The sequence below is a fragment of the Roseibium album genome (genome assembly GCF_001404515.1).
Lineage (GTDB): Bacteria > Pseudomonadota > Alphaproteobacteria > Rhizobiales > Stappiaceae > Roseibium > Roseibium album.
On sequence record NZ_CXWE01000003.1, the window covers coordinates 459,941 to 514,993 of the forward strand.

At 57.3% G+C, this 55,053-nt stretch carries 65 protein-coding genes (2 of these 65 only partly in view); 39 read left to right on the plus strand and 26 right to left on the minus strand.

Features of this window, described 5'->3' with window-relative positions; all coding sequences use genetic code 11:
• From LA5095_RS11560 to LA5095_RS11570, 3 genes are all read left to right on the plus strand, one after another.
• A protein-coding gene (locus tag LA5095_RS11560) for an NAD-dependent succinate-semialdehyde dehydrogenase (RefSeq protein ID WP_055115030.1) crosses the window boundary here: on the plus strand, positions 1–1,377 show its 3' portion. 69 nt of this gene lie to the left of the window's left edge; only the last 1,377 of its 1,446 coding nucleotides appear in the window; the start codon falls outside the window, past its left edge; its stop codon occupies positions 1,375–1,377.
• A gap of 287 nt (positions 1,378–1,664) precedes the next feature.
• A complete protein-coding gene (gene denD, locus LA5095_RS11565; RefSeq protein ID WP_055115032.1) occupies positions 1,665–2,651 on the plus strand; it encodes a D-erythronate dehydrogenase in 987 nt (328 codons plus the stop codon).
• Positions 2,648–3,424: an SDR family oxidoreductase gene (locus LA5095_RS11570; RefSeq protein WP_055115033.1), complete on the plus strand. Its 777-nt coding sequence runs from the start codon at positions 2,648–2,650 to the stop codon at positions 3,422–3,424. The genes denD and LA5095_RS11570 overlap by 4 nt, the downstream gene beginning before the upstream one ends.
• A gap of 97 nt (positions 3,425–3,521) precedes the next feature.
• On the opposite strand, the gene LA5095_RS11575 is transcribed toward LA5095_RS11570, so the two are convergent.
• The 7 genes from LA5095_RS11575 to LA5095_RS11595 all read right to left on the minus strand — a co-directional run bounded on the left by LA5095_RS11575 (position 3,522) and on the right by LA5095_RS11595 (position 8,523).
• Entirely contained in the window at positions 3,522–3,812 is a 291-nt protein-coding gene (locus LA5095_RS11575) for a hypothetical protein (protein WP_144435958.1), read from the minus strand.
• A complete protein-coding gene (locus tag LA5095_RS11580) occupies positions 3,793–5,283 on the minus strand; it encodes a type II and III secretion system protein family protein (RefSeq protein ID WP_082442500.1) in 1,491 nt (496 codons plus the stop codon). The genes LA5095_RS11575 and LA5095_RS11580 overlap by 20 nt, the downstream gene beginning before the upstream one ends.
• Before the next feature lie 413 nt (positions 5,284–5,696).
• Entirely contained in the window at positions 5,697–6,320 is a 624-nt protein-coding gene (locus tag LA5095_RS11585; protein WP_055115038.1) for a hypothetical protein, read from the minus strand.
• 8 nt (positions 6,321–6,328) lie between these two features.
• Positions 6,329–6,841, minus strand: a complete 513-nt coding sequence (locus LA5095_RS11590) for a tetratricopeptide repeat protein (protein WP_055115040.1) — start codon at positions 6,839–6,841, stop codon at positions 6,329–6,331.
• Positions 6,842–7,109: 268 nt separating this feature from the next.
• Complete coding sequence (locus LA5095_RS32695; protein ID WP_158510369.1) at positions 7,110–7,265, minus strand: hypothetical protein; 156 nt, start codon at positions 7,263–7,265, stop codon at positions 7,110–7,112.
• Positions 7,266–7,301: 36 nt separating this feature from the next.
• Complete coding sequence (locus tag LA5095_RS32700; RefSeq protein ID WP_158510370.1) at positions 7,302–7,448, minus strand: hypothetical protein; 147 nt, start codon at positions 7,446–7,448, stop codon at positions 7,302–7,304.
• Positions 7,449–7,791: 343 nt separating this feature from the next.
• On the minus strand, positions 7,792–8,523 hold the full coding sequence (locus LA5095_RS11595; RefSeq protein ID WP_082442501.1) for a FadR/GntR family transcriptional regulator: 732 nt from the start codon (positions 8,521–8,523) through the stop codon (positions 7,792–7,794).
• Between the two features lie 93 nt (positions 8,524–8,616).
• Here LA5095_RS11595 and LA5095_RS11600 point away from each other — a divergent pair, with 93 nt between their 5' ends.
• The 5 genes from LA5095_RS11600 to acuI are packed head-to-tail and all read left to right on the plus strand — an operon-like array spanning position 8,617 to position 13,885.
• The gene (locus LA5095_RS11600) at positions 8,617–9,465 is read left to right on the plus strand and encodes a DUF2182 domain-containing protein (protein WP_082442502.1); all 849 of its coding nucleotides are present in this window, start codon (positions 8,617–8,619) and stop codon (positions 9,463–9,465) included.
• A 15-nt stretch (positions 9,466–9,480) separates the two neighbouring features.
• Positions 9,481–10,107, plus strand: coding sequence for a DUF1326 domain-containing protein (locus LA5095_RS11605; protein ID WP_029062768.1), 627 nt, complete (start codon positions 9,481–9,483; stop codon positions 10,105–10,107).
• 11 nt (positions 10,108–10,118) lie between these two features.
• On the plus strand, positions 10,119–11,240 hold the full coding sequence (locus tag LA5095_RS11610) for a dimethylsulfoniopropionate demethylase (protein WP_055115041.1): 1,122 nt from the start codon (positions 10,119–10,121) through the stop codon (positions 11,238–11,240).
• 2 nt (positions 11,241–11,242) lie between these two features.
• Positions 11,243–12,877 carry an acyl-CoA synthetase gene (locus tag LA5095_RS11615; protein WP_055115043.1) on the plus strand — a complete coding sequence of 545 codons (1,635 nt, stop codon included), beginning with the start codon at positions 11,243–11,245 and terminating at the stop codon, positions 12,875–12,877.
• A gap of 15 nt (positions 12,878–12,892) precedes the next feature.
• A complete protein-coding gene (acuI, locus tag LA5095_RS11620) occupies positions 12,893–13,885 on the plus strand; it encodes an acryloyl-CoA reductase (RefSeq protein WP_055115045.1) in 993 nt (330 codons plus the stop codon).
• Positions 13,886–13,899: 14 nt separating this feature from the next.
• Here acuI and LA5095_RS11625 read toward each other — a convergent pair whose 3' ends face one another.
• Positions 13,900–14,808, minus strand: a complete 909-nt coding sequence (locus LA5095_RS11625) for a LysR family transcriptional regulator (RefSeq protein WP_055115047.1) — start codon at positions 14,806–14,808, stop codon at positions 13,900–13,902.
• Positions 14,809–14,907: 99 nt separating this feature from the next.
• Between LA5095_RS11625 and LA5095_RS11630 the strand changes: the two genes are divergently transcribed.
• From LA5095_RS11630 to LA5095_RS11660, 7 genes are all read left to right on the plus strand, one after another.
• Positions 14,908–15,525, plus strand: a complete 618-nt coding sequence (locus LA5095_RS11630; protein WP_208992644.1) for an FMN-dependent NADH-azoreductase — start codon at positions 14,908–14,910, stop codon at positions 15,523–15,525.
• Positions 15,526–15,809: 284 nt separating this feature from the next.
• Positions 15,810–16,007 (plus strand): 50S ribosomal protein L35, encoded by a 198-nt coding sequence (gene rpmI, locus LA5095_RS11635; protein ID WP_023002610.1) that lies wholly within the window; start codon positions 15,810–15,812, stop codon positions 16,005–16,007.
• A gap of 26 nt (positions 16,008–16,033) precedes the next feature.
• Positions 16,034–16,393 carry a 50S ribosomal protein L20 gene (gene rplT / locus LA5095_RS11640; RefSeq protein ID WP_055115051.1) on the plus strand — a complete coding sequence of 120 codons (360 nt, stop codon included), beginning with the start codon at positions 16,034–16,036 and terminating at the stop codon, positions 16,391–16,393.
• Between the two features lie 53 nt (positions 16,394–16,446).
• Entirely contained in the window at positions 16,447–16,689 is a 243-nt protein-coding gene (locus tag LA5095_RS11645) for a hypothetical protein (protein WP_055404253.1), read from the plus strand.
• 127 nt (positions 16,690–16,816) lie between these two features.
• Positions 16,817–18,253 (plus strand): alanine/glycine:cation symporter family protein, encoded by a 1,437-nt coding sequence (locus LA5095_RS11650; RefSeq protein ID WP_055115055.1) that lies wholly within the window; start codon positions 16,817–16,819, stop codon positions 18,251–18,253.
• Positions 18,254–18,660: 407 nt separating this feature from the next.
• Positions 18,661–18,954: a hypothetical protein gene (locus LA5095_RS11655; RefSeq protein ID WP_055115638.1), complete on the plus strand. Its 294-nt coding sequence runs from the start codon at positions 18,661–18,663 to the stop codon at positions 18,952–18,954.
• Between the two features lie 230 nt (positions 18,955–19,184).
• Complete coding sequence (locus LA5095_RS11660; protein ID WP_055115058.1) at positions 19,185–19,505, plus strand: hypothetical protein; 321 nt, start codon at positions 19,185–19,187, stop codon at positions 19,503–19,505.
• Positions 19,506–19,512: 7 nt separating this feature from the next.
• On the opposite strand, the gene LA5095_RS11665 is transcribed toward LA5095_RS11660, so the two are convergent.
• Complete coding sequence (locus LA5095_RS11665; protein WP_055115059.1) at positions 19,513–20,898, minus strand: multicopper oxidase family protein; 1,386 nt, start codon at positions 20,896–20,898, stop codon at positions 19,513–19,515.
• A gap of 98 nt (positions 20,899–20,996) precedes the next feature.
• Positions 20,997–22,592: a gamma-glutamyltransferase gene (gene ggt / locus LA5095_RS11670; protein ID WP_055115639.1), complete on the minus strand. Its 1,596-nt coding sequence runs from the start codon at positions 22,590–22,592 to the stop codon at positions 20,997–20,999.
• A gap of 270 nt (positions 22,593–22,862) precedes the next feature.
• Here ggt and LA5095_RS11675 point away from each other — a divergent pair, with 270 nt between their 5' ends.
• Positions 22,863–23,297 carry a GlcG/HbpS family heme-binding protein gene (locus LA5095_RS11675; protein ID WP_029062756.1) on the plus strand — a complete coding sequence of 145 codons (435 nt, stop codon included), beginning with the start codon at positions 22,863–22,865 and terminating at the stop codon, positions 23,295–23,297.
• A 14-nt stretch (positions 23,298–23,311) separates the two neighbouring features.
• Here LA5095_RS11675 and LA5095_RS11680 read toward each other — a convergent pair whose 3' ends face one another.
• Together LA5095_RS11680 and phaR are read right to left on the minus strand one after the other, a co-directional pair.
• Positions 23,312–23,821 (minus strand): GNAT family N-acetyltransferase, encoded by a 510-nt coding sequence (locus LA5095_RS11680; RefSeq protein ID WP_055115061.1) that lies wholly within the window; start codon positions 23,819–23,821, stop codon positions 23,312–23,314.
• A gap of 10 nt (positions 23,822–23,831) precedes the next feature.
• Positions 23,832–24,425: a polyhydroxyalkanoate synthesis repressor PhaR gene (gene phaR / locus LA5095_RS11685; RefSeq protein ID WP_055115063.1), complete on the minus strand. Its 594-nt coding sequence runs from the start codon at positions 24,423–24,425 to the stop codon at positions 23,832–23,834.
• A gap of 297 nt (positions 24,426–24,722) precedes the next feature.
• On the opposite strand from phaR, the gene LA5095_RS11690 reads away from it, so the two are divergent.
• The 3 genes from LA5095_RS11690 (at position 24,723) to LA5095_RS11705 (ending at position 29,146) form a co-directional block, all read left to right on the plus strand.
• Positions 24,723–25,904: an acetyl-CoA C-acetyltransferase gene (locus LA5095_RS11690; protein WP_055115065.1), complete on the plus strand. Its 1,182-nt coding sequence runs from the start codon at positions 24,723–24,725 to the stop codon at positions 25,902–25,904.
• Between the two features lie 137 nt (positions 25,905–26,041).
• Complete coding sequence (gene phbB / locus LA5095_RS11695; RefSeq protein ID WP_029062752.1) at positions 26,042–26,770, plus strand: acetoacetyl-CoA reductase; 729 nt, start codon at positions 26,042–26,044, stop codon at positions 26,768–26,770.
• A 333-nt stretch (positions 26,771–27,103) separates the two neighbouring features.
• Positions 27,104–29,146 (plus strand): amidohydrolase, encoded by a 2,043-nt coding sequence (locus tag LA5095_RS11705; protein WP_082442503.1) that lies wholly within the window; start codon positions 27,104–27,106, stop codon positions 29,144–29,146.
• A gap of 114 nt (positions 29,147–29,260) precedes the next feature.
• Here LA5095_RS11705 and LA5095_RS11710 read toward each other — a convergent pair whose 3' ends face one another.
• Entirely contained in the window at positions 29,261–30,751 is a 1,491-nt protein-coding gene (locus tag LA5095_RS11710; RefSeq protein ID WP_055115069.1) for a ComEC/Rec2 family competence protein, read from the minus strand.
• Positions 30,752–31,031: 280 nt separating this feature from the next.
• Positions 31,032–31,637, minus strand: a complete 606-nt coding sequence (locus LA5095_RS11715; protein ID WP_144435960.1) for a TetR/AcrR family transcriptional regulator — start codon at positions 31,635–31,637, stop codon at positions 31,032–31,034.
• A 70-nt stretch (positions 31,638–31,707) separates the two neighbouring features.
• On the opposite strand from LA5095_RS11715, the gene LA5095_RS11720 reads away from it, so the two are divergent.
• The 3 genes from LA5095_RS11720 to LA5095_RS11730 all read left to right on the plus strand — a co-directional run bounded on the left by LA5095_RS11720 (position 31,708) and on the right by LA5095_RS11730 (position 33,166).
• Positions 31,708–32,250 (plus strand): redoxin domain-containing protein, encoded by a 543-nt coding sequence (locus LA5095_RS11720; protein WP_055115073.1) that lies wholly within the window; start codon positions 31,708–31,710, stop codon positions 32,248–32,250.
• The gene (locus LA5095_RS11725; protein WP_055115075.1) at positions 32,237–32,641 is read left to right on the plus strand and encodes a hypothetical protein; all 405 of its coding nucleotides are present in this window, start codon (positions 32,237–32,239) and stop codon (positions 32,639–32,641) included. The genes LA5095_RS11720 and LA5095_RS11725 overlap by 14 nt, the downstream gene beginning before the upstream one ends.
• 69 nt (positions 32,642–32,710) lie before the next feature.
• A complete protein-coding gene (locus tag LA5095_RS11730) occupies positions 32,711–33,166 on the plus strand; it encodes a YybH family protein (protein ID WP_055115077.1) in 456 nt (151 codons plus the stop codon).
• Between the two features lie 40 nt (positions 33,167–33,206).
• Here the strand turns inward: LA5095_RS11730 and LA5095_RS11735 are convergent, their stop codons facing one another.
• The gene (locus tag LA5095_RS11735) at positions 33,207–33,914 is read right to left on the minus strand and encodes a DUF3299 domain-containing protein (protein ID WP_158510371.1); all 708 of its coding nucleotides are present in this window, start codon (positions 33,912–33,914) and stop codon (positions 33,207–33,209) included.
• Positions 33,915–34,146: 232 nt separating this feature from the next.
• On the opposite strand from LA5095_RS11735, the gene LA5095_RS11740 reads away from it, so the two are divergent.
• Entirely contained in the window at positions 34,147–34,788 is a 642-nt protein-coding gene (locus LA5095_RS11740) for a septation protein A (RefSeq protein WP_029062833.1), read from the plus strand.
• 18 nt (positions 34,789–34,806) lie between these two features.
• Here the strand turns inward: LA5095_RS11740 and LA5095_RS11745 are convergent, their stop codons facing one another.
• The 4 genes from LA5095_RS11745 to LA5095_RS11760 all read right to left on the minus strand — a co-directional run bounded on the left by LA5095_RS11745 (position 34,807) and on the right by LA5095_RS11760 (position 37,702).
• A complete protein-coding gene (locus tag LA5095_RS11745) occupies positions 34,807–35,226 on the minus strand; it encodes a hypothetical protein (RefSeq protein WP_029062832.1) in 420 nt (139 codons plus the stop codon).
• Positions 35,227–35,383: 157 nt separating this feature from the next.
• Positions 35,384–35,569 (minus strand): 50S ribosomal protein L32, encoded by a 186-nt coding sequence (rpmF, locus tag LA5095_RS11750; RefSeq protein ID WP_055115081.1) that lies wholly within the window; start codon positions 35,567–35,569, stop codon positions 35,384–35,386.
• A 182-nt stretch (positions 35,570–35,751) separates the two neighbouring features.
• A complete protein-coding gene (mtgA, locus tag LA5095_RS11755) occupies positions 35,752–36,495 on the minus strand; it encodes a monofunctional biosynthetic peptidoglycan transglycosylase (RefSeq protein ID WP_055115083.1) in 744 nt (247 codons plus the stop codon).
• Entirely contained in the window at positions 36,482–37,702 is a 1,221-nt protein-coding gene (locus tag LA5095_RS11760; RefSeq protein WP_055115085.1) for an SAM-dependent methyltransferase, read from the minus strand. Before LA5095_RS11760 ends, mtgA begins: the two co-directional genes overlap by 14 nt.
• Positions 37,703–37,905: 203 nt before the next feature.
• On the opposite strand from LA5095_RS11760, the gene LA5095_RS11765 reads away from it, so the two are divergent.
• Positions 37,906–38,811: a polyprenyl synthetase family protein gene (locus LA5095_RS11765; RefSeq protein ID WP_055115641.1), complete on the plus strand. Its 906-nt coding sequence runs from the start codon at positions 37,906–37,908 to the stop codon at positions 38,809–38,811.
• Here the strand turns inward: LA5095_RS11765 and LA5095_RS11770 are convergent.
• From LA5095_RS11770 to LA5095_RS11780, 3 genes are read right to left on the minus strand one after another with little or no spacing between them, the layout of a single operon-like run.
• Entirely contained in the window at positions 38,795–39,739 is a 945-nt protein-coding gene (locus tag LA5095_RS11770; RefSeq protein ID WP_055115087.1) for a prephenate/arogenate dehydrogenase family protein, read from the minus strand. The two genes, LA5095_RS11765 and LA5095_RS11770, sit on opposite strands and share 17 nt — an antisense overlap.
• A gap of 17 nt (positions 39,740–39,756) precedes the next feature.
• A complete protein-coding gene (gene hisC, locus LA5095_RS11775; RefSeq protein ID WP_082442504.1) occupies positions 39,757–40,893 on the minus strand; it encodes a histidinol-phosphate transaminase in 1,137 nt (378 codons plus the stop codon).
• Entirely contained in the window at positions 40,890–41,750 is an 861-nt protein-coding gene (locus LA5095_RS11780) for a chorismate mutase (protein WP_055115645.1), read from the minus strand. The genes hisC and LA5095_RS11780 overlap by 4 nt, the downstream gene beginning before the upstream one ends.
• Before the next feature lie 227 nt (positions 41,751–41,977).
• Here LA5095_RS11780 and metX point away from each other — a divergent pair, with 227 nt between their 5' ends.
• Positions 41,978–43,180 carry a homoserine O-acetyltransferase MetX gene (gene metX, locus LA5095_RS11785; protein WP_055115089.1) on the plus strand — a complete coding sequence of 401 codons (1,203 nt, stop codon included), beginning with the start codon at positions 41,978–41,980 and terminating at the stop codon, positions 43,178–43,180.
• Between the two features lies 1 nt (position 43,181).
• A complete protein-coding gene (gene metW / locus LA5095_RS11790) occupies positions 43,182–43,814 on the plus strand; it encodes a methionine biosynthesis protein MetW (protein WP_055115091.1) in 633 nt (210 codons plus the stop codon).
• A gap of 113 nt (positions 43,815–43,927) precedes the next feature.
• Here metW and LA5095_RS11795 read toward each other — a convergent pair whose 3' ends face one another.
• The gene (locus LA5095_RS11795) at positions 43,928–44,728 is read right to left on the minus strand and encodes a class I SAM-dependent methyltransferase (RefSeq protein ID WP_055115092.1); all 801 of its coding nucleotides are present in this window, start codon (positions 44,726–44,728) and stop codon (positions 43,928–43,930) included.
• Between the two features lie 149 nt (positions 44,729–44,877).
• Between LA5095_RS11795 and gloB the strand changes: the two genes are divergently transcribed.
• The 5 genes from gloB to LA5095_RS11820 all read left to right on the plus strand — a co-directional run bounded on the left by gloB (position 44,878) and on the right by LA5095_RS11820 (position 47,553).
• Positions 44,878–45,660 carry a hydroxyacylglutathione hydrolase gene (gene gloB / locus LA5095_RS11800; RefSeq protein WP_055115647.1) on the plus strand — a complete coding sequence of 261 codons (783 nt, stop codon included), beginning with the start codon at positions 44,878–44,880 and terminating at the stop codon, positions 45,658–45,660.
• A 123-nt stretch (positions 45,661–45,783) separates the two neighbouring features.
• Positions 45,784–45,999 (plus strand): hypothetical protein, encoded by a 216-nt coding sequence (locus LA5095_RS32030; protein ID WP_082442506.1) that lies wholly within the window; start codon positions 45,784–45,786, stop codon positions 45,997–45,999.
• 54 nt (positions 46,000–46,053) lie between these two features.
• Entirely contained in the window at positions 46,054–46,500 is a 447-nt protein-coding gene (locus LA5095_RS11810; protein ID WP_055115096.1) for a cupin domain-containing protein, read from the plus strand.
• Positions 46,497–46,934 carry a hypothetical protein gene (locus tag LA5095_RS11815; RefSeq protein ID WP_144435962.1) on the plus strand — a complete coding sequence of 146 codons (438 nt, stop codon included), beginning with the start codon at positions 46,497–46,499 and terminating at the stop codon, positions 46,932–46,934. The genes LA5095_RS11810 and LA5095_RS11815 overlap by 4 nt, the downstream gene beginning before the upstream one ends.
• A 91-nt stretch (positions 46,935–47,025) precedes the next feature.
• A complete protein-coding gene (locus tag LA5095_RS11820) occupies positions 47,026–47,553 on the plus strand; it encodes a DUF6653 family protein (protein ID WP_144435963.1) in 528 nt (175 codons plus the stop codon).
• A 25-nt stretch (positions 47,554–47,578) separates the two neighbouring features.
• On the opposite strand, the gene tesB is transcribed toward LA5095_RS11820, so the two are convergent.
• A complete protein-coding gene (gene tesB / locus LA5095_RS11825) occupies positions 47,579–48,445 on the minus strand; it encodes an acyl-CoA thioesterase II (protein ID WP_055115101.1) in 867 nt (288 codons plus the stop codon).
• 128 nt (positions 48,446–48,573) lie between these two features.
• Between tesB and LA5095_RS11830 the strand changes: the two genes are divergently transcribed.
• From LA5095_RS11830 to LA5095_RS11850, 5 genes are all read left to right on the plus strand, one after another.
• Positions 48,574–49,812 (plus strand): ubiquinone biosynthesis hydroxylase, encoded by a 1,239-nt coding sequence (locus tag LA5095_RS11830; protein ID WP_082442507.1) that lies wholly within the window; start codon positions 48,574–48,576, stop codon positions 49,810–49,812.
• A gap of 69 nt (positions 49,813–49,881) precedes the next feature.
• Positions 49,882–50,754, plus strand: a complete 873-nt coding sequence (locus tag LA5095_RS11835; protein WP_055115102.1) for an SDR family NAD(P)-dependent oxidoreductase — start codon at positions 49,882–49,884, stop codon at positions 50,752–50,754.
• A gap of 45 nt (positions 50,755–50,799) precedes the next feature.
• Entirely contained in the window at positions 50,800–50,997 is a 198-nt protein-coding gene (locus tag LA5095_RS11840; RefSeq protein WP_055115104.1) for a twin transmembrane helix small protein, read from the plus strand.
• Between the two features lie 38 nt (positions 50,998–51,035).
• Positions 51,036–51,611, plus strand: a complete 576-nt coding sequence (locus LA5095_RS11845) for a cob(I)yrinic acid a,c-diamide adenosyltransferase (protein ID WP_055115106.1) — start codon at positions 51,036–51,038, stop codon at positions 51,609–51,611.
• A gap of 36 nt (positions 51,612–51,647) precedes the next feature.
• Positions 51,648–52,349 (plus strand): rhomboid family intramembrane serine protease, encoded by a 702-nt coding sequence (locus LA5095_RS11850; RefSeq protein WP_055115108.1) that lies wholly within the window; start codon positions 51,648–51,650, stop codon positions 52,347–52,349.
• On the opposite strand, the gene LA5095_RS11855 is transcribed toward LA5095_RS11850, so the two are convergent.
• Both LA5095_RS11855 and LA5095_RS11860 read right to left on the minus strand, forming a co-directional pair.
• Positions 52,350–52,739 (minus strand): RT0821/Lpp0805 family surface protein, encoded by a 390-nt coding sequence (locus tag LA5095_RS11855; protein WP_208992645.1) that lies wholly within the window; start codon positions 52,737–52,739, stop codon positions 52,350–52,352.
• A 20-nt stretch (positions 52,740–52,759) separates the two neighbouring features.
• Positions 52,760–53,227, minus strand: a complete 468-nt coding sequence (locus LA5095_RS11860; RefSeq protein ID WP_055115112.1) for a hypothetical protein — start codon at positions 53,225–53,227, stop codon at positions 52,760–52,762.
• 174 nt (positions 53,228–53,401) lie between these two features.
• Between LA5095_RS11860 and LA5095_RS11865 the strand changes: the two genes are divergently transcribed.
• The 3 genes from LA5095_RS11865 to LA5095_RS11875 all read left to right on the plus strand — a co-directional run.
• Entirely contained in the window at positions 53,402–53,944 is a 543-nt protein-coding gene (locus tag LA5095_RS11865; RefSeq protein ID WP_208992646.1) for an RNA polymerase sigma factor, read from the plus strand.
• On the plus strand, positions 53,941–54,645 hold the full coding sequence (locus LA5095_RS11870) for an RT0821/Lpp0805 family surface protein (protein ID WP_055115114.1): 705 nt from the start codon (positions 53,941–53,943) through the stop codon (positions 54,643–54,645). Before LA5095_RS11865 ends, LA5095_RS11870 begins: the two co-directional genes overlap by 4 nt.
• A gap of 278 nt (positions 54,646–54,923) precedes the next feature.
• A protein-coding gene (locus LA5095_RS11875; protein WP_029062809.1) for an electron transfer flavoprotein subunit beta/FixA family protein crosses the window boundary here: on the plus strand, positions 54,924–55,053 show its start. 620 nt of this gene lie beyond the right edge of the window; 130 of the gene's 750 nt are visible here — the first part of the coding sequence; the start codon lies at positions 54,924–54,926; its stop codon lies off the right edge, out of view.

Consider the following 55,053-nt stretch of genomic DNA (forward strand, 5'->3'; position numbering starts at 1 on the left):
CCCTGTCTACCCGTGATCAACCCGGCAAATGGCCAACGGATTGCTGCAGTACCGGATTTCGGTGCCAGAGAAACGGAAACAGCGGTTGAAGCCGCTGGGGCGGCTTTTCGGCCCTGGGCATCAAGAACGGCAAAGGATCGCGGCAGCGTGCTCAGGCACTGGTTCGAACTTATCATGGCCAATCGGGAAGACCTGGCAACCATCCTGACGGCGGAACAGGGCAAGCCCTATGCGGAAGCGCTCGGCGAGATCGACTATGCGGCATCCTATGTCGAGTATTATGCCGAGGAAGCCAAGCGTATTTCAGGTGAAATCCTGCCCGCACACCGGGCAGACGCCAGGATCACGGTCTTTCGCCAGCCAATCGGAGTTGTTGCCGCCATCACGCCCTGGAATTTCCCTGCGGCAATGATCACCCGCAAGATTGCACCCGCTCTTGCAGCGGGTTGCACCGTTGTCGTCAAACCGGCTCCCGAGACCCCGTTGACCGCCCTTGCGCTTGTCGAACTGGCACACCGGGCCGGCTTCCCCGTGGGCGGCATCAACGTTCTGACCGGCAATGCGGTGGAAATCGGCAGGGTTTTGACAAGTCATCCGAAGGTCCGGCTTGTCGGCTTTACCGGGTCGACAGCTGTCGGCAAGCTCCTCATGGCACAGTCCGCCACCACCGTGAAGAAGGTCGCATTGGAACTTGGTGGCAACGCCCCGTTCATCGTCTTTGACGATGCCGATCTCGACGCCGCGGTCGAAGGTGCGATGGCATCGAAGTTTCGCAACATGGGCCAGACCTGCGTCTGCACCAACCGGATCTACGCCCAGGCCGGAATACACGACCGGTTTGTCGATCGCCTTGCCCGTGAAGTTGCCCGTTTGAGTGTCGGAGACGGTTTCGAGAAAGACGTCACACAGGGGCCACTCATCACCGAAAACGCCGTGTTGAAGGTGGAAGATCATATAGCCGATGCCCTTGCAAAGGGCGCAAGGGTCGTTGTTGGCGGCCAGCGGCACAGTCTCGGTCGGACCTTTTTCCAGCCCACTCTCATGACAGGTGCAACAGGTGATATGACACTTGCCCGCGAAGAGACCTTCGGCCCGGTCGCAGCCGTCTTCAGGTTTGGTACGGAAGACGAAGTGATTGCCGCAGCCAACGAAACGGAAACCGGCCTGGCAGCCTATGTCTATACACGCGATCTCGGCCGCGTTTTCCGGGTCATGGAACAGCTGGAATATGGCATGGTAGGTGTCAACACAGGTATCATCTCAACTGAGCTGGCGCCCTTTGGCGGCGTAAAGCAAAGCGGCAATTCGCGCGAAGGCTCCCGACATGGCATCGATGAATTCACCGAACTGAAATACGGTTGCATCGCGGGTTTGTGATGCCGTGGCATTGATGCCCGGGATGTTACACCATCGCGCAAACCCCGTCAGACAACCCGCTTTGAAAAGAGGTGCCGCCAGTCGTTTGCTCCTGATTCGACGCAGTCAATCTGCAAGGGCGCGGGATAGCGCCGTGAAATCGCGTTCGCAACCCGGACTTGGTCTGGACAAATCTGCGAAACAGCGCCACGACATTTTGGTCAAGTATCTATAGTCTTGGACCGGAACTCGAAAACCGACCTTCCCGACAGGTTCAGACACGAAGATGCGGAGGAGCAACGCAGCAGATGCACGTACTCATGACCGGCGCGGCCGGAATGGTGGGCCGGAAACTTGTGGCCAGGCTTGCCAGGGAGCCTGATCTCTTCGGTGCCGAGGTTACCCGACTGACACTCGTCGATATCGTCGCGCCTCAGGTGCCCCCGGCGTTTCAGTCAAAGGCATCCGCCTTGACGCTTGATCTGGCAATACGCGGCGAAGCAGAGAAACTGATAGCAGGTAGGCCGGACCTCATTCTTCACCTGGCAGCGGTCGTTTCTGGAGAAGCCGAAGTTGATTTCGACAAGGGATACGCAATCAATCTGGATGGAAGCCGCGAGATTTTCGAAGCAATTCGCCAGGAGGGAATTCAGAACCCCTACTTTCCGCGCGTTGTTTTTGCGTCGTCGATCGCCGTGTTCGGCCAGCCATTTCCGGAGAAAATCGGCGATGAATTCTTTACAACGCCCCTGACGAGCTACGGGACCCAAAAGGCAATTTGTGAGCTGCTGTTGTCCGACTATACCCGAAAAGGCGTGTTCGACGGGATCGGCCTTCGCCTACCAACGATCTGCGTCCGGCCAGGAAAACCCAACAAGGCGGCTTCGGGATTTTTCTCGAACATTCTGCGTGAACCGCTAGCCGGCAAGGAAGCGGTCCTGCCGGTCGGCGAGGAGGTTCGCCACTGGTTTGCAAGTCCGCGTGCAGCGGTTGGATTTTTCGCCCATGCGGCGCGCATTGATACCTCCCTGCTCGGATCCCGTCGTGCGCTCACGATGCCGGGTCTGTCGGCACTCGTCGGAGAACAGATCGAGGCCCTCAAGCGGGTCGCAGGCGAAAAGGCGGTCAATCTCATTCGCCATGAACCCGACCCGGAGATTGGCAGGATCGTAGCCGGATGGCCCCGGAACTTCGACGCCAGACGGGCAAGCGAACTTGGTTTCGAGGCAGAGACGAGTTTCGACGACATCATCAGAATTCACATTGAAGACGAACTTGAAGGTGCATCCGCATGACCGAAACCACAAACAGCACGTCCGGCAAAATCGCACTTGTCACCGGCGGCGGAACCGGCGTCGGCAAGTCGGTTGCACGGGCTCTCAGTTCCGCCGGCTGGCATGTTGTCATCACCGGGCGCCGCGAAGCGGTTCTTGCCGCAACCGCTGAGGAACTTTCTACCGAGACCGGGAACAAGGTCTCCTGGCTGTCGTGTGATGTCGGGGATGAGACATCCGTCAAAACCCTGTTTGCAAATTTGGCCGATGAGTTCGGACGGCTTGATCTGCTGGTGAACAATGCCGGGATAGGCAATTCACCGGTTCCCCTTGAAGACATCAGCTTTCAGGAATGGTCCAATGTTGTCGCAGCCAATCTCACGGGAGCGTTCCTGTGTACGCAGCAGGCGTTTCGTTTGATGAAGGCACAGGATCCGAAGGGGGGCCGGATCATCAACAACGGCTCGATTTCGGCAACCACTCCAAGGCCGAATTCGGCACCCTATACGGCAACCAAACATGCAATTACCGGCTTGACGAAATCGACGGCGCTTGACGGACGGGCCTTCGACATAGCCTGCGGCCAGATCGATATCGGCAATGCGGCAAGCGACATGACGGCCAGAATGAGCGGTGGCGTACCGCAGGCGAATGGCGAATTGGCGCCGGAGCCGACCATCAGCCCGGCCCACGTCGCGGACGCCGTCGTCTACATGGCCGGGTTGCCGCTCGACGCTAATATTCTGACCCTGACCGTCATGGCGACGAAAATGCCATTTGTCGGCCGGGGATAAGCCAGCGACAGGCGGGGGGCAAGCCGTTGCGCCGATGAATTTCCGGCATTTTCGGATTCAAGTTTCGGCGTGGCAGAAGGTTTGAAATTGCTCGCCGCTACGACCCGCCGCTGATTGCCGCTTCCGATCCGGCAGCGGTCACGACGTCCGGGTCGCCGGGCTCCAGAAAACGCTCCTGCGCATTCACGGCCGACCGCCCGTCGCGCGACAGGTTGGTGTTGTAGGCCTGCCTCGGGAACGGTTGCACCGTATGGATAGCCATGTTGGCGTCCATGGCGTTTCCGGCGCCCACCGTGACCGTATCCCGGCGGCTCATGTAGTCGGCACATCCGGACAGCAAAAGCACCAGGGCGAAGGCCGCCAGTCGATCAGTTCTTGGAGTACACATAACCATCCTCAAGTTTCAGATCGACAATGTGGCCGTAGGGACCGATCAGGCCGTCGCCTTCCTTGTATTTCCGGAGCATGTCCTTGTTGACCTCGAGAATACCGAGGGCAAACATCTCGACATCGTTTGTAGGCCGCGTCTGGTCGAGTGGTGACGCAAGGGGTTCATTCGGGCGCGCCGGACGTACAAGGCGGGGTGTCACGACGATAACCAGGTCGGTTTCGCGTTTCTGGAAACTTGTAGAGCGAAACAGAACACCCAGGACCGGCACCTGCCCCAGCCACGGCAATTGGCTGATATCTCTGGTATCGACATTTTCCAGCAGGCCCGCGATGGAAAAGCTCTGCCCGTCCTTGAGTTCGATCACCGCTTCCGCCCTGCGCGAGGTGAAACCCGGGTTTCCGTTGACATTGATCGAGTTGTCGATGTCGCTGACCTCGGTCATCACACGAAGATTGACCCGGCTGTTGTCGAGAACCGTCGGCACAAATTCGAGACGGACACCGAACGGACGGTAGTCGGTTGAGGAGGCAACTCCGCCCGCATTTGAAACCGCTGTCTGGATTGGCACTTCGCCGCCAACATGGAAACGGGCCGTTTCACCGCTGATGGTCGTCAGGTTCGGTTGTGCCAGGCGGCGGACAAGACCCTTTCCTTCCAGAGCGTCAATAATGGTGTCGATGCGAATACCGGCCGTTTCGAGAACCTTTGCGATCAACGTTCCGAACGGAAGCGCACCTTGCTGCGCGACACTTGCACCCGACCCGAGAACCGAAATCAGGCCGCCGGCCTGATTGGTTCCGACCTGAACCCGGGAACCGCTCGTGCTGACATTCCCATTGGTCGACCGTCCCACCCAGTTGACACCAAGGTCCCGGCCGATCGAGCGGCTGGCTTCAAGTACACGCACTTCCAGAGCGACCTGCTGAGGGCTGCGTACGCTAACTGCGTTGATCACCGGGGCTTCTGAAAACTGCTGCGCGACTTCCAGAACCTTGGTCAGTTCGACCGCATTGCTCACCGATCCACTGAGCCTGATCTTGTTGCCGGCATTGGTAACCGACACTTGCGCTGTCGGTGCGACGGCACGAATTGCACGGACGACATCTTCGAAATTGAGCTGGATACGGACTTCGATCACGCCAAGCAAGGTCTTGGAGGCGTCGTAGATCGAGATATTGGTAAGCCCTGGAGCCTTGCCCTGAATGTAAAGAACCTGTTCGGAGAGAGGCACGATATCTGCGGTTTCGGGATTGCCGACGACAAGGTCCGAGAATTTCTTGTTCGTTCTGACGGTCCGGGTTGTCCCCGGTGGCATTGTAATCCTGGAAACGCTTCCACCGTTGATCACCAGGGTCATTTCGTCGACTTGCGCGATGACCTGCCCGGCATATGTGACGCTTAAAACGAAAACCGAGATCAAAACTGTCAAAATGGACGATATCTTCACGTCGTGTCTCGTCTGTGGCATTTGTTAAATTCCAAGATCACGCTAGGTCAGTTTTATTCTCACCTATCGGGAGAAATACCTAAGAACACCAAAGACCTCGTGCCTTACCCATTCCAATATTACGATCCTGACGATTAACGGCTCGTGAAAAAAAACTTAAAACTAGTCGCTATTGAACTGGATTTACATTAACGCACGGAACCTTAGCCTTCTTCATTGCATAAGTTCGGGCATGGATGTCGGAATTCAACCTACATACACTTGAGAGTTGCACAAGATTGCTAAAGAAGAAGAACCGCCCGTGCGTCTCTGGCACGGACGCATCGCACAGCGAAAGGCAGTCAATCGAGGATAGCCGGATCGTCCGGGTTTCACTGTTGTTTCAGCAAAACAGGCTTCGCAGCTGGACGTCAGTCAAGCAGGTCGAACGGACCTTAGCGCTTTTCATACCTGACCTTGCCGTCGGGCGTCACAATTCTGCGAAACAGGGCAGAGCCATCCGATTGGCCACTCGACTGCGAGACCGAAACCTGAGGAATGTTGCTTGCAGTTTCGAAACGGCCGGAATTCTGTGCAGATAGCGCCGGCGAAAACATCATGGTGGCGGTCGATGAATGGAAAAAATCGATGTCTTCGTCGACCACAGTCTTCAATTTGTCGATCGGAATGTCTGAGTCACCCCTTTCGATCCTCATTAGTCTGACACCGGACTGGATCTGACCGATGCGCTGATCGATCTTCGACAACCTGCTTTGGACACCGGCATTCATCAGATTGACGTTGCCTGATATTCTCTTTTCGAACTGCTGCAGGCCGGAAAGCTGCTGCCTGATCTGATTCAATTCCGAGGTTGCCGACCAGGAAAAGAACAGGCCAACGAACAATAGAATTGTGACGGCAACCGACACCGCATTGAGTGCCATCAGGATCCGGACATTGCGCTGCAAATAGGTTGTCAGCGGTGACTGCGCCGGCTTCGCGGCGGCAGATTTGCCTTCACCGGGCGCAATGGTCCTGGCTTCGGTCGCTCTTTCGGAGACATTCACGTCGCTGGTCATCTGCCTGCCTATCCCCGATTGGCAAAAGATACGCTGTTACGCAGGAGTTCCAGGTTGTTGGCGGTGGTCTGATTGTTCGGATCGATATCATAGGCCTTCAGGAAATACCGCCTTGCCGATATGAGGTTGCCCCGCAACATGTAGGAATAACCGACATTGTTCAGGTATTCCGGGCGGTTGGGGATCATGCGCGCAAGGCGCTTGTAGCCGATATCCGCATTGTCGAACCGTCCGATCATGTCCGCGGAAGCGGAATAACCGAGCCAGGCGACCGGATCCTTAGGATAAACCTCGACCGCCCGCTTGTAGATCGCATATGCCTTGCCGAAGTTCTTTTCCTTGAACTGAACATTTGCCTGGGTAAGCAATTCGTCGTCCCGGTAATAGGCGACTTTGGAAAGATCTTCATTGGACGCGGCACTGTCGCCATAGGTCGACAGGTTTGCCAGATCACCAGACTGGCAACCGGCCAGCACAAATACCGAAACCGCAAAAGCAGAGAACTGTCTACGCAACCACATTGTCTCTCACCCACACCGATTATACTCTGACGGGAGCTTACTACTGCAGTATCGCTACTAGTCAGTATTCACAATAGCTTCCGCCGCTACTCTGTCGGTCTATGAGCAAATTAGAGAAATTGGGAAAATTATTAGTTAAGAGCCCTGAATTACATTTCGTAAATAGCTGCGGATCTCGATTTGGGCCGCGAAGTGGAGCTTTGTTTGGACTTGCAACCTTCCAGTGCAGCGGCGCCAGGACAACCGCACCCGGCTAACCGAAAACCCGCTACAGATGTGTCGCCATCCGGCGCTCCGCAAAGATCACCTGCACGACACATGGAAGAATGGGCTGTCTTGTCACCCCTTCAAGGCGCACCGTCATGGTCTGCCGGGAAGGGCCGCCGGGATGGCTGGTCCAGCGTTTGGACCGGAGCCATACCATCCCGCCGCCTCCCGGGAGGAAAGATAGTTTCTGGTATCAGGGTGTTGCCGGCGTCCGCAATGTCGTCACCGGCTCTCCCGAAAACGTCGTGTTTTCCGTGAGGACGTGGCTCGGGTTTGAGGTTTTCGCGGCAGCGACGCCGACAATCATCAGGGCAACGGCTGCCAGGCTCCAGAATTTCATTCCATGCGCTCCTCAATGCTTGGGGACAACAATGAACACCCGCCTGTTCCACTCAATCAGTCAAACTACGACTTTCGTCTATATTAGACTTTAGACGTAGATCAGGCAATGCCAAGCCGCGAATTAACGGCCACGCCAACGGTGCTGCGCGGAAAGAGTCAGTGTTGCGGGAGTAATTACGTGCAATAAATCAATATGTTAATATGACAATCAGCTGATGGCAGTATGTCGCTTGTAAAAGAAAATTTTGCACCAAAGACACTATCAACAGCTCGACACACAGGTCTGCATCCGGAATTCGGGACGAATCCGGACGGTTTGGCGCAGGTAGTCGCGATGGATTTCAGTCTTTCTTGGGTCCGCGGCGTTGCGCTGCCAGTTCCCTGGTATACGCGCAAAGGGACTCCAGGCTGATCGACGCCCCCGCCCCGTCCTGCCTTTCCAGTGCAACTGCAAGCGCTTCGTGCAAGTCGGCAATCCGCTCCCGGTCGCGCAAGCGGTAGACCAGCATGTTCATCAACGGCTGCATGGCCTCGAAGGCCGCTGACAACTGGAAGGTCAGCAGCGGATTGCCGGTCGCCCGGGCTATGACCGAATGAAAGGTAACGTCGGAAGCGCAGAATTCCTCATCGCTGGTCAGCGGGTCCCGCTGGCGGTCGATCTCCCTGCGCATTGCTGACAGATCGTCTCCGGCACACTTTTCGGCAGCCAGCGGCAGAGCCGCCGCCTCCAGCGCAAACCGGGCTTCGATCGCGTCCTCCAGCGGAATATCATTCATGCCGATCAGGAGACGCGTCGTGGTCACGAGATTGTCCTGAGCCTCCGACCACGTCAGACGATTGACGAACGCCCCGCCGGACGAACCGCGCTCGCTTCGGATCAGGTTCTGTGCCGCAAGCCGCTTCAAGGCCTCGCGGACGGTGGACCGGGACACACCGAACCGATCGGCAAGTTCGGCTTCACTCGGCAAGCGCTCTTCACTGGATAGTCTTCCTTCCAGGATGGCGTCTCGAATGGCATTGGCAATCTGGACCGAAAGTCCTTCCTTCTGAATTGTATTGAATTCGATTGCCAAGATGGTCCTCGCACGCCCGTGGATCGGTTTCCGTCAAACTAGAGGGCGGTCACCAAAGGGTCAATTGTAAAAAATTAAATGTCAGACAATTAAATGTTTGACATTTATCAGATCGAAGCGCAGCTTTCGTCCAAAGAGCATTGGGAGGAACGGGTGAAGGCAATCGAGCGTCTTTTGCCCGGCCACGGTATTTGGTGGCTGACTTTTTTTGGCGGTGTCCTGGCGGCGTGGAGCATCCTCTTCGCGATGCAGCTACCTGTTGACGTACCGCCTGCAGCGAACGACTTCGGCGTTGCATACCTGATCTCTCTTTGCACACAGACAGCCGCCGATGCAGGCTTCCTGTCCGCCGTCCTGATGTGGGCCCTGATGTCACTCGCAATGATGGCACCAACCGCGTTCCCGGCGTTCAGGACTTATTCGGATCTGAGCCACACGGAGGCAGCCAGCGGACCTTCGCTCGGGGTCCTTGTGCTGGGATACCTTGTCGTCTGGCTCGGCTTTTCGGTCCCGACAGCCTTTCTACAGGTACAGTTTGCCGGGCTTGGCCTCCTCGATCATGACGGCCGGTCTATGTCGGGCATGTTGAATGCCGCGCTGCTTGTTCTTGCCGGACTTTATCAGTTCAGCAGTCTCAAGAATGCCTGCCTGTCCGCCTGCCAGAACCCGATGACATTCTTTTTCAACCACTGGCAACCAGGGCTTCAAGGCGCCCTCAAACTTGGCTTGCGTCTTGGAGCCGTCTGTCTCGGCTGTTGCTGGGCCCTTATGCTGCTGGCCTTCGTCGCCGGCACCATGAACCTGGCTTTCATGGGAATTGCCATGGTTCTGATGACGCTCGAGAAACTGCCGCAGATCGGAAACCGGATCAGCGCTCCGCTCGGCGTTTTCCTTCTCATTTCAGGGACGGTCGTGTGCGTCCTGACGTTTACAGAACTCTAGTACGGGAGATATCAGATGTCCGGATGGGCCATACGCGGTGAATTGATACTGAACTGCAACTGCACGGTCTTCTGTCCGTGTGTCGTTTCACTTGGAAAGCACGCGCCTACCGAGGGCTACTGCCAGGCTTGGGCAGGTGTGCGTATCGACGAAGGACACTATGAGGGCGAAGATCTCTCCGGCCTCAACGTCGGGCTGGTGCTGGAAATTCCCGGCCTCATGGCACGCGGCAACTGGAAAGCGGCGGCCTATATCGATGAACGTGCAACGGATGCCGCCTATGAAGGCCTGTTGAAGATCTTCTCGGGCCAGGCAAAGGGCACAACGGGTCTGTTCAAGGTGCTGGTCAGCGAATTTCTGGGAGCCGAGCGCGCTCCGGTATCCTACACCAATGAAGGCAAGAAACGGCGCCTGATTGTCGGAAAGGCGATCAAGGGAGAGATCGAGCCGGTCCGTGGCGGCAATCCCGACGAAGATATCATCGTGACCAATACCGAATACTGGATGGGACCCGACATCACGGTGGCGACGGCCACCCAGGGTCGCGTGCGGGCCTACGGTCGCGTCTGGGATTTCGATGGCCGCAGTGCCGAAATCTGTCAGATCGACTGGTCCGGCCCCGCCGCCGAACAAGCTGCCTAAGGAGGACCGTCATGCAGGTCCCGTCTCTCTCCATTTCCCGTCGCACGCGCTTCACGCCGTTTTCGCGCCGCGTGCAGGCGGCAGGTGTCAAGGCATACACGATCTACAATCACATGCTGCTCCCGACGGTGTTCAACTCCGTCGAGGAGGATTACCGCCACCTGAAGACAAAGGTTCAGGTCTGGGATGTCGCCTGCGAGCGGCAAGTCGAGCTCTGGGGTCCTGATGCTACGCGTCTCGCGCAGATGCTGACGCCCCGGGATCTTTCCGCGATGACGGAAGGCCAGTGTTACTACACGCCCATGGTCGACGAGACGGGCGGCATGCTCAATGACCCGGTCACGACAAAACTTGCCGAGGACAAATTCTGGGTCTCGGTCGCAGACAGCGATCTGCTGTTCTGGATCAAGGGACTTGCGCATGCGCTGCGGCTCGAAGTCGATGTCGACGAACCCGATGTCTCGCCGCTCGCGATCCAGGGTCCGAAGGCGGAAGAACTTGTTGCCCGTGTATTCGGCGACGACATCCGCTCGATACGGTTTTTCCGTTACAGACATGTCAGTTACCAGGGACGCAAGCTTGTTCTCGCGCGGTCGGGCTATTCCAAACAGGATGGTTTTGAGCTCTACGTCGACGGATCAGATCTCGGCGAACCGATCTGGGACGCACTTATGGCTGCGGGCGAGGATCTGGATGTTCGCGCCGGCTGCCCGAATCTGATCGAGCGGATTGAGGGACAGCTGCTGTCCTACGGCAACGACATGACCCGAAACAACACCCCGCACGAATGCGGCCTTGGCCGCTTTTGCCAGACCCAGGCGGCAATTGGCTGCATCGGGCGCGATGCGTTGCTTCGTGTGGCCGTTGAAGGTCCTGTCAGGCAGATCAGAAGCATTGCGATCGATGGCGATCCGGTGCCGCCTTGCGACGAACTGTGGCCGGTAATAGGTGGCGGCAAACAGGTTGGAACAGTCAGCTCCGCGGCCTGGTCACCGGACTTCCGCACCAATGTCGCCATCGGTATGGTGCGCATGACACATTGGGACGACGGAACCAGGGTGCAGGTCGATACACCTCATGGCATGCGCTCGGCGACGGTTTGGGAAACACCCTTCACCGTTCAGGGAGGCTGACAATGAGGGAACACTTCGAGGCTTTTTCCAGACAAGCCGCCAATCACGTTCCGCTGTCACCGCTTTCCTTCCTGGAACGGACAGCTTCTGTTTTCCCGGATCGCATAGCTGTCATCTACAACGACCGGCAGCTGACCTGGAGTGACGTTCAAGAACGGGTACGGCGGCTTGCTTCGAGCCTCATGAGCCGGGGTGTCGGCCAGGGCCACACGGTTTCCGTCCTCGCCGCCAACACGCCGGAGCTGTTCGAATTACACTACGCGGTTCCGCTGGCAGGCGCCGTTCTCAACACGATCAACATCCGTCTGGAAGCTGAAACCGTTGCCTACATCCTTGATCACAGCGACGCCAGGCTGATCATTGCCGACACCGCCTTTTCCGGCGTCGTCAGCGAGGCCTTCACGATCAACGGCAAGAACATTCCGGTTATCGATATCGACGACCCTGACGGTCCGGGAGGTCAGCGGATCGGCGAGGCAGACTATTCGGAGCTGATCGAAGAGGGCGATCCCGCCTTTGCCTGGCGCGGACCGGAAGACGAATGGCAGGCACTGGCGCTGAATTACACGTCCGGAACGTCGGGGCGCCCGAAGGGTGTCGTCTATCACCATCGCGGTGCCTATCTGATGGCGATGGGAACACCCATCGCCTGGGAACTGCCCCGTCATCCCGTCTATCTTTACACGGTGCCGATGTTTCACTGCAACGGATGGTGCCATGCCTGGACCATGACACTCATGGCCGGAACCATCGTCTGCATCCGACAGGTCACGGGAAAGGCCGTATTCGACCTGATCGACAAGCTCGGCATCACGCATCTGGGTGGCGCGCCGATTGTGCTGTCCATGCTGGTCAACACGCCGGAGGCTGACAGAAAGCCTCTTGGCGGACCCGTCCGGATCATGACGGCAGGGGCACCGCCGCCAGCGGCCGTCCTCGCGGCAACAAAAGCCCTCGGTTTCGAGGTCATGCAGGTTTACGGATTGACCGAAACATATGGTCACGTGGTCCAGTGCCTCTGGCGCGAAGAATGGGAAGGTCTGTCCGCGAACGAACAGGCCGAGCTGCAATCCTGGCAGGGTGTCGGATTTCCGATGACCGAAACCGTCGATGTGATCGATCGCGAAACGGCTGACCCCGTCCCCTGGGACGGAGAGACCCAGGGCGAGATCGTCATTCGCAGCAACACGGTCATGAAGGGGTATTACAAGAACGCCGATGCCACCGCGGATGCGTTTTCCGGTGGCGCTTTCAAATCCGGCGACGCGGCGGTGCGCCACCCGAACGGCTATGTCCAGATCAGGGACCGTCTGAAGGATGTCATCATTTCGGGAGGCGAGAACATTTCCTCCGTCGAAGTGGAAGGGGTCCTGCACCGTCATCCTGACGTTGCCCTGGCCGCGGTCGTCGCGCTGCCGGACGAAAAATGGGGTGAAGTACCCTGCGCATTCATCGAACTCAAGGATGGTGCATCGACGACCGAAGAAAGCCTGATTGAATTCTGCCGCCAGCACATGGCCGGCTTCAAGAGACCGAAAAAGATCGTTTTCACGGAGTTGCCGAAGACGGCAACCGGAAAAATCCAGAAATTTGTCCTGCGCGACGACGCCAGGACTCTCTCGGAATACACCAGCTAACAGGGCAGTTTGATCATGACTTTCAAAGCACTCCTCGTGGAAAAGAATGACGAAGGCAAGACCTCGGCGTCGGTTCAGGAACTCGATGAGTCCCGGTTGCCGGAAGGCGACGTGACGGTGGCGGTCGAGTATTCGACACTGAACTACAAGGACGGTCTTTGTGTCGGCCCTGGTGGCGGTCTTGTTCGAAATTATCCGCACGTTCCGGGCATCGATTTCGCCGGGACGGTGCTGGAGTCATCCGACGACTGGTACAAACCCGGCGACAAGGTCGTGCTCACCGGCTGGCGTGTCGGCGAGGCCTGGTGGGGCGGTTATTCCCAGAAGGCCCGCGTCAAGGGCGAGTGGCTCGTTCCGCTTCCCGAGGGTCTGTCGACGCGCAATGCCATGGCGATCGGCACCGCGGGCTTCACCGCAATGCTGGCTGTAATGGCGCTGGAGAACCATGGACTGAAACCTGGAAACGGACCTGTCCTTGTGACCGGTGCGGCAGGCGGCGTCGGTTCGGTTGCAACCGCCATCCTCGCCAATCTCGGCCATGAAGTTGCAGCAGTCACCGGCCGCGAAAGCACGTGGGAGTATCTCAAGTCACTGGGAGCCAGCAGCATCGTGCCCCGCGACGACGTCAACGAAACCGTCAAGCGGCCGCTGGAGGCCGAAACCTGGGCCGGATGCATCGACGCTGTCGGCGGAGCCATGCTTGCACGCGTGCTCGGTCAGATGAAATACGGAACGTCAGTGGCCGCGGTCGGCCTTGCCGGCGGTGCCGCCCTTCCGGCCACCGTCATTCCGTTCTTGCTGCGCGGTATCAACCTGCTCGGCATCGACAGTGTCATGCGGCCCTATGAGGCGCGCCTTCCTGCCTGGGAGCGCCTGGCAAAGGACCTGCCGATGGACAAGCTCGACGCCATGATCCAGCCTGCAAAGCTGGAAGATCTGCCAAAGCTTGGAGCCGATATCCTGAAAGGCCAGGTCAAGGGGCGTGTGGTCGTTGATTTGAACGCCTGATTTGATCAAGGCGGTCAGCTACCTGACCGCCTCACTTCCGCCTTCAGAAAATCGATCATCACCCGAACTTTCTGCGGCAGGTAGGATCGGCTCGGATAGATCAACCAGGCCGCTGTCTCAAAGGAAGTCGCTGCGCAGGCATGATCCGGGAAGAGGTCGAGCAGGGTGCCTTTCTCCAGATCCCGCTGCACCAGCATGATGGGCAAGAGCGCGACACCCATGCCAAGCCGTGCCGCCGAGCGGATGGATAACGCATTCGAGATCACTGTCGCGCCGCCGACCGGTACGCTGAAGGACTCGGTGTCACCGCCCTTGCGAAACTGCCAATAGGTCCGGAAGCCCGGAATCGCGAAGCAGATGCAGTCGCGCTCCGACAGATCATCCGGGTGCGAGAGCGGTCCCTTTTCCTCAATATATTCCGGCGAGGCAACCACGCGGTAGCTGGTTGTCATCAGCTTGGCAACGATCCAGTCTCCCTTGGGCAACGATCCAAAGCGCACCGCCAGGTCGACTCCCTCTGCCCGCAGGTCCAGATTGGCATCGGAAGCCAGCAGCTCAATGTCAATCTCCGGGTATCTTTTTCTGAATTCGGGAAGAATCGGGATCAGGCATTCCTGAACGAAGGAGATGCTGGCGGTCATGCGCAAGATGCCGCGAGGCGAGATGGCTGTCGTGCGGGCCTCATCTCCTGCAGCCTCGAGTTCCTCGACCAGTGGTGCAATCCGATTCAGATAAAGCTCTCCCTCGCCGGTCGGCGCGAGACTTCGGGTGCTGCGTTGAAACAACCGAAATCCGACATCCTGCTCCAGCTGGGCTATGACCCGGGAGACGCTCGAGGCGTCCAGATCCAGAAGCCGTGCAACAGCGGCAAAACTGCCGACATCACGAACCAGCAGGGCGGTTTTGAGTGCTGATAGATCCATTCATGCATAATACGCATGGGTTTGATGCATTTCGATCTATTTTTATTAATCGCGCAAGAAACTAGATCCGGACTGCCATTCAACAAGGAAGCAAGTTTCATGACGCAGTTACTTCGCATCAATTCAAGTTCGCGGCTGGAAGGGTCGCATTCGGCAGCGGTCGCCGATGCTTGTGAAGCCGAATTCCGGCAGAAGCACCCCGGATGCCGGGTCATCACGAGAAACGTCGCGGACGGGTCCATTCCGTTGATCGCCCAGAAGACGATCGAGGGTTTCTATGCACCCCAGGACGCACTGACCGACGACCTCAAAGCGGCGACGGTCTTGTCAGATGAACTCATCGCTGAAATTCAGGGATCCGATATGCTGCTACTGGCGGTTCCGATCTACAATTTCCCCATCCCCGCCGCTCTGAAGGCCTGGATTGATCAGATCTCTCGAATTGGCCACACATTTTCAATGGACGAGACCGGATTCAAAGGTCTGGTCAAGGCGCGGCGGGCCGTGATTGTCTGCGCCTACGGCGCCGAAGGCTATTTGCAAGAAGAACCGTTTGCCGCAGCCAATTTTCTCGAACCTTACCTTAAATTCCTGTTCGGATTCCTGGGCATCGAGAAGATCGAATTCGTCCATGTCCAAGGCACGGCAACAGCAGCCCCTCAGGCATTTACCGGCAAGCTGGAGGAGGCGCGCTCTGAAGCCAGGCGGGTTGCCTGAATTTTGCAGTGCGGCTTGATGTCATTTCCAGCCGCATGATGGCATCAGGAACCGGCTTGCCGGAGCACGTCCACTGAATGTGCTTCGGCTCCGGATTCTGGTTGCAATCCGCCAAAACCTCCCATATAAGCGCCCGGTCCAGAGTCGTCCGGCTCGTCGTGGACTGGATTGCTGCATCCAGGTGCAGATCCTCCCGACAGATCAAGGGCATGCCGTGTCGGCTCTGAATGCACCAACAAAAAAGTATCCGCTTTTTGGCGGATGCACCAAGGAAAGGATGCAAAATGCCCAAGCTGAAGACGAAATCCGGCGCCAAAAAGCGCTTTAAGGTGACCGCGACCGGCAAGGTGAAAACCGCGCAGGCCGGCAAGCGTCATGGCATGATCAAGCGCACGAACAAGTTCATCCGCAACGCCCGTGGGACAACCACGCTGAGCGACCAGGATGCAAAGATCGTGAAGCAGTTCCTGCCCTACGCATAACGCCAGCCCCGAAGGAGATCATCTAAATGTCACGCGTCAAACGGGGCGTAACCGCCCACGCTCGCCACAAGAAAGTTCTGAAAGCCGCCAAAGGTTATTACGGACGCCGCAAGAATACCATTCGCGTTGCCAAGCAGGCAGTCGAGAAGGCAGGACAATACGCCTATCGCGACCGCAAGGCCAAGAAGCGCACATTCCGTTCGCTCTGGATCCAGCGCATCAACGCAGCAACCCGTGAACACGGCTTGACCTATGGCCGCTTCATCGACGGCCTGAACAAGGCCGGTGTCGAAGTCGACCGCAAGGTCCTGTCGGACCTCGCCATCAATCAGCCGGACGCCTTCAAGGTTCTGGTCGAAAAGGCACAGGGCGCTCTGACCGCCTGAGGTCGTTCCCTGGTTAGATTTTTTGAAAAGCGCAGCCCCCACGGCTGCGCTTTTTGCTTTTGGTTCCACCGATCTCGATATTTCGCGGGCAACAACAGGTTGCCGTGCAGCAAGGCTTCGGCCACTACCTTGACATCGGTGCGGATGGCAGCCTCTTTCCCGCTCACGCCGCAATCCAGCCCTGGAAGAACGAGTTTTTCAATTCTCCCGAGGTAACCCCAAAAGATCCCGCTGTTAAAAAGCCGGGCTGGAACATGTCTGCCTTGCGCAGCGGCACGCTCCAAGAACAGCCCTAGGCTGCATTTCCGTGTCCCCTCCATTTTTTATTGCAAATCCGTCTGTTGCGGGCCTACCCTTTGAAATCCATCTGGTTCGGGCACGTAGACGGAACGTGCCTTGCTGTTACATTGGAGGGGTAGAGACATGGAATTCATTCAATCATTTTTCGGTTTGATTGAGGACCTGACCTGGGGATGGGCGCTGATTCCGTTCCTGGTGATTATTGGTGTTTTCTTCACGGTCGTGACCGGTTTTGTTCAATTCCGGTTCTTCACACGCATGTTCCGCGTCCTTTCCTCCAAGAACCAGACTGGTGATCCGAATGCCATTTCAGCGCGCGAAGCGCTCCTGCTTTCCGTGGGGGGCCGGGTCGGTGGCGGCAACATCGCCGGTGTTGCTGTTGCCATCACGCTCGGCGGGCCAGGTGCTGTCTTCTGGATGTGGGCGGTCGCGCTCGTTGGCATGTGCACCAGCCTGATCGAGTGCTCACTTGCCCAGCTTTACAAACGCTCGGAAGGCGACGGCACCTATCGCGGTGGACCCGCCCGCTCCATCATTCACGGGCTCGGCAAGGACTATCGCTGGCTTGCAGTTCTCTACGCGGTCTGCCTGATCGCATCGTTTGCGTTCGGCTTCAACGCCTTCCAGGGCAACACGGTTGCCGGCGCGGCTGAAGAAAGCCTGGGCATCGGGCGCCTCTGGACCGGGATCGGCCTGACAGCTGTCACGGGACTGATCGTCTTCGGCGGCATTCACCGCATCGCGAAAGTGGCCGATGTCATTGTGCCGATCATGGCCATTGGCTATATCGCGATGGCACTGCTTGTCATCCTGCTGAACATCACGGAAGTTCCCGGCGCGATCTACACGATCGTTGCCAATGCCTTCGGCCTGGAAGAAGCGGTCGGTGGCGGCATGGGCGCCGCGCTGGCGCAAGGTTTGCGTCGCGGCCTGTTCTCCAATGAGGCCGGCCTCGGGTCGGCACCGAACGTGGCGGCAACCGCGGACGTGCGCCACCCCATCAGTCAGGGTATCACGCAATCCTTCTCCGTTTTCATCGATACGATCATCATCTGCACCTGCACAGCGTTGATCATCCTTCTGGGAGACGTTTACACGCCCGGCGACGAGGGGGTCGACGGCATTGTCCTGACGCAGCAATCGCTGGTGTCCCATCTTGGTGGCTGGACGAGCTACTTCCTGACGCTGGCAATCCTGCTGTTCGCATTCAGTTCGATCATCTACAACTATTATCTCGGCGAGAATGCGCTGACATCAATGACGGGAAACACCGCAGCGATTCAGGTTTTGCGGGTTCTGGTCATGGGCGTGGTCTTTCTCGGCGCAACGGCGCCGGGCGCAACTGCAGTCTTCTTCTTCTCCGATCCGCTGATGGGAATTCTGGCTGTCGTCAACCTGTTGGCCCTCATGATGCTGTTCCCGACCGCCAAGAGAATTCTCGACGACTTCAAGGAGCAGGTCGGCGCCGGTGTTGCCCGTCCGATTCTCGATCCGGACAAGTTCGCCGATCTGGATATCGACCGGACGGCCTGGACTGGGAAGGATCCCGACGCGGATTGAACGTCAACACGCTTGAACGGCCGGTGCCAGTCACCGGCCGCCATCACCGCCCGGACAACCGATCTTTGCTTTACGTGAATGCGTTCAGGAGCAAAGGGGGGAAACCGGATGTCGACCGGGTTTGGGGCCCCGACCCCCGGCCTTTTCACCGAACAACCTCTCAATAATTTCCGGAAAATGACGACGGCGGTCCCCGCTGATCACGGCAATCTGTGCGCTTCCACACCAATCCGTTAACTTTTGTGACCCCGTTTTGCCCGGTTTCTGCGGACAAATAGTTAACGCCTTCCTATATTGGCATGGTGATTGCGACGTTTCAGGCAAGACGGCACTTGGCGTGCCATTCTGAAACAACGAGGCGTAAAGAAGTGCGGGTCAACCCGGTTAGTGCAACAGGCCGTGCCATTGTGAGGCACAGGCGTCCCTCTTCGGGAGAAGCGCGTTCAGAGCGCCAGGCGGACTTTGCTGCCCAGTTGCCACCGCCTCCGGAACAGACATTCGAGCGAGAGCAGGAAACCCTGTTCACGCACTATCATCCCAATTCGGCATTTCTCGCCCATTTGATTGCGACAAGCGACGTTGATCTGCAGATACGCGGCCGGAGAAAAACCGTTCCTGAAATCTGTTCGGATGCCTACCGCGCAACAGCTTCGCTGCCGAGAAAGCGCTCTGCCGGACACCTGATCAAGACGGATCGCTAGGCCACGCTCTTCAGAGTTTTGCATTTTTCCAGATGTACCACTGGAATTCCTGGCCCGGAGCATTGCTTCGGGCTTTTTTTTCACGCCGTCGCACACTCTCGTGAACCTGCACCAAATGTGACCTCTGCCACAGTTTTTCGGCGAAAGAGTTCCTATATCTAGCAAAGATCCGGAAAACACCGGACCTCCGACAAGACAGGCCACGGACTGGCCCACCACGGAGTACCGAGATGCAAGTGACACCCGTACCTGCCGTTCATGCCTTGCGCATCCGGCAAAAGCCGCTGGAAATCCCGGCAACCGAGACAGACAAGAATACACAATCCACACGCTCGTTCGCCGACATGACGATGACCCCGGCACATGTCGCCTCTGCAGCCCTGCGTGACACCTATCACGGGGCGCATGCAGAATATGCGACCCAGTTGCTGGTCAGTGGCGAAGAATACCCGGAAACTCAGCTGGAACGTCATCTCCACATGGAGCAATACGTGCCCGCAACAGCTCACGAAGACGACGAACGGAGCTACACACTGTCATTGTCGGCCTGACAGACAATCAGTCGTCGATCCTCAGGAAACCGGCCAGGCCGGTTTTCTGGTGTTCGATCACATGGCAATGAAATGCCCAGTCCCCGGGGTTGTCCGCCACAAGAGCCACATCCATCGTTTCTTCCGACATGAGCAGGGCCGTGTCGGTCACCAGCGGTGGCAATTTGCGCTTGTTTGAGCGGAGCAACTGGAATGAAACGCCGTGAAGATGGATCGGGTGGTCATTCGGCGACTCGTTCCGCAGCCTCAACACATAGGATTTTCCGAGCTTGAGCCGTGCGAGGGGGTCGAGAGGCCCGGGCACGTCTCCGGGCCACGCTGTCCGGTTGATCGACCAGAATGTATAACCGAGCGTCCCGCAGATGCTTGCTTGAGGCGCATCGCCTTCGGGCGACCAGCCAAAGACGAATTCTATCACTTCCGCGTTCGAAAGATCCGCTTTCGGAACCGGATTCGGAGCCAGGGGCGTCAATTCGCTGAGATCCCGCCTGGCGCTGGCGCCACGCGGGGCGAACCGCGCCAGAACATTCTGGTCGAATTTCCTTTTCAAAATGAGACTGACGTCGTCTTCCTCGCGATCCGGAACACGCAGGGCGATATCCGCCCGCTGACCCGGTGACAGGACAACGTCCCGGGCCGGCAACGGCATTGGCAACGGATTTGAATCAATGGCGATGACCCGGGCATCCGCACCGGCAATTTCATAGGCACCGACCCTGGTCACATCGGTCACGGCAAGACGAAGCCGTACCAGGCTTCCCGCCTGAAGTTCAAAGACCGGATCCACGTGCCAGTTGACGGTTGAAACAGTTCCCAATGTGCCGCCCCTGGCGGCGTTGCGTGCCTTGAACAACTTGATGAACTGGCCGTCACCACCAAGCCTGAAATCGCGAATGTTGAGTGGCAGATCGTGATCGAAGCCCGGATCTTCCGCCTCTTCGACGATCATCACCCCGGTCATGCCCCGCGCCATCTGTTCCAGCGTGTTGCAGTGAGGGTGATACCAGAATGTCCCCGCATCGGGCGGCGTGAATTCGTAGCGGAACGACTGACCTGCTTCGATCGGATATTGTGTGAGATAGGGAACGCCATCCATGGCGTTGGCGATCCTGAGACCGTGCCAATGGACGACGGATGCTTCATCCAGATGGTTGGTCACGCCGATGGATGTTCTTTCCCCCTGCTTGAACCGGAGCACCGGCGGAGGGCCGTCCGGTGAAAAGCTCATCATGTCTTTTGTCAGGGTGCCTGGCACAATGCCATGATCGAGATGTGACATTATCAGTGCATGGTCGGAAGCCTGTGCCTGACCAGCCGCAAAACCTCCGGCTGCAAATGCTGACATTACTCCCGCGGTGCCAAACAGGACTTCCCGCCGCGATAGACCGGGCATTTTCGTTCCTCATGAATTTCGGGCGCGTCCGGCGGCAACAGAACACCAGGTGATTGCATTACACAAGGTTGTTTGTGTCGCAGGGCTATGGCGGTCAATCAGTACCCGCCCGCGTTCCCGTCCTTGCGCGGATCAGACCCGGCGGTGAGGAGGCCACGGGCACGATCGATCATGATTGCCTGGCTGCCTCCGATCGGGTCGTTCGCGGCAACGACGGTATGCCCGAGCGCCTTCAGGCCCTCGATCGTCGACGGAGGGATCAGTCTTTCCGCCTGAAGATCATGGTTCGCCATGTCGAAGAACATGCGCGGGAAATCAATTGCCGCCTGAACGTCCATGCCGTAGTCGATGATGTTGGTCAGCAGGTGTGCGTGACCGGCTGCCTGGTATTGCCCTCCCATGACCCCGAATGACAGCCACGGCGATCCATCCTTGAGCACCATGGCCGGTATGATCGTGTGCAGCGGACGCTTTCCGCCATCGATGGAATTGGCATGTCCCGGCGCCGCCTTGAAGGATTTGCCGCGACAATGAAGCAGAACGCCGCTTTCAGGCGCGACGATACCGCATCCGAAATCGCTGAACAGCGAATTGATAAGCGATACGGAAAGGCCATCCTTGTCGACCACGGTGAGATAGACCGTGTCGGTCTGCGGGCTCAATGCGGCCTCGGGAACGGACGTCATGCGCGCATCAATGGAAACCTGCGCGGAAAGTTGATCAATATAGTCCGATCCGATCAACCGTGTGTGACACACGTCCATATGACCTGGATCCGTGACGAATTTTTCTCGCACCGCGTAAGCGATCCGGGCCGCCTCCATCTCCAGATGGAATCGTTCCGGACCAAGCGGGTCAAGGCTTTCAAGGTCGAATTTTTCCAGGATACCCAACATGACCAATGCGATGACACCCTGGCCGTTCGGTGGCAACTCGGCGACCGTGTGGCCCCTGTAATCGCGCATGACCGGCGACACCGCCGTGGTATGGCAGGCGGCAAGATCGTCTTCGGTAAGCAGACCGCCGCGAGCCTGAACCGCGGAAACGATATCCCGCGCGACTGCACCGGTATAAAAGGCATCTGCACCGCCTTCTGAAATCTTGTCCAGCGTTTCACCCAGATGTGGATACTTCAGGATCGTGCCGGCTGAGGGGGCTTCGCCCCTGATCAGATAGCGTGCAGCGGAAATTTCGTCTGAGCGCAGCTTTTCAACATCTCCCGCCCAGTCCCGGGCAACACGGGGGGCAACCGGAAACCCTTCCCGTGCGTATTCAATGGCCCGCTTGAAGAGCTCCTTGAACGAACGTGTTCCATGGGCCTTGAGCAAGGTCTCCCATGCACGGACGGCGCCAGGCACGGTAACGGAATGTGGTGACGTATCCGTTATTTCCGTTACTCCAAGCGCGGCAAGCCGATCCGGACTCGCGGCTTTCGGCGCAGCGCCCGAACCGTTGAATCCGGTCAGTCGCCCGTCTGATTCCGTCACGATTGCAAAACAATCACCACCGATGCCGGTCATGTGCGGTTCGACGACACATTGGACCGCGACCGCCGCAATTGCGGCGTCGACCGCATTGCCACCATCCTGCAAAATCTCAAGCGCCGCGCTGGTCGCAAGGGGATGGGACGTAGCAGCTGCTGCATTGCGCGCGAAGACCGGAGACCGGCCCGGTGCCTGAAAATCACGCTTCACTGAATTCCTCCCACCCGAATTTCTCTTCATTTGTTCCGTTTCGCCGCAGAAGTTTCTCGGCAAAGCCATCTATTCGTCAGCACGCTGTTCTGGTAGCAAACCCTGATTGCGGCCAGCACCTTAAGGAGTGGCAGTCAAATTCGCAAACCCTCACCGGTTGCGCGGCAATACGAACCATGCGGCTCGATGTCCGGGTCATGCGGTGGCAAACTCCCTGCTGGCACGTGTGTGACCCGTACTCGATATGAACCTCCGGAAGGATGACAATCAATGGCAAATGGCATTTCACTTTCAACGGCAGAGACCATCACTTCCGCCGCATTTGCAAAGGCGGCCGAGCTCGGTTTGAAACCGTTGACCGTCGTTGTCCTGGATGCCGGCGGCCATACAATCATCCTGAAAAGACAGGATGGATCATCGAACCTGCGTCCCGAAATAGCGACCGGCAAGGCAAATGGCGCACTCGCTGTCGGAACGGGCACCAGATGGCTGAATGCCAACGCGGAAACACGACCGCATTTCGTCAATGCACTGAACGGTGTTGCTGGCGGCAACATCATCCCGGTTCCAGGTGGTGTCCTGGTGAGGAACGAAGCCGGTGACACGCTTGGCGCTGTCGGCATCACCGGCGACACATCCGAAAATGACGAAACTTGCGCGGTGGCAGGCATCGAAACCGTTGGCCTGATCCCGGATTGCGGCTGATCAGGCACGAACGGTCAGCAGGACTGCTTTAGTGATTTCCTGAATATCTGGAGCATGCCGGGGTCCACCTTCAAGGTATCATGAAGTTTCCAGCCCCGGCGTACGAGCAGGGATTGCGCCGATCCGGTCGTCGCGTGGATTTCGTCAAATCCGAGACGATCGGCTTCTCTTTCGGCTGCAGAAACAAGCATGCCGCCAATCCCGGACTGCCGCCGGGGTTGAGGAACGAGGAGTGCGGTCAGCCAGACGCCCGGATACCTGTCCGATCCGGGTGAGATATCCCGGAGTGACACGGTTCCGACCGGCCTTGACACATTGTCGACAGCAACGAGGCACCGGGGCAGGATGCGGCTGCTATCCAGGCATTGTTGCAGGTCGGATGCAGGATTGCCGGGACCGTCAGGACCGTACCAGTCCGGCCACTCGCTCTCAAACCACTGAACGATCTGACCGACAGCCTCCGGTACGGTTTCCAGCGCAACGATGCGAAGTCCGTCTACGGGCCTCGTCGCAAATGCACTCACGCCGGCATGATCAGGACTTGTCGGTCAGCTTGTTGATCTTCTTTTGCATCTCTTCAAGCTGCCTTTTCATTTGGTCCAGATCGCCGGAATCGGACTTCTCCTTTTTCGCCGTATCGGCCGCAGGTTCCGAACCCTCGGCAGTCCCGGCCTCGCCCGCCGGAAAGGGCATGAACATCTTCATTGCCCGTTCAAACATTTCCGTATTTCGCTTGACCTGGTCCTCGATGGCGTCGAATGCCGTTGCTCCGAATGCTTCGCTCATCTGCGAACGCAGTTTTTCCTGCTCTTTCGTCAATGACGTCATTGAATATTCCAGGAAGCTCGGAACAAGTCCCTGCATGCTGTCGCCATAAAACCGGATCAGCTGTCGCAAGAAGGTGACCGGTAGAAGGTTTTGCCCCTTGCCTTCCTGTTCGAAAATGATCTGGGTCAGCACCGAGCGGGTGATGTCATCTCCCGATTTGGCGTCAAAGACCACAAAATCCTCTTCTCCCTTCACCATCACCGCCAGATCCTCAAGCGTGACATAGGTGCTGGTGCCCGTGTTGTAGAGCCGCCTGTTGGCGTATTTCTTGATGATTGTAGGCTCGTTCGTCTTGGCCATCCGTCATATCCGCCTGTCAGCCTTCCGGCTAGTTTTCCGTTTGATGACAGGGCCTCCGCAGACCCGTCATCTCCTCCAATAGTGAGACTAAGCCAATCGTATCGGATCGTGCCACTCTTTTTATGTGCGCCGACGAAAGGATTATACCGCAAATGCGAAAAGAGGGTCCGGATAAGGGCTGATACGGTTGACACGATACCAACGGCAGTTTCTAGTCCTCTCATCGATAAGGATCAAAAGGTGCCCCGACGGCACCCACCTTCTGTGGCCACTTGGCCCCTAGTCCTGGAGAGTAGAATGAGCGCTTCCACAGATATCGTCATTGTCAGCGCGACCCGCACACCCGTAGGGTCCTTCAACGGTTCCTTCGCTAACGTTCCGGCGCATGATCTGGGCACCATTGTCATGAAAGCCGCGATGGAACAGGCCGGCGTGGACGGCGGTGACATAGACGAAGTCGTCTTTGGTCAGGTGCTGACCGCAGCGCAAGGCCAGAACCCCGCCCGGCAGGCCGCGATCAATGCCGGCATCGCCGACAGTTCGAGCGCCTGGACATTGAACCAGGTATGCGGCTCGGGCCTGCGTACGGTCGCTATCGCAGCGCAGCAGATTCAGACCGGTGACGCCAACATCATGATGGCCGGTGGCCAGGAAAGCATGTCGCTCTCTCCGCATGCCGCCTACATGCGCAGCGGTCACAAGATGGGCGACTTCAAGATGATCGACACCATGATCAAGGATGGCCTCTGGGACGCATTCAACGGCTATCACATGGGTCAGACGGCCGAGAACGTCGCCGAAAAGTGGCAGATCAGCCGTGATCAGCAGGACGAGTTCGCTGTCGCCTCCCAGAACAAGGCGGAAGCTGCCCAGAAGGCGGGCAGGTTCAAGGACGAAATCACACCGGTCACTGTCAAGGAACGCCGGTCGGAACGTGTTGTCGAGGACGACGAATACATCCGCCACGGCGCGACCCTCGAAAGCGTCGCCAAGCTGCGTCCTGCTTTCTCCAAGGAAGGCTCGGTGACGGCCGCAAACGCGTCGGGCATCAATGACGGCGCAGCCGCCATTCTCGTCATGAGCGCCGCCGAAGCGGAAAAGCGCGGTCTGACCCCGCTTGCCCGCATCGCGTCCTGGTCAACGGCAGGTGTTGATCCCGCGATCATGGGGTCCGGTCCGATCCCGGCGTCCCGCAAGGCGCTTGAGAAAGCCGGCTGGGCTGCCGCCGATCTCGATCTCGTCGAGGCAAACGAAGCCTTCGCCGCGCAAGCCTGTGCCGTGAACAAGGACATGGGCTGGAACCCAGATATCGTCAATGTCAATGGTGGGGCAATCGCGATCGGACACCCGATTGGTGCATCCGGTGCCCGCGTCCTGACCACCCTGCTCCATGAAATGAAGCGCCGCGATGCCAAGAAAGGCCTCGCCACGCTTTGCATCGGTGGCGGCATGGGCGTCGCCATGTGCCTGGAGCGCTGATCGTCGGACATTGACAAGGATCATGGCCGGATCGGTCCGGCCATGATTGAAAATCGCGAATTCTGGAACAACAGAATTTCGAAGAGCCCTGGGGCGCAGACCCACAGGGCCCCAACTGGAAGTCAGGAGGAAGGGGAATGAGCAAGGTCGCATTGGTCACTGGTGGAACGCGCGGCATCGGCGAAGCAATTTCGCGCGGTCTGAAAGACGCCGGCTACACCGTGGCAGCCACCTACGCCGGCAATACTGAAAAAGCGGAGGCCTTCAAGGCCGACACCGGCATTCATGTCTACAAATGGGATGTCTCCGACCCTGACGCCTGTGCAGCTGGAATAGCGCAGGTTGAAAGTGAACTTGGCCCTGTTGAAGTGCTGGTCAACAATGCCGGCATCACAAGGGACGGCATGTTCCACAAGATGAGCTTCGACCAGTGGCGCGCAGTCATGTCGACGAACCTCGATTCCATGTTCACCATGACCCATCCGGTCATCAATGGCATGCGTGGTCGCGGATCTGGTCGCGTCATCAACATCTCCTCCATCAACGGCCAGAAAGGTCAGATGGGCCAGACGAACTACTCGGCTGCCAAGGCGGGTGTGATTGGATTCACCAAGGCTCTGGCACAGGAAAATGCCTTCAAGGGCATAACCGTCAATTGCGTCTGTCCGGGCTATATCAACACGGACATGGTCGCCGCCATGCCGGAAAAGGTCCTGGAGTCCATCATTTCCGGTATCCCGGTTGGCCGTCTCGGCCATCCTGAGGAAATTGCACAGACCGTTGTCTACCTTGCCTCCGACGCGGCCGCGTTCATGACCGGTGCGGTGATGACAATCAACGGCGGTCAATACGTCGCGAACGGCTGACCAGGCCACGTGATATGTTCCAGGTTCAAGGGGCGCCCGCTGGGCGCCCCTTATTTCGTCAAAGGCACTTGCGGGCTCAACAGCACCCCGCACCGGATATGGCAAACAGGCGATCCTGTCCCACATCGTCAATATGCTGCTGGTTCTGTGCGCCGTGCAGGAATTTCGAAGTCGATTTTGAACCATTGAAGCGCGAATGACCGCAGTGCAGGCGATAATGCACCCCGTCGACCGGGACATGAGTTTCGACTCCCGGACGGGCAACGAGCCTCATGGCTTCACATAAGCAACACCGTGGTGCAGTGTTGGAAAAAGACCACGTGGAGGCCAGGTATGAGCAAAACAAAATTGACGCGCCGTGCTGCGCTTTCACTGTTAAGCGGCGTGTCTGGCGCAGCCCTTGTAAACGTGGTGGGCTCCAACGCGGCGTCCTCGCTCCAGGACCTGGGCAGTCAGATTGAGACCCTGCCCGAAGTCACGGTTTACACTGCAAAGCGTGTCATCAACATGGAAGGCAACGAACCTGATATTGATTCCGTCGCCGTTGTAGGAGACCGCGTCCTTGCCGCAGGACCACTTGCGAAGATCATTGAACGGCTCGGACAGCAGCCCTTCCGGGTCGACGAGACTTTTTCCGACAAAGTGATTATGGCTGGCCTGATAGACCAGCATGTCCATCCATTCCTTGCAGCATTGACACTGACCTCCGAGATCATCTCAATTGAGGACTGGAACCTGCCGACGGGTCTTTCCAAAGCCGCTGCCAATTCGGAAGAGTACCAATCGCGGCTTTCAGCTGCGGAAGCTGCCATGAACGATCCGGATGCCCTGCTTTTTTCATGGGGCTATCACCACTTCTTCCACGGAGAAGTGAGGCGAGCGCAGCTCGACGCGATCAGCCGTGCGCGCCCGATCATCATCCTTCACCGTTCGGCACATGAACTCATTCTCAACACCGCCGCACTGGACCTGCTTGGCATTACGGAAGAACTCGTCAACAGCTTCGAAGGCCTTGCTTCGGAGCAGTCGAATTTCGCCGAGGGACATTTTTACGAAGCAGGTGTGTTTGCCGTTCTTCCGAAAGTTGCGCCGGTACTTGCGACACCGCAGCGGCTGGGAACAGGACTGAAGTTGACCCGGGACTACATGCACCGTGCAGGTGTGACCGTGGCCGCTGAACCTGGTGGCGTCCTGTCTCGCCCACTGCAACAAGCGACAAATGCGGTGTTCTCCGGCGACGACAGTCCGCTTCGGACCTATTTTATTCCGGACGGCAAATCGCTTGCGGCCCTCCACCTCGAAGACGGAACGCTGATCGAGGAGACCGAAAAGCTGCTCGACTGGGGAGAAGGAAAGACCGCGTTTCTTCCAAAACAGGTCAAACTGTTTGCCGACGGGGCGATGTACAGCCTCGCGATGCAAGTGTCGCAGCCTTACCAGGAGGACGAATTCCACGGCGAGTGGATTATGCAGCCGGATGAATTCAACGCGACTTTCGACGCCTACTGGGAGGCGGGTTTCCAACTCCACGTCCATCAGACGGGCGATCTCGCAGTGGACATGATCCTGGATGCGGTCGAGCGCAACATGCGCCGGATGCCGCGACCCGATCACCGCACGACCTTTGTCCACTTTGGTTATGCCCGCGAAGATCAGGCCGCACGGATTGCCGAATTGGGCTGCATTGTAAGCGCAAATCCTTATTATGTGACGGCACTGTCCGATCGATATGGAGACATTGGACTGGGCCCGGAACGTGCCGACGACATTGTCCCCCTTGGCCCCATCAAAGCGCGTGGAATACCCATCTCGCTTCACTCCGATGTACCGATGGCGCCGGGAGAGCCCCTGTTTCTTGTCTGGGCAGCCGCGAACCGGACAACGGTTTCGGGCCGTGTTGCGGGACCTGAGCACCGACTTTCTGTTCAGGACGCTCTGCGCGCGGTAACAATCGACGCTGCCCAGTCCTTGCGACTGGAGACGGAACTCGGGTCGATTACACCGGGCAAATTTGCCAACTTCACGATCCTTGAGACGGATCCGTTCGAAGTGGAGGCAGACGCCATCAAGGACATCGGCATTTGGGGCACGGTGCTCGAAGGCGAGATTTTCCCCGTCGGCAGTGTAGAGGAAATCGACAAGGCTTTGCTGGCTCCTGCGAAAGATGTGATCCGGAGGGAAAGCAAGTTGCCGGAAGCTCCTGCTCACACTGCCCTGGTCGCACAAAAGGGAATGCTGGCAGGATGCTCTTGTTGTGCCTCACCCGCATCATTCGCTTGTACGCCCTCAGTTGCAGGCCGGACATCGACGGTAGGCTGTTGCGGCACGAACGCATTGGGCTGGGCCGTTGTCGCGGAGTGGGCGACGAGGGCCTGAATTGCCCGCTTGACGATGTGTGGTCAGCATCCGCTTCGGGGCTTGGAGCGGACCTTTGTTACGCTCGTCTTAGCCGTCCGCTTTGGGCCGCTTTAGAAATAACCAGAAAGTTATTCAAAAACGTGCATCGAATGACTTAGTTTGCCAGGTTCCGTTTCCTTCGTTCATAGTGGCGCACATGATTTTCTTCCCATCTGTTCGCACGTTTACAAGACCGTATACCTGACCGGCTACGACATACGTTCGTCCAAGTTGGCGTTGTCTCTTTTGTTTGTTCAGGGCCCCAGGTTTAGTTTCGGAGAAGTGTACAACGCTGTCTTCGAAGAGTTTTCCGCTGACGGTCTTGGTAGATCCGCTGCTTTGCGCGACTCGAAGCTTGTTGGGCACTCCAAGGCTGACCGAGCGGGCGAGTTCAGTAGAATACACCAGCGGGGTCTGAATTTGATCGTCCTTGATCGTCAAATATCCAGTAACGCCGCTTGCGCCTACGATACTCGGTCTTGGGTGATCGTGGCCTTCGGCATCACCGGAAGAGATAATCGTTGCGCTCGGATTGACCCGTGAAAGAAATTCCAATGACACATCGTCGCTGCCGTGGTGACACGCCTTTGAGACATCTGCCATGAAGACCTTTTCATTTCCGGCATAAGCTTTCAGCAGTGCATGCTGGCTTCGTTGGTTCAAATCACCAGTCAGGAGAATGCGAGCGGACAAATAGTCCAGTCTCAAGGTAATACTGTGGCCGTTTGTATTTTGGGAGTTTCCGCCAGCTAAGCGTTCCAAGCCGGGGCCGGATGAAGTGTTCTGTTCGATGGGACCTAGAACGTGGAAATCCAGATCAGTCTCGTTCAACTCTTCCAGCCCTCCGGCCTTGTTGCTCAATCGCTCGAATAACGTGTTTCCACCGTCGGACCGGTTGGTCGAGATAAGCTTGGAAATGAATTTTTCCCACATTCCCTGAAGACGCGGATTGGCTGACGACTTCACCTGCTGAACTGCAGCCGTTCTTGTCGTCAAAAGATCAGTAAAATAAGACTTAGAACCGACTTTTGTTGTACTGCCCAAGTACCGATTTTTTGAAGGTGTGCTCCACCATGACAGCCCGGCGTGATAAAACCTATCCACTTCCACATCCTGGCAATCAAGCTCGCCCTCTTGCTGAACGTCCAGAAGATCATCCAACCCGCCATAGTGGTCCATGTCGTTATGGGATGAGATCATCGCATCCAGCTTGATCGTGTCTTCGCCATAGTCGTCGTAGAATTTCCAATCCACGAAATCAGCAGCGCTTTTGCCGGTGTTCTGGGAACGCCTCGGATAGCCCCCATCAACGAGTACGTGCTTTCGCTCCGGGGTGACAATCAGTATGCCGTCGCCCTGCCCAACATCAATAAAATAAATCTCTAAAAGGGCCTTACCTTTCAAGGCATCGTTATCGACCCAAAATGTCCGATTGCGCCCTCTGGCGCGCACCTTGGTTCTGGACGTAGCGCTTTGCAGTACTTCAACTCGGTCCCCCCAGAGCAAATGTGCTGCGGTCTTGTTCCCGGTTTTCGTGGTATATCCCTTGGCCTCGCTCCACCCAATGAACTTCCAAGTAGCCATGTCAAAATCCTCTTTGCGTGAATGTCTGAGGATGTGCGCAACCTACGGTACGAGTCAAACTTCAAGCAAAAATACACATTAAGGAGGTGTGAGCACGTTAGATTGAAAGCTTAGGGGACAACTAACAATCAGTGTCCGGTCTGACAGGCCGCACCGCAGCGGAGTTACGGCGGAACCAAGGTCCGCTCAGGGCCGTCTGTGCCAGTAGTTGCTCCCGGTCGAAGGTCTTGAGTGGGCTCTAAGCGGTCGTTTCGGCCTTCCGGATAAATAGGTCCTGACCCTAGGCAAGTATCATTCTGACCCGGTCATCCAGATCCTGCCGCATTGCCTCGGCGGTCCAGCCCGCTCTTCCGCGAAACATGTATCCCTGCCTGATGTCGTAAAGCAGCCGCGCCCGTTCCAGCGACGGAAATGTCTGTGGCAGAACCTTCTTCTCCTTTTCAAGATCAAAGCGGGCCGCCAGACGCCTGTCTGTATCGTCGATCGCCTTTTCGACCCTCTCCTTGACGCCGTCCACCTCACCAATGCTTGCCGAAACGCTTGATGCCAGGAAACAGCCCTTGGCACCACTCTCATGTGCGGTCGCATAGACGATGACTTCTTCCAGAAAACCCCTGACCGCCAGTCGAATGTCGGGTTCGCCTTCGAAGACGACAATCGGCGCGCAACCGTCGACGTCCCCATAAAGATCTATGGTTTTCAGAAACAGTTCGCGCTTGTCGCCGAAGGCCGCATACATGCTGGGACCACTGATGCCCATTGCCTTCGTCAGGTCTTTCAGCGACGCACCGTCGTACCCCTTGGCCCAAAACACATTCATCGCCGCCATCAGAGCTTGCCGGCCATCAAATGTTCGTGGGCGCCCCATTTTTTTTGTATCGTTCAATATATATCTCTTGACTCTGCTGGCTTGCGATATTTATGTATCGATCATTATATATATCACGGAGCCATGAATGACAAACAACAAACCCCTTGTAGGCGAGACTTTCCCCAAAATTACCGTACCGCAACTGGGCGGTGGCAATCTGGAGCTTGGCAAGCCTGACACCGGTCACGACTGGCGGCTTGTAGTCGTCTACCGCGGTAAACATTGCCCGATATGCACCCGATACCTGAAGGAACTTGGCGAGATAGCGCCGGATCTGGCCAAGATCGGCATCGATGTCGTTGCCGTGTCCGCCGACCCCGAAGACCGCGCCAGAGAGCAGATTGCAGAGGCCGGCGTCAGCTTCCCTGTCGGGTTCAATCTCGACATTCCTCAGATGCGGAAACTCGGTCTTTATGTGTCCAATCCCCGATCCGTGCAGGAAACGGACCGTCCTTTTTCCGAACCCGGCCTCTTCGTCGTCAACGACGAGGGCAAGCTACAGGTAACCGATATTTCGAATGCACCCTTTGCCCGTCCGGCGCTTTCCTCAGTGCTGATGGGGCTGAATTTCATCAAGAATCCCGACAACAACTACCCGGTAAGAGGGACCCACAATGACCGAAGCTAAAGACCCCGCACATGAAGTCAGGGATGTAATCGAAACGCTGATTCAAAACGTCTCGAGAAACAATGACACCATTCTCGACGAGATTTATCACGACGACATGCAGGTGATCATGCTCGACCCGGACGACGGGATCAGCGTCTCAGACAAGAATGCCATGAAGGACATCATCCGCTCCGCTCTTGAGGCCAACAATGGCACGATTGGAACCTGGGCAAAATTCCATCACATCACGGTGGACGGCGACAGTGCCCATGTCCTCGTCTCAAGACAGAACGAACTGACCGGCCCCGATTTGCAGATCACCCTGGGGATAGACCTTAAACGGGAACGGGATCGCTGGCAGATCACGCGCGAGGTAATCGTGACAAGACCAAGGTCCGAGGCAGCCTGAGAGACATCGGACGACAGGCAGGCGATAGCGGCCTTGCCAGACCGGCACACAAATTCGAAAGATCGCAATATGAATCTCAAGATGTCTATTGGGGGGATCGCGCTTGCAACTGCACTGGCGGCCAGCGTCGTCCCCACAGACGCAAAAGACAACTCTCCCTCCATCGAACTTCATGAGTTGAATGATAAATTCAACGAAGCTGTTTCCAATCACGACGCGGAGGGAATCCTGAAACTTTACGCGGACGATACCATCTGGATCGAACAGGGAAAGCCAGCGACGAGCGGATTGCAAAAACCCAGGGAACTCTTTGAATTCGTGACCGCCAACAAGGGTGAGGTGACCCATTCGGTCGACACGTTGTTCATCTCGAACGACGGAACGCTGGCGGTCATGATCGGATCGGTGGTCGCAAAAATGGAAACCGTGGGAATGGATGCGACCGGAACATATCTCTACGTTCTGAAACCGACAGACGACGGATGGAAAGTGGTCACCGACATGTGGCACCAGCACGCGAAATAGGCGTTCCTCGGGACATGCCGAAATCTCGCAAGCGCCGGTGTCATTGGTTCGCCGGCGCTTCCTGTTGTTGGGATTTCGACTTCAGGAAATCCAGAAACGAGCGTGTGGTCGACACCGGTTCCTGCTCGGCAAGAGGCGTTACCCGGGTTACTGTCATGTCGAAAACGGCAATCATCTCAATCTGGCCGTCCAGCAGAGTGATCTCCTGCTTTGTCGGCCGGATGCTCAGCGTTCCCGTCAGTCGAACCGGCTCGTAAACCGAATCTGCCTGCCATTCCGTCGCCAGTGTGTATCGGATCATCTGGTTCGGGTCCGGTGCCGGCATATGACTGCACATACCGCGCTCAGGCACCAGGTATCCGCTTGTCGACATCTCGCTGTCCGCATCGAGAACAGGTATGACATACCCCGGGATCGCGATTTCCTTGCCGTCGAGGTTGGAGTTTCCGGCCATTGCGGCTTTCGCACGTTTTCTACCGATCGTTTTTCTTTGCGACAACAGCCAGTCGACGTCGATACCCGAAACCGCCAGTTTCGCCTCTAGACGCTTGAGTCGGTCTTCGATCTGAATCCGGTCTTCCGTGGCCAAATCCGGTTTGGCGAGATTTTCGCGCAATCGGATTACGGTGCCGAGCGACCGAAGCTCCGAAACGCTCAAGCTTGTGAAGGGATCCTCGAATTCCGCCACTTTCCGGTCGATCAGGTCCTGCCAGTCCACTTGCGTGGCAGCCCAGACCGGCTGAAGCATTCCAATCAAAAATACCAGGCACAAACACAGGCGCATTTCGAAAAATCCGTTGGGCACTTGAAGTCGGATATCAGCGACATACCAGATTAACGCACCAGAGGCACTTCACATTGGCGCGTGGCAGGGACTTTGAAATGGCGGAAAATTGCAGACCGAAAAGCAGTTGCACCTTGACCCGCCTACCTCCTTGACCCTATTTCCCGGGAACACCTCTTGAGGAGCCGAAGCCCGCATGGAATTTGAACACGCCCCGAACGATCCCACCCGCAAGGAATTATCGCCGCTTTTGAAACTGGCGCTCGAGCTGGGCCCACTCGGCGTGTTTTTCCTGTTCAACGCCAGGGGTGAACAGATCGCGGAAGCCTTTCCGGTACTGCAATCCATCGGGCAGCCGATTTTTCTGGCAACGGCAGCCTTCATGGTCGCCATCACGATATCGCTCACCGTCTCCTTGTGGCTGACCAGGCGCCTGCCGATCATGCCGCTGGTGTCAGGCGTGGTTGTGCTCGTATTCGGCGCACTGACGCTGTGGCTGCACGACGAACTCTTCATCAAGCTGAAGCCGACGATCGTGAACTGCCTGTTCGGCTCGATCCTGCTTGGCGGATTGTTGTTCGGCAAATCTCTGCTTGGTTACGTCTTTGACAGCGCCTTCAAGCTGACAGATGAAGGCTGGCGCAAGCTGACACTCCGATGGGGCCTGTTCTTCTTCGTTCTGGCCGTGATCAACGAAATCGTCTGGCGCAGTTTCTCGACAGACTTCTGGGTCAACTTCAAGGTGTTCGGCGTCATGCCCATCACGCTGCTGTTCACGCTGACCCAGCTGCCCCTGATTCAGAAATATGCTGTTACGGACGAGTCCAAGGATGCCTGAGGCAGCCCCAGACCTCCCTTAGTGCCCCTGGTGGCCGAAGGAAACGTCCCGCCGTGCTCCGGTGATGGAAATCGAAAACCCGGCAATCACGTCGATCAGGGAAATCACCATCAGGATGAAGAACAGGGACGTTGCTGCCTGTTGCAGGACCAGGAACTCCACCAGGTAGGCGACGAAGACCACAACCGAAAACATGTGGTCCAGCAGGGCGGTCGTTCCGATTCTCGTCGCCTTCAGGATTTCGATGAAGAGAAAGAACAGGCCGAGAGTGATCAGAAGATCACTTGCAAGCAATTCGAAAGTCGTGCCGGAGACCATTGCAATGGATATGACCGGCTGCGCCCAGAAGAGCGGATTGTCGGCACCAGCGGTAAAAGCAAAACCATTGTAGATCAGCAGAGAAAAAAGCGTGAAAGGAATTGCAGAAAAAAGGCGCATGGAGCGGCTCTCCTTGGACGGGGCCCTGTGCGGGCGAATTGCCGGACCTGACACCATCAGCTGAGCGATTTCAAGGCAAAAGAAAAAGGCCGGCCTGTCGAAACAGGGCCAGCCTCAATCCTGGTTTGCCATGTGGCGATCCACCCCGGGTACGAGCTTACGCGTCGTCCTTCGGGGAAAGGATCTGACGGCCCCGGTACATGCCGGTCTTCAGGTCGACGTGATGAGGGCGACGCAGTTCACCCGAATCCTTGTCCTCGACGTAAGTCGGCTGCTTCAGGGCGTCCGTGGAACGGCGAAACCCGCGCTTCATGCGCGAAGTTTTTCTCTTAGGAACGGCCATTTTGTTTTTTCTCCGTGGTCCATAACCGCGCGGCCCGGACCGGGTAAGCCCGGGGCGTGGCGTCACGCAACGTGTTGGAATGCGCGGCGTTATACAGGCAACGCAAGTGTTTTGCCACCCCAAAGGCGAATTTTTCTTGAGCAGATTGGAACATGACGGAATCACCTTCAATAGCGTGAACGTCAATTCCCCGGAACGCAGCCGAAAATCGGTCCGGCAGACCGCACTCTGGCCAGGTTTGTCGCTGCAAGGCGCCGGTGCCCGGCCGAAGGCCTGGCCGGGTTTCGTCCAAGCGGATTCGGCAAGGCTGTCGCCAGCCTGGCTGCCTCGACGCGCGACAGGTCTTTCGCCGATTTGCCGAACCAGGCCTGTGCGGCGGCCTCTGCACCGAAGATGCCCTCTCCCCATTCGGCGATGTTCAGGTAAATCTCCAGGACCCGCTCCTTGGACAGGATTGCGTCCAGCATCAGGGCGAGTGGCAGTTCCAGTGCCTTTCGGATATAGGAGCGTTCGCCCCAGAGAAAGAGATTCTTCGCGGTTTGCATGGTGATCGTGCTAGCGCCACGCGGCCGCTCGCCCTCGCTGAGTGCTTCGACCTGGTCCTGCAATGCATCCCATTCGACACCGTCATTGCTGCAAAATCCGCTGTCTTCGGATGTAATCACCGATCTGGCCAGGTGTGGTGAAATCTCCTCCAGCGGCACCCACTGACGGTCCACCCAGAGAAACTGGACATACCGTGCAAGCATCAGCGTGCTGATGGGCGGCACGACGGAATAGACGATTGTGAGAACAGGCGGCAGCAGGATCAGGACCAGAAGCAGCTGCAGCACACGCCGGCGCAGCGTCCGCCACAACGAACGTTTTCCGCGGGTTCTTCCACCCTTGGCCGTTTCCCGTCCGGCAGCGGTCTTACTTCTGCCCATTCAACTTCCGTTCGTTGTCGACAATGAAGTCCCGGATGATCGGCACCGCGTCCCGTTCTTTCGACAGCAGCAACTGGAAAACCATGTTCGAGCCATGCAGGAAACCCAGTTCAACGGCGCACAGGTAAAACTCCCACATCCGGCAGAAGGCCTCGTCATAGAGCTCGGCGGCAGCCTGCCGCTGCCCTTCGAACCGGAGACGCCAGTCGCGGATCGTATAGTAGTAGTGCAACCGCAGGATTTCCGTGTCGCAGACCCATAGTCCAAGACGCTCGGTCGAGGCAAAGACTTCCGATAACGCCGGCACATACCCGCCCGGAAAGATGTATTTGCGGATAAACGGACCTGTCGTTCCCGGAGGTGTCATCCGCCCGATCGAATGGATGACCGCAAATCCCTGATCCGTCAGGCAGTCGCGCACCTTGCCGAAATAATCGTCGAGATGACCTATACCCACATGTTCCATCATGCCGACGGAGATGACCCTGTCGAAGCGTCCCTCGAATTCCCGGTAGTCCTTCAGGACGAACGAAACCCTGTCTTCCACCCCTGCCGCACGCACACGTTCCTCTGCGATCTTGACCTGTTCGGGCGACACGTTGAGCGAGGTCACGCGCGCACCGGCCTGGGCCATGCGAATCGCCAGAGATCCCCAGCCACCGCCGATCTCGAGGACTTCCATGTCTTCTTCAAGATCGAGCTTTGCAACAAGATGCGTCAGTTTGGCGTCCTGCGCGGCTTCCAGGCTCTCGTCCGGATCCGTGTAGTAGGCGCAGCTGTAGTTCAGCCCGTCGTCAAGAAACAGGCGATAAAGCTCGGTGGAAAGATCGTAGTGATGCCGTGCCTGCTTCTTCGCGCGTTCCACGCTGTTCTTCTGATGATGGCGCCGAAGTGCCTTCCAGCCCTTGCGCAGAAGTCCCTGCACGGGGTGCGCACCCAGAGGAGCCCGGTTGATGGAAAACAGGAACATGAAATCAAAGCATGTCGACCCTTCCTCCATCGTCAGGGTGCCGTCCATGTAGGCTTCGCCTGCTGCGAGCTCGGGATTGAGAAAGAGGGACCTGTAGAGCTTTTTGTCGTGAAGCCGTATCGTGACCGTCGGACCATCCTCGCCGGATCCGAATTCGTGAACTCCTCCGTCGACATCGATGACGCGCATGCGGCCGCGCTTGATAAAGGAACGAAGAAGGCTCGACAGCAATTTCATGGGCAGGTCTCCGGGGCGGCGGCACCAACGATGGCCGCGCTTTGCTGTTCAATACAGCCAGTTGGTCAGTTTTTCAAAATCCGGTCTTGACGATACAGCGAATTGGTTTCAGGGAAACCGGAACTTGCGGTACGCGGACAAAATAGGATCTACAATTGAATCGTGCCCTGGACAATGACGGCAAAAACAGCCTGGAGTACATCGTGACGTTTGATTTGAAGCAGCACCTGACGAAACAGGCCAGCCGAATCGAAACAGTTCTGGACAAGCTCCTGAACGACGCGGTGCTTGACGAGGAGATGGCGCGCCCTCCTCGCCTGCTCGCGGCCATGCGTCACGGGGCCCTGAATGGCGGAAAGCGCCTGCGGCCCATACTTGTCATGGAAACCGCGAAACTGTTCGGACGCGATGACGACGGTGTCCTGCTGGCTGCCAGCGCATTGGAACTCGTTCATTGTTATTCGCTTGTCCATGACGATCTTCCGGCAATGGACGACGACGACTTGCGCCGCGGCCGGCCAACGGTGCACAGGGCCTTCGACGAAGCAACCGCAATCCTGGCTGGTGATGCCCTTCTGACGCTCGCCTTTGACGTGATTGCAAACGAAGATGTTCATGACGACCCCGCTGTCCGGCTGCGCCTGTCCAGGGAACTGTCACGCGCCGCCGGGATCGGCGGCATGGCCGGCGGGCAGATGCTCGACCTTGAATCGGAGCACAGGGACCGGTCGGAAGCCGAAATCCGCACGCTCCAGTCGATGAAGACCGGCGCCCTGCTTAGATATGCCTGCCGCGCCGGAGCATTCCTTGCCGGCGCACCGGTCGCCGATCTGGAGCGGATGAGCCGCTTTGGTGACGTGATCGGTCTAGCCTTTCAGTTGGCAGATGATCTTCTTGATGTCGAATCGAACCCCGAGGCAATGGGCAAGGCAACGGGCAAGGACGCCGAAGCAGGCAAGGCAACGCTTGTCGGCCTGTGGGGTGTGGAAAAAACGCGCGCCGAACTGAACAAGCTGCTCAACGAGAGCGAAACTCTTCTGGCTGTTTATGAGGGACGCGCTGTTTCACTGGCGGCAATCGCGGACTATATCGTCAGTCGTTCGAACTGACGGGACTGCCGGCAACGTGACGGCCGAAGTCCGGTGCATCGGTCTCCTGGCCTGCTTCGATGATCGAACGGCGGATGCTTCTGGTGCGGGTGAACAGATCGAACAGCATCTGGCCGTCGCCCCAGCGTATCGCCCTTTGCATGGCAGACAGGTCTTCGGAAAACCGCGCCAGCATTTCCAGGATCGCTTCCTTGTTGTTGAGACAGACGTCCCGCCACATGGTCGGATCGGAGGCCGCAAGACGGGTAAAGTCTCGAAAACCGGAAGCGGAGTACTTGATCACCTGCGACTTGGTCACCGTGGCCAGGTCGTCGGCGGTGCCGACGATGTTGTAGGCAATCAGATGCGGCAAGTGCGAGACGATCGCCAGCACCAGATCGTGGTGCTTCGGCTCCATCAGGTCCACATCGGAACCGCAACTCTCCCAAAATGTCTTGAGCTTCTGAAGAGCTTCCTGATCAACATCATCAGGCGGTGTCAGAATGCACCAGCGCTGATCGAACAGGGTTGAAAACCCCGCGTCCGGGCCTGAGTGTTCCGTTCCCGCGATCGGGTGGCCGGGAATGAAATGCACACCGTCCGGAACATGCGGGCTTACCTGCTCGACCACCGACTCCTTTGTCGAACCTGCATCGCTCAGGATGGCGCCTTTTTTCAGTGAAGGCGCAATCCACTTGGCCACTGCCTCGTTGGCTCCCACCGGAACACACAGAATGACAAGGTCAGCGTCTTCCACGGCAGCAGCCGCATCAAGCGCGTAGTAATCCCCAAGGCCGAGTTCTTCCGCCCGCTGCAATGTTGCGGGAGAGCGGGTGGAAATGGAAATCTCGTTCACCAGGCCCCGCTGCCGGGCAACCTGTGCAAGGGAAGATCCGATCAGGCCGATGCCGATCAGGGCCATTCGATTGAAAAGGGGAGCACCAGTCATGTGTTGTCGTTCTGCCTTCAGGCTTGTCCCAGAAATTCTTTCAGATGTTGGAGAACAGTCCGGTTCGCCTGTTCCGATCCAACCGTCATGCGCAATGCATTCGGCAGGCCGTAGTTACCGACCTGGCGCAAGACACAGCCGCGCTCAAGAAGATAGGCATCCGCATCGACCGCGCGCTTGCCGTCTTCATCCGGGAAATGCACAAGAATAAAGTTTCCGACACTCGGCGTGACCTGAAGACCAAGCCTTTCCAGCTCCCCGGTCAGCCAGGGCAGCCAGGCATCGTTGTGCTCGACGGCCCGCGTAACGAATTCCCTGTCCTTGACGGCGGCAATCCCTGCCGCGATCGCCATGCCGGAAACGTTGAACGGTCCACGAATACGATTGAGTGCGTCAATGATGTGTGCAGGCCCGAAGCCCCAGCCAATTCGGAGATTTGCAAGACCGTAGATCTTCGAAAAGGTCCGCGTCATGACAACATTCTGGGTTGTTGCCGCCAGTTCTATGCCGCTTTCATAGTCGTTCTTGCGCACATATTCCCCGTAGGCAGCATCGAGTACCAATAGAACATGCGCGGGAAGACCCTCGTGCAGGCGCTTGACCTCCTCAAACGGCAGATAAGTGCCGGTTGGATTGTTCGGGTTGGCGATAAAGACCATCTTGGTCTTGTCGGTCACCCTGGCCAGGATTGCATCGACATCTGTCTTGAGGCCCGTTTCCGGAGCAACCACCGGAGTTGCGCCTGCTGCCCGGATGGCAATGTCATAGATCAGGAAGCCATGCTCGGAATAGATCGCTTCATCGCCAGGTGAGAGATAGGCGTAGGCAAGAAAACTCAGAATTTCGTCCGAACCGGCACCGCAGATGATCCGGTCCGGATGCAGGCCATAGGTTTCGGCAATGGCATCACGTAGCTCATTTGCGGCACCGTCCGGATAGAGTTCCAGATTCTGCGCAACCGTCTCGATCGCGGCTTTCGCCGCGGAACTCGTACCGAGCGGTGTTTCGTTTGACGAGAGTTTGTGCAGCGTTTGCCCGTGAGTTCCCTTGGATTTGCCGGGAACATAAGCCGCTATGTCAAGAACACCGGCCTTCGGCAGGGGGCGATCCGATTTGGTCACGTCAGGTTCCTTCAATTTCGTCATCTCGTTCATCCTTGCGACTCGCCGCCGCCAAATTCGTCACCTGCATCACCGTCGATCGGTGTTGCGTAGCCACCGACCTGCCGCAAGACATCCGGCTCGGCGCCTGCATCGGTGCAGGCCTTCAGGACATCTTCTTCTGTCAGCTCGCCGGAAATCGCCAGCAGGGCGTCGACACCGTTTGCCGAACGGAAGAAACTGAGGACTTCAATACCCTGATCCATCAGTTTGCCCGGCAGCAGATCGGACCATCGGGCGTCATAAACTGCTACATCCGCGTTGTCGACAAGGCTTCCGGTCTTGGCAAGTACCAGCGCCGGCAGATCTGAGGGCCTGTCGTCCTGCATGACGAACGGCAACCGCGCCCTGACAAGGGCGCCTGAGTCGCTCAGGCCACGCCACCAGGGCAACTCTGCCCGGTCGTTCAACGCGACAATGCCGATTGCTCCATCAGACAGTCCGACTGCGTCGACGACATCGGCCGCATCGCTGCACGGATCCAGCTCGACGGAAAATCCGAAATAGAACCGTGCCAGATCGAGCATCTCGATCAGCTCGGCACCACCATCGAGATAGATGACGGCTTCCGCCTTCAGGTTGGTACACGCGCAGATGATGTCACGCCAGATGTGCTCGACCGTTGCAAGCGGCAGAACACCCTCGTGTCGTTCCACCATCTGCCGGACACTTTCCGCATCCCGCTCCGGATCGAAGAAAGACGCACTGGTGACGGCCGGATCAACTGCAGACTGGATCACAGCTTCGATTTCGGCTCGCTCCATGAGCGCCTGATGAAGCCGCATGTCGATCTCGTCAACACGCCTGCGCAATTCGGCAATTGTCGTCCCGCCGTCCGGTGATTGCGACATAAGGAAATCCAGCCTTGGTTTTAGGGTCAGCGGCGCATAGTCATAGGCATGTGATCGCGCAAACGCAAAAGAAATCATTGACTCTGAAAGCCCGGCACGGCTAGGTCGCCAGTCTGGTCGCAGTCACCGATCCGGACATTGAGACTGGATTTGCGGTACCTGCAGCACCACTTAGTTTCGATCCGCCCGAGTATCTTCGAAAAACGAGTAGAACGCCCTATTGAACCATGCCCGCTGACAGCAACACTCCAGCAGCACTCAACGACGTGAAGGCGAACGAAGCGGAAACGCCTTCCAGCCGACTTGTGCGCTTTCCGGCGGAAGATCCGCTGGAACTGGATTCGGGCACCCGGCTCGGCCCCTGGCAGATTGCATACGAGACCTACGGCACGCTGAATGCCGAAAAATCGAATGCGATTCTCGTCTGCCACGCGCTGACCGGCGACCAGTATGTTGCGTCGACCAATCCCGTCACCGGCAAACCGGGCTGGTGGCAACTGATGGTCGGGCCCGGCAAACCGATCGACACCGATCATTATTTTGTCATTTGCGCCAACGTCCTCGGCGGGTGCCTGGGCACGACCGGTCCGGCAACGATCAATCCTGAGACAGGCACGCCGTATGGTCTCGATCTCCCTGTGATCACAATCCGCGACATGGTTCGATCCCAGGCCAGGCTGGTTGACCATCTTGGCATCGAGACACTGTTTGCTGTAATCGGCGGCTCCATGGGCGGCATGCAGGTTCTGCAATGGGCCGCAAGCTATCCCGACCGTGTTTTCGCGGCCGTTCCCATTGCGGCTGCCGCCCGGCACACGTCACAGAATATTGCCTTCCACGAAGTCGGGCGGCAGGCAATCATGGCTGACCCCAACTGGCGTGGCGGCAACTACATCGGGGACAATGTCCGGCCGACGAAAGGTCTTGCGGTTGCCCGCATGGCAGCACACGTCACCTACATGTCAGACGAGTCTCTTCATCAGAAGTTTGGCCGCAATCTGCAGGATCGCGAAAACCTGACCTTCGGGTTCGATGCCGATTTTCAGATCGAAAGTTATCTGCGTCACCAGGGCATGACCTTTGTCGACCGGTTCGACGCCAATTCCTATCTCTATGTCACCCGGGCCATGGACTACTTTGACCTGTCGCAGGAATTCGACGGAGTGCTGCCCAACGCCTTCGAGAAAACCGCGACACGGTTCTGCGTGATGTCCTTCACGTCCGACTGGCTCTTTCCGACTTCGGAAAGCCGCCGCGTTGTCAAGGCGCTCAATGCAGTGGCCGCGAACGTCTCCTTCGTCGAGATCGAAAGCGACCGCGGTCATGACTCCTTTCTGCTGGACGTGCCTGAAATGTTTGAAACCATTCAGGGTTTCATGACAGGTGCCGCGCATGCGCGTGGCATTCCGGCGCCGGGGGAGAAGGCCTGACATGAACCTTGCTCCCAGACAGACCCGCACCGGCGAAGTTCGGGGCGACCACAGGGTCGTCGCCTCTCTTGTTCCGATCGGCGCCCGCGTGCTGGACATCGGCTCCGAGGATGGTGCCCTGCTCGATCATCTGGTGCGGCAGCGCCAGGTCGACGGGCGCGGCGTCGAACTCAGCCAGGTTGGTGTGAACCGCTGCGTGGCGCGCGGCTTATCGGTGATCCAGGGCGATGCCGACAAGGATCTTGCGGATTATCCCAACGATGCCTTCGACGTCGTTATTCTGAGCCAGACGCTGCAGGCGACCCGCGAACCGAAAAAGGTCATGCGTGAGTTGCTGCGCATCGGCAAGCAGGTGGTGGTCTCGATCCCGAATTTTGCCCATTGGCGCAACCGGATGCAGCTGCTCTTCCGGGGGCGCATGCCGGTGACCAAGTACCTGCCTTACGAATGGTACGACACGCCCAACATTCACTTCTGCTCGCTCAGGGATTTTGTCGAACTGTGCCGTGAGCTGGACGCGGACGTCGAAAAGGCAATTGCCCTGAGCGGTCGCGGCAACAAGATCCCGGTCAATGCGCCCTGGTGGGTCTGGAATATCGTTGCCGAACAGGCGGTGTTCCTGCTGAAGCGTTAAGGCAGCAAAAATCAATTTGCTTGTCTGTTGGCGCGCAACACGCCTCCATTTCTCCATTGGCAAAGCGATCGGCGGGGACCAGGGTCAATGCCGGTTTGAACGCTGTCAGTCGTTCAGGACCCTTTTGCTGCCTCGTTGGAAAATGGCCCATTTTGAGCACGCACCGCCCTGACAGGTTTCAGGCCGGTTGCAACACCTTCCGGAATGAAGACGGGCCGAAGAACCCGCAGGCGGCTGCGTTTTCCGTCGGCTGGCAGGCTCTGGAAAACGACTTTCTCCGCTTCCACGACCAGTACACCACCAAAAACCGGCCAGATCTTCCTGCCGATCCCCTCCCAGGTTCTGGCGGCACGGAGGATTGTGCGGGCCTTGAACGGAGGCATGAACAACGCTTCCTTGTCTCTCAGGACATTGAACTGGCAACTCTTGAGCAGGTCCTTCAACTGACCGCCGGAATAGGGCCGGCCGTAACCGAATGGAGACAGCTCCGACTGTGCCCAAAGGCCACGCCGGTTCGGCACGACGGCAATCAATCGTCCACCGGGTGCCAGGACACGCCAGGCTTCCCTCAGGACGGCTTCGGGGTCTGAACAGTGGTCAAGTGCATGCACCAGCATGAGACGATCGAAGGAAATGTCCGGAAACGGCAGGGCGGCATCTTCCACCAGTGTGCAGGAACTGTCTCGCTCCCGCGGCCATGGCACGGCCCCCTGCGGCGCGGGCATCGCTGCAATCGCGCGTTCGGCGGTATCGAGATAAGGACGCATGAAGGGGCCTGCATAGCCGAGCCCCAGGAGCCGTTGACCCTTCAATTCCGGCCACATGCCCTGTACCGGCGCTCCGATCAGGCTCCGGAGCAACTGTCCGAGAGGCAGATCGTAAAAGGCACGCAAATGGACAACGTCGAGATACATTAGGGCACGACCCGCAAACGAGTTCCAAACGGTCTGAGGCGGAGTTTACCTCCGTGAGGACCCAAAGCACCGGCATTGCCGTCTTGCCCTCCGGCTTCCTGTTTGCCACTGTGGCGAACAACAAGTCAATCACTTCAGGATCCTTCTTCATGGCCTTGAGCGACACCACCGAGATCTACCAGTTCCCCTGTCTCAACGATAATTTCGGCGTGCTCATGCATGACAGCGACAGCGGCACCACAATCGCATTCGATGTACCGGATGCATCAACCTGTCAAAATGCGCTGAAAGAAAAAGGCTGGCAGCTGACCCATATCCTCATCACGCATCATCATTGGGATCACGTGCAGGGATTGGGTGAACTGAAACAGGCAACAACCGCGAATGTTTGCGGACCGGCAAGATCCAGCCAGAAAATTCCGGAGCTTGACCGGACCGTGGATGATGGCGATCACATCCTTTGCGGACCTTACAGGATCAAGGCCATCGCAACCCCGGGACACACGCTTGATCAGATTTCCTGGTACATTCCCGACATCAAGATGGCCCACACGGGAGACACCCTGTTCTCGCTCGGCTGCGGGCGCGTGTTCGAAGGCGACAAGGAAATGATGTGGTCGTCCCTGGAAAAGCTGGGACGCGAACTGCCGGATGACACGGTAATCTACTGTGGACACGAATATACCGAAGCCAATGCGAAGTTCGCCTTGACCATCGACCCGGGAAACAGTGATCTCAAGGCGCGCGCGGCGGAAGTCGCGGAGCTGCGTTCACGCGGCGAGCCGACCCTTCCCACCACGATGGCGCAGGAGAAGGCCACCAACCCGTTTCTGCGTGCCGCCGAGGCATCTGTTGCACAGGCCCTCGGCATGGAAGGCAAACCGGCAGTCGAGGTTTTTTCCGAAATTCGCACACGCAAGGACAACGCCTGATACCGATTCGTTGCCGATCGTTCAGCTGTTCGATTTACGCCAGTGATTTCTGCATCCGAAACCTTAAAACGCCGGCTTCTGCCCCCATATGCACTTCATTGTGATCATGTAGGGGCAGAATCCATGACACCCGCAAGTACTGTTACGTCCATCTCACGCACTGCCGAACAGCGCGCTCAGGACGTCGTTCACCGCATCGTCAGCCAGGCTGAACCGATCCCCGTCAATGATGGCGGCGGTCACAAGCTGGACATGCAGATCCTTTATGAGGAAGTTGTTGCCGCTTTGCGGGAAACCATCGACGATCTCGCTTTTTGTTCTGAATCCAATCCGTCCTGAGGGAAGACCGGCGCTTCCCTTCCCCACTTTCCTGAAAAAGAAACACCGGATGTCATGTCAGTTTCCGCGAGCCTGACCGCAGCCAAGGTCGTTGATCTTCTGAAGATGCAACCTCACCCTGAGGGAGGCTACTATGTCGAGACATTTCGGGACGAGGTCACCGACCAGGAGGGCCGGGCGGCCTCGACGCTGATCTACTTCCTGCTTCCCGAGGGGGTTCTGTCGCGTTGGCACAAGGTAGACGCGGTCGAAACGTGGCATTGGTATGCGGGTGCGCCACTTGAACTGTCCATAAGTCCCGACGGGGACAGGAAACAGGTGCTTAAACTCGGAAACGACCTTGTCAGCGGTGCGCGCCCACAGGGCATCGTCCCGCGCCATGGCTGGCAACAGGCACGGTCGCTGGGTTCCTGGACGCTGGTCGGCTGCACCGTTGCGCCCGGCTTTCAATTCGCCGGATTCAAGATGGCGCCGGAGGGTTGGGAGCCGGCGCAATCGTGAAGCGGCTCTTGTTCAGAAGGCGAATCATTCTTGGCTATTTTTATAGCGTGCTTTGTTCGAGCCTGGTGTTCACACTGACGCTGAATTTCCTGGACACCGGCGGCCCGAGAGAACTGGATTCAAGTATCGTCATTATTTATGCTTTTATTTCCATACTCATTTTTATGTATACGGTTCTACCATCTGTTTTTTACATCATGGTGTGCGAAGCCAGTGCGAGACAAAACGTCCTTTATTACGTCGTGTTCTCAAGTGGCTTGGGTTATCTTCTCTTTCCTCTCCTCACACAGCGGCTCGATCAGGAAACACTGACTCAATCGCTTTTCCTGGTACCTGCCGGAATAGTGGCTGGAGGTATCTACTGGTTTTTCTCCGGACGTTTTGCAGGCGAGAACAAAACGGACGACAAGGAACAGATCAAGACATTCGAATAAGCCACGCAGCGCGGTTCTTTCACTGTTCGGTCGGCTCGATTTGAATTCCAGGATAAAGGCCTGTCGAGGTCGCAATCTGAAAGGACATTTCTTGGACCTGTTTCGTGGCGCTGAATCCTTGATGCGTATGGATGACAGGACGTGGAGCCGGCATGCGAATCCATGGAGCGTTTATACGCGCATCGCATCAAGCCTCCCCTTGTTCCTGGCGATCTGGAGTATCCACTGGATCGGCTGGTGGTCAGTGCTGCCAATCGGCATCATATCGATGTGGATCTTTATCAATCCCAGATTTTTTCCCGCGCCTTCAAGCGCGAAGAGTTGGGCTGCCAGTGGCGTTCTGGGGGAGAGGGCCTTCCTGAATCGCAAGAGAGTCCCCATTCCGCACGAACATCTTGTCTTTGCCTATCTGACGAGCGGACTTGGCGGTCTCTTTCTGCTCGTGACAATCTGGGGGATTGTTTCAGCCGCGTTCTGGCTGGCCTTGACCAGCTGGCTTGCCGTGGTGGTTTCAAAAGTCTGGTTTGTGGATCGGATGGCCTGGCTTTGGCAAGACGTCAAGGACGCACATCCTGTCTATCAGGCCTGGGACGATGCCGACTGGTCAAAAACGTTCTGACGCAGATGCGCGAGAGCAGCCCGCCTCAGGTCTTCTTGCGCAACCTGATCAGGCCTTCCTGAGCTGTAGAGGCGACAAGCCTGCCGTCCATGGAGAAGAGCGATCCTCTGTTGATGCCGCGCGAGCCCGACGTGGATGTGCTGTCGGTGGCATAGAGCAACCACTCATCTGCCCGGAAAGGTCGATGAAACCACATTGCGTGATCGAGACTGGCAGCCTGAATTTTCGGACTGAAGACAGAGGTTCCGTGCGGAAACAGCGATGTGTCAAGCAACGTCATGTCTGATGCGTATGCCAAAACACACTGATGTATGCGCTCATCGTCCGGGAGTTTTCCGGTTGCCCGGACCCAGACATATTGCGTGGGTGGCAGTGGTTTCTTGCTGAAATAATGAGTGAGTTCCACGGGTCGCATTTCGATCGGCCGCTCCCGTTCCCAGTAGCGTCGGACGTTTTCCGGGGCGACGGACAGAAATTTTTCCTTCATTTCCCGATCACTTGGCAAATCGTCCGGTTTGGGAACGTCGGGCATGTCGATCTGATGCTCAAGCCCCTCTTCGAGCAATTGGAAAGAGGCGGACATCGAGAAAATCGCCTCGCCGTGCTGTATGGCGACCACGCGCCTTGTGGTGAAGCTGCCGCCATCCCGAATCCGGTCGACTTCATAGATAATCGGAACCTTAGGGTCGCCCGGACGCAGGAAATAGCCGTGAAGGGAATGAATGTGGCGGTCTTCGACTACCGTGCGGGACGCCGCGACAAGCGCCTGGCCGATTACCTGTCCGCCAAACACACGTTGCCAGCCAACCTGGGGGCTGCGACCACGGAACAGATTGCTTTCCAGCGGTTCCAGGTCAAGTATCTGCAGAAGGTTGTCGATGGCCGTGTTCATCGGCGTGATCCCTGTTACAAGTGCTGCTCAAAAGCCGCTGGAAAAGACGATCCAGATGCGCACTCTTGAACGGGACCTGACGTTAAAGTCAAGATGCCTCTAGGGAAACCGGGGCCAGGAGAAATCGGGTGGCGAAGAAAACGAAAACCACAGACATGTTCGATGTCCTGATCGCAGGGGGCGGATATGTCGGGCTGTCTCTGGCAGTGGCATTGAAACAGGGTGATCCCGGAGTGAAATGCGCCGTTGTAGATCCCAAGCCAATGGATCAACTTCACAAGGATCCCCGGGCATCGGCGATCGCGGCAGCTGCGTCCCGAATGCTGACCCAGCTGGGTATCTGGCAGCAGATCGAAGCCGAATCCCAGCCGATCAACGAAATGATCGTAACAGACAGCAAACTGCGGGACACGGTACGCCCCGTTTTTCTGACATTCGGAGGTGAGACGGCCGAGGGCGAGCCATTCGCGCACATGATGCCGAACGGCATCATGATGCCGGCACTCTATGAAGCTGCAAGATCTCTGGGCGTTTCCTTCTTTGCCCCGGGAACAGCCGAAACCTTTCGCACCCTTTCGGACCATGTCGAGCTCGAACTGGCGGACAGCGCGGTGTTGAAGGGGCGCCTGCTGGTCGCGGCAGATGGCGTCCGGTCGAAACTGCGGGATCTGGCCGGAATCCGCACGGTCAACTGGGACTACGGCCAGTCGGGAATCGTGACCACGGTCAAGCACGAGCGACCACATGGCGGCAGGGCGGAAGAGCACTTTCTTCCAGCTGGCCCGTTTGCGATCCTGCCCTTGCCGGACAACCGGTCGTCTCTCGTCTGGACCGAGAAAACACTGGATGCGGACCGTTTGGTGAAGTCGGACGATTTCACATTCGAACTCGAACTTGAACGCCGGTTCGGTCATCATCTGGGAACCCTCGAAGTAGCGGGCCCGCGACGGGCGTACGCTCTTGGCCTGAAACTCGCGCGCGATTTCGTCAAACCCAGATTTGCGCTGATCGGCGACGCAGCGCACGGCATTCACCCGATTGCCGGCCAGGGACTCAACCTTGGTTTCAAGGATGTTGCCGCACTGGCAGAAGTTCTGATCGATGCGCGCCGTCTCGGGCAGGACCTTGGCGCATTTGATGTACTGGAAAGATACCAGCGCTGGCGGCGCTTCGACACATTCCAGATGGGGGTCGTGACAGATGTGCTCAATCGCCTGTTTTCAAACGACAGCGACGTTCTTCGGGCGGTTCGTGATTTTGGCCTCGGACTGGTGGATAGAATGCCGGGACTGAAAAGCCAGTTCATCAAGGAAGCCGCAGGGTTTGCCGGACCGGTACCGAAATTGCTTTCCGGGGAGCCAATCTGATAGGACTTGCCATGTCAGCTGTGGCGCAAGCCACCTGCCGAGGTTTCAATGCGACTGGATCTGCCCTGAATGAATGAAAAGCCCGAGGGTTACACCGCACCCCGTTCCATCCTGATTACCGGATGTTCTTCAGGAATTGGTGCCGAAGCGGCGCATATCCTGCGTGGCCGGAACTGGCGGGTGTTTCCAACAGCTCGAAAACAGGAAGACATTGACCGGCTTTCCTCCCAGGGGTTCGAAGTTTTCCGGCTGGACTACGAGGATCCCGAGAGCATTCGTCAAACAGCGGATGCAGTCCTGAACCTGACCGACGGAAGGCTGGACGCCGTCTTCAACAATGGCGCCTATGCCATTCCGGGCGCTCTTGAGGATATCCCTCCTGACGCTCTCAGGACCCTGTTTGAAGCCAATTTTTTCGGCTGGCACGACCTGACGCGGCGCCTCATCCCGGCGATGCGGTCGAACAAGTCGGGACGAATCGTTCAGTGTTCTTCGGTACTCGGGTTGGTGGCACTCAAATTCCGCGGCGCATATACTGCATCCAAATTCGCGCTGGAGGCGTATACAGACACCTTGCGGCAGGAGCTCAAAGGAAGCGGTCTGCATGTTTCGCTCATTGAGCCGGGCCCGATCGACACCCGGTTCACGCAGAACGCACTCGCCAATTTTGATCGATGGATCGGTGAAGACGGACTGAATTCCTCGATATTCCGTGAGACCTATGTGAAGCGGCGGGTACGCATGGAGGCAGGAGAACCCGGACCGTTCAAATTGCCAGCGAACGCGGTTGTGAAACGGCTCATTCATGCTGTGGAAGCCAAACGACCTAAAGCGCGGTATCATGTCACGGTGCCGACCACCGTCATGGCAGTCGCGAAGCGGATGCTTTCCACCGGTCTTCTCGACCGGTTTTGCATAAAAGCTGCTGACGCGGAAGAATAGCAAATAACACCTTGCCGCAAGATGTTGGTCTGACAGGGAAAAGACATGGCTGAACTCTTCAATATTCTCATTCCGGTCGGCATGGCGGCCGTGGCGATTGTGCTCTTTCTCGGCATCTGGAACATGTTCCGGAACGGCCCGGCGAATCGCTCGCAGATGCTGATGCGTTGGCGCGTCGGATTGCAGTTTCTGGTAATTGTACTGGTTATGGGTGGCCTGTATTTCTTCGGCTCCGGCCAATAGCGCGTTCGAACAGGCAGTAACGGGAGAAACGGAACAACATGGTTGTCCTGAACAAGATTTATACCAAGACCGGTGATGACGGCACGACCGCGTTGGGAACAGGTGAGAGGCGCCCGAAAAACGACCTGAGGATCGATGCCTACGGGACTGTGGATGAAACCAATGCCGTTGTCGGTCTTGTCAGGCTGCATACGTCGGGATCTGCGCCCGAAGTAGATCTGGTGCTGGGCCGGATTCAAAACGACCTTTTCGACCTTGGTGCCGATCTTGCAACACCGGAGACCGACCAGGATCTCGGATACGAGCCACTCCGCATCACAGACAGTCAGGTGACCGCGCTCGAGACCGCGATCGATGATCTCAATTCCGAGCTGACACCTTTAAGATCATTTGTGCTGCCGGGGGGAAGCGGCGCTTCTGCTCATCTCCACCTGGCGCGTACCGTCTCCCGCCGTGCGGAACGGCTGATGGTGGAACTGGCCCCCAATGAAAAGATCAACCCGGCAGCAATACGGTACATGAACCGGCTATCGGATTACTTCTTTGTCGCTTCCCGCTTTTTGAATGAAAAGGGCGAACAAGACGTTCTGTGGGTGCCTGGCCAGAACCGATAGACCCTGTTCCGGCATCCGTGGGAGACCGATTGTTGAATGTTTATTCCGCTTCATGATCAAAATCAGCTGGATCACGTACCGCGACCGTATGTGAATCTTGCACTCATAGCCGTTAACGTGGTCATTTTTCTGGGTTTTCAGGGTGCCGGAGAGCTGCAGGCGGTTGGTGCGTCTTCAATTTCCCACGGACTGATTCCGGTTGTCTTGTTTGATATCCGGGACCTGGCGCCCCAGTTTCAGGTATTGCCGGACTGGATGTCGCTGATCAGTTACGCATTCCTGCACGGCAGCTTCATGCATCTGATCGGCAATATGCTGTTCCTGTGGGTGTTCGGCGACAATGTCGAAGATGCCATGGGGCATTTTCGGTATCTTGTTTTCTACTTGGCGTGTGCCGTTATAGCTGGACTGGCCTACGCGGTTCTGGACCTGAATTCGGACACCCCGCTGATAGGTGCATCGGGAGCGGTTTCAGGTGTCGTTGCGGCTTATTTGATGCTGCATCCGCGGGTCAAGGTCTGGGTGCTGGCCTTCGGGCGTATCCCGCTGCGCCTGACGACACAATGGCTCCTCGGCGCGTGGATTGTCTATCAGATATTCAATGCAATTGTTGCCGAGGACAGTCAGGTTGCCTGGATTGCCCATGTCGGGGGCTTGGTTGCAGGTGCCATCCTGATCGTATTCTTTCGCCGTAAAGGCGTGCCTCTATTCGACAGAAATCTGGACCCAACCGGGTAATCAGGCGGATTTCCAGACGGCATTTTCTGCGCGGCAGGCGACACCCTCGCGGTTGAGTGATTTTCCGGACGAAAGAGTTATTTTTTCGCTGTAGGATCGACAATAGGTACCCTCGGTCGTTTTCCACGTTTTAAGCGGTGTCACGGATCCCTTTACCCCGCTTATCGGGTTTTGCCAGCGCGTCGCTTCGCCTGAAAGCGACTTTTCCAAAGCCAGCTGCAGTTTCTCGTTCGCCATTGAGCGATCGGTTGTCTCCAGTGTCGTCGATACGGAAGGGACAAGTGGCTCAGACTGATCCTGTGTGGACACCATCGTGCATGCAGGTGCCGCCGCCAAACATGCTGCTGCAAGCACGACCCTTGCAGGGAGCAGATTACCGTAATTTCCCAAGTTGATCCCGCCTCTTGGATCTATCGCCAGCCGCTTTGAATCGCCTCCCTTTCTTCGCTTCTGGACAAAGCGCCGCCGGAAGGCTCACTGTCGCCCCCGAACGCGGGGCCCCCAAATATACGATCCATCAGACCGTCAGATCTAGACTTTTCTGAGGCAGATTCGTTCGAATTTCCATTGGAATTTGACGGGGCTTTCTTTTGCCGATTGGACGTATCGCTCTCACCACCGCTGCTGCCGCCGGAACTGCCGTCGCCGCCGCCTCGTCCACCGGTGTCACCACCGCCGCCGTTGCTTCCGCCACCGCTGCTTTTGCCGCCGCCGCCGCCTTCTCCGGATTGCGCAGCCGCAGCGATGGAGTCCTTCCAGTCAAACAAGGGGCTGAAGAAGACGAGAGAGAACACCACCGCCGAGGCCGCAACACCCGGCAGAATGCGGAACATCGCAGAGAGGCGGTCTTGCAATGAATTCTGACGGGCGTGTTTCATTGGGTTTCAGCTTTTCGGCAATTTGCTATGGTGACTAAGCGCAGGAACGGTTTTTCCCCTCGCACACATAACACGCGGTGGTCTCACTTCTTCCGCAGCATAAATCAAAAAAAGTCGGGATTGAAAGATCAGTTTGCGTGTTGTCCCTCTGAGAGCGGTTTTGCGGAGAACTTCTTGTCTGATGAAGCACTGAAAACGGAGATGATCCGTTTGCTCCCTAAATTGAGGAGTTTTGCGTTGAGACTGTGCCGGAATCCGGATCAGGCGGATGATTTGGTTCAGACGACGTGCGAGCGTGCGATTCGGTCACTGGATCAGTTCGACCCCGCTACGCGTCTCGACAGCTGGATGTTTCGTATCCTGCAAAACTTATATTTTAATACTGTAAGGGACGGGGCAAACCGGGCCCGTTTGTTTGATTTGGCAATGATGGATTTTGAAGAAAGCTACGACGGCGCGAAAGCAGCTGCCAGCAGTCTGGAATTGCAGAAGGTTCAATCGTTCATCGGGCAACTTGAAGAGGACAATCGAGAAGTCCTTTTGAAAATTGCCATTGAAGGACAGAGCTACAAGGACGTGGCAGAAGAACTCGGCGTTCCGATCGGCACAGTCACCAGCCGACTCGCCCGCGCACGTTTGAAACTGAGAGAATTTCTGGAAGCAAAAGACACGGCACCAGGGGTCGCATTGCGCAGCATGCCAGGAGGTATGTCATGACATTTGACGAAAAACGCGAGCAAATACTGCTTGCAGAAAACATCGGCAGGATTCTGGACGGCGAAGGATGCCGGGAAGAACGTGTCGATCTTTTGAATGAAATCAACGAAACCGGCGAGGGCGATCACCTCATGCGATTGCTGGCGGAGGACAATGCGCTGTTGCAAAGGGCGCTTCCTGCCGAAATTCCCGATGAAAGCATGGCCCGGTTTCGCGACGTTATAGACCGCGAGTTCGGCAAGCTCGATGGTGGGCAGGTCCCACGATCTCAGCCATTCTGGTCGAGCCCGATGGTTCAGATTGCCGCAGCCGTGGTTCTGGTCGCAGGGACGTTCATGTTCACTGCTTTCTGGATGCAGAACCGCATGGACACTGCCGTTGCCTCGCTCGCGGCTCATATGGAGACCGAACGTATTCTGCTTACCCAGACCGTGCAGGAGGCCCTTGAGACCCGCGTCAGCGGTGAACCCGTCTATATCGGCCAGGACGGTGCCTGGACGGACGTGCTCACACCAATCAAGACATATAAAAGCAAAAGCGGGCACTGGTGCCGTGAATACACCAGACAGTCGAATTTCAGCAATCTTGACCTGACGATCAGGGGCACTGCGTGCAGGGACGAAAACGGCACGTGGACGACGGTTTTTGCTGAACCGGTCTCCGACAAGTTCGAGCCGCAAGGTGCCGACACCGGAATCTGACCAATCCGTTTTCATTTGAAACACGGGCGCGGCGGGCGATGTTCCGCCGCAATGCTGCATTGCGAACTATCATCATTGCGACGCATGTTTTTCCAAGCCCGGCAAATTTCGACGTTACACCCTATCGCGCAATTGACAGCCGCCCTGCCGGTAAGTACCGTCCCGCGCCATGCGCCACTATTGGCTAGTTTCCGCGGTTTGTGACATCAAGTCGCTTCAGCGGTTGCGCCGGTTACTGCGGTGCGGTGAAAACCGCCCAGGAAGAGGTTGAGACCAAAATGAAAATCCTTGTGCCCGTGAAGCGGGTCATCGACTACAACGTTAAAGTCCGTGTCAAGCCGGATGGGTCTGGCGTCGATCTTGCAAACGTCAAGATGTCCATGAATCCATTTGACGAAATCTCCGTGG

Excerpts from the sequence above, each read along its gene's own strand:
- denD (WP_055115032.1), top strand. The coding sequence starts at position 1,665 with ATGCACGTACTCATGACCGGCGCGGCCGGAATGGTGGGCCGGAAACTT.
- LA5095_RS11570 (WP_055115033.1), top strand. The coding sequence starts at position 2,648 with ATGACCGAAACCACAAACAGCACGTCCGGCAAAATCGCACTTGTCACC.
- LA5095_RS11575 (WP_144435958.1), bottom strand. The coding sequence starts at position 3,812 with ATGTGTACTCCAAGAACTGATCGACTGGCGGCCTTCGCCCTGGTGCTT.
- LA5095_RS11580 (WP_082442500.1), bottom strand. The coding sequence starts at position 5,283 with ATGCCACAGACGAGACACGACGTGAAGATATCGTCCATTTTGACAGTT.
- LA5095_RS11585 (WP_055115038.1), bottom strand. The coding sequence starts at position 6,320 with ATGACCAGCGACGTGAATGTCTCCGAAAGAGCGACCGAAGCCAGGACC.
- LA5095_RS11590 (WP_055115040.1), bottom strand. The coding sequence starts at position 6,841 with ATGTGGTTGCGTAGACAGTTCTCTGCTTTTGCGGTTTCGGTATTTGTG.
- LA5095_RS32695 (WP_158510369.1), bottom strand. The coding sequence starts at position 7,265 with ATGGTATGGCTCCGGTCCAAACGCTGGACCAGCCATCCCGGCGGCCCT.
- LA5095_RS32700 (WP_158510370.1), bottom strand. The coding sequence starts at position 7,448 with ATGAAATTCTGGAGCCTGGCAGCCGTTGCCCTGATGATTGTCGGCGTC.
- LA5095_RS11600 (WP_082442502.1), top strand. The coding sequence starts at position 8,617 with ATGTTTGACATTTATCAGATCGAAGCGCAGCTTTCGTCCAAAGAGCAT.
- LA5095_RS11605 (WP_029062768.1), top strand. The coding sequence starts at position 9,481 with ATGTCCGGATGGGCCATACGCGGTGAATTGATACTGAACTGCAACTGC.
- LA5095_RS11610 (WP_055115041.1), top strand. The coding sequence starts at position 10,119 with ATGCAGGTCCCGTCTCTCTCCATTTCCCGTCGCACGCGCTTCACGCCG.
- LA5095_RS11615 (WP_055115043.1), top strand. The coding sequence starts at position 11,243 with ATGAGGGAACACTTCGAGGCTTTTTCCAGACAAGCCGCCAATCACGTT.
- acuI (WP_055115045.1), top strand. The coding sequence starts at position 12,893 with ATGACTTTCAAAGCACTCCTCGTGGAAAAGAATGACGAAGGCAAGACC.
- LA5095_RS11625 (WP_055115047.1), bottom strand. The coding sequence starts at position 14,808 with ATGGATCTATCAGCACTCAAAACCGCCCTGCTGGTTCGTGATGTCGGC.
- LA5095_RS11630 (WP_208992644.1), top strand. The coding sequence starts at position 14,908 with ATGACGCAGTTACTTCGCATCAATTCAAGTTCGCGGCTGGAAGGGTCG.
- rpmI (WP_023002610.1), top strand. The coding sequence starts at position 15,810 with ATGCCCAAGCTGAAGACGAAATCCGGCGCCAAAAAGCGCTTTAAGGTG.
- rplT (WP_055115051.1), top strand. The coding sequence starts at position 16,034 with ATGTCACGCGTCAAACGGGGCGTAACCGCCCACGCTCGCCACAAGAAA.
- LA5095_RS11650 (WP_055115055.1), top strand. The coding sequence starts at position 16,817 with ATGGAATTCATTCAATCATTTTTCGGTTTGATTGAGGACCTGACCTGG.
- LA5095_RS11660 (WP_055115058.1), top strand. The coding sequence starts at position 19,185 with ATGCAAGTGACACCCGTACCTGCCGTTCATGCCTTGCGCATCCGGCAA.
- LA5095_RS11665 (WP_055115059.1), bottom strand. The coding sequence starts at position 20,898 with ATGCCCGGTCTATCGCGGCGGGAAGTCCTGTTTGGCACCGCGGGAGTA.
- LA5095_RS11675 (WP_029062756.1), top strand. The coding sequence starts at position 22,863 with ATGGCAAATGGCATTTCACTTTCAACGGCAGAGACCATCACTTCCGCC.
- phaR (WP_055115063.1), bottom strand. The coding sequence starts at position 24,425 with ATGGCCAAGACGAACGAGCCTACAATCATCAAGAAATACGCCAACAGG.
- LA5095_RS11690 (WP_055115065.1), top strand. The coding sequence starts at position 24,723 with ATGAGCGCTTCCACAGATATCGTCATTGTCAGCGCGACCCGCACACCC.
- phbB (WP_029062752.1), top strand. The coding sequence starts at position 26,042 with ATGAGCAAGGTCGCATTGGTCACTGGTGGAACGCGCGGCATCGGCGAA.
- LA5095_RS11705 (WP_082442503.1), top strand. The coding sequence starts at position 27,104 with ATGAGCAAAACAAAATTGACGCGCCGTGCTGCGCTTTCACTGTTAAGC.
- LA5095_RS11710 (WP_055115069.1), bottom strand. The coding sequence starts at position 30,751 with ATGGCTACTTGGAAGTTCATTGGGTGGAGCGAGGCCAAGGGATATACC.
- LA5095_RS11720 (WP_055115073.1), top strand. The coding sequence starts at position 31,708 with ATGACAAACAACAAACCCCTTGTAGGCGAGACTTTCCCCAAAATTACC.
- LA5095_RS11725 (WP_055115075.1), top strand. The coding sequence starts at position 32,237 with ATGACCGAAGCTAAAGACCCCGCACATGAAGTCAGGGATGTAATCGAA.
- LA5095_RS11730 (WP_055115077.1), top strand. The coding sequence starts at position 32,711 with ATGAATCTCAAGATGTCTATTGGGGGGATCGCGCTTGCAACTGCACTG.
- LA5095_RS11735 (WP_158510371.1), bottom strand. The coding sequence starts at position 33,914 with ATGCTTCAGCCGGTCTGGGCTGCCACGCAAGTGGACTGGCAGGACCTG.
- LA5095_RS11740 (WP_029062833.1), top strand. The coding sequence starts at position 34,147 with ATGGAATTTGAACACGCCCCGAACGATCCCACCCGCAAGGAATTATCG.
- LA5095_RS11745 (WP_029062832.1), bottom strand. The coding sequence starts at position 35,226 with ATGCGCCTTTTTTCTGCAATTCCTTTCACGCTTTTTTCTCTGCTGATC.
- rpmF (WP_055115081.1), bottom strand. The coding sequence starts at position 35,569 with ATGGCCGTTCCTAAGAGAAAAACTTCGCGCATGAAGCGCGGGTTTCGC.
- mtgA (WP_055115083.1), bottom strand. The coding sequence starts at position 36,495 with ATGGGCAGAAGTAAGACCGCTGCCGGACGGGAAACGGCCAAGGGTGGA.
- LA5095_RS11760 (WP_055115085.1), bottom strand. The coding sequence starts at position 37,702 with ATGAAATTGCTGTCGAGCCTTCTTCGTTCCTTTATCAAGCGCGGCCGC.
- LA5095_RS11770 (WP_055115087.1), bottom strand. The coding sequence starts at position 39,739 with ATGACTGGTGCTCCCCTTTTCAATCGAATGGCCCTGATCGGCATCGGC.
- hisC (WP_082442504.1), bottom strand. The coding sequence starts at position 40,893 with ATGAACGAGATGACGAAATTGAAGGAACCTGACGTGACCAAATCGGAT.
- LA5095_RS11780 (WP_055115645.1), bottom strand. The coding sequence starts at position 41,750 with ATGTCGCAATCACCGGACGGCGGGACGACAATTGCCGAATTGCGCAGG.
- metX (WP_055115089.1), top strand. The coding sequence starts at position 41,978 with ATGCCCGCTGACAGCAACACTCCAGCAGCACTCAACGACGTGAAGGCG.
- metW (WP_055115091.1), top strand. The coding sequence starts at position 43,182 with ATGAACCTTGCTCCCAGACAGACCCGCACCGGCGAAGTTCGGGGCGAC.
- LA5095_RS11795 (WP_055115092.1), bottom strand. The coding sequence starts at position 44,728 with ATGTATCTCGACGTTGTCCATTTGCGTGCCTTTTACGATCTGCCTCTC.
- gloB (WP_055115647.1), top strand. The coding sequence starts at position 44,878 with ATGGCCTTGAGCGACACCACCGAGATCTACCAGTTCCCCTGTCTCAAC.
- LA5095_RS32030 (WP_082442506.1), top strand. The coding sequence starts at position 45,784 with ATGACACCCGCAAGTACTGTTACGTCCATCTCACGCACTGCCGAACAG.
- LA5095_RS11810 (WP_055115096.1), top strand. The coding sequence starts at position 46,054 with ATGTCAGTTTCCGCGAGCCTGACCGCAGCCAAGGTCGTTGATCTTCTG.
- tesB (WP_055115101.1), bottom strand. The coding sequence starts at position 48,445 with ATGAACACGGCCATCGACAACCTTCTGCAGATACTTGACCTGGAACCG.
- LA5095_RS11835 (WP_055115102.1), top strand. The coding sequence starts at position 49,882 with ATGAATGAAAAGCCCGAGGGTTACACCGCACCCCGTTCCATCCTGATT.
- LA5095_RS11840 (WP_055115104.1), top strand. The coding sequence starts at position 50,800 with ATGGCTGAACTCTTCAATATTCTCATTCCGGTCGGCATGGCGGCCGTG.
- LA5095_RS11845 (WP_055115106.1), top strand. The coding sequence starts at position 51,036 with ATGGTTGTCCTGAACAAGATTTATACCAAGACCGGTGATGACGGCACG.
- LA5095_RS11850 (WP_055115108.1), top strand. The coding sequence starts at position 51,648 with ATGTTTATTCCGCTTCATGATCAAAATCAGCTGGATCACGTACCGCGA.
- LA5095_RS11860 (WP_055115112.1), bottom strand. The coding sequence starts at position 53,227 with ATGAAACACGCCCGTCAGAATTCATTGCAAGACCGCCTCTCTGCGATG.
- LA5095_RS11870 (WP_055115114.1), top strand. The coding sequence starts at position 53,941 with ATGACATTTGACGAAAAACGCGAGCAAATACTGCTTGCAGAAAACATC.